Raw genomic sequence first — 55,833 nt, 5'->3', positions numbered from 1 at the left:
TTGTGAGCATGATGAGAAGGGCGCTATGGGGATCATGATCAACAGACCCTTAGGCATAGAAGTCGATGAGCTATTGCAGCAGATGGAACTCGATGATGAACCTGAACTTGTTTCCTCCCTTGGCGCTAAAGTCCTTATCGGCGGGCCAGTGAATCCCGAACGAGGTTTTGTCCTACACACACCCCAAGATTTTTGGAAAAATAGCCAATCACTGACCGACGAGTTAATGCTAACCACCTCCAGAGATGTGTTGTCAGCCTTAGGCAGTAAAGACGCCCCAAAGCAGTTTATCATCGCCCTAGGCTATGCAGGTTGGAGCCGAGATCAACTGGAGCAAGAACTGGCAGATAATACCTGGCTCTCAATCCCAGCAAGTACGGCATTACTCTTCGATGTTAAGCATGAGGAACGTTGGCAAACAGCGACGGAATCTTTAGGCTTCGATATATGGCAACTGTCTAATCAATCTGGACATGCATAACCTCACCGACTCCTTCATTTAAGAGGATCAGTATTTCATGAGTTCAACAACGGTATTAGGCTTCGATTACGGCACTAAAAGCATTGGCATTGCCATAGGTCAATCACTCACAGGCACAGGCAACCCAATCGGTTCAATAAAAGCCGTCGATGGCATTCCTAAGTGGGAAGAGATTGGCATGCTTATCGAGGAGTGGCAGCCAGATATAGTGGTCGTGGGCCTACCCTTAAATATGGATGGCACCGAACAAGAGATGACCCAGAGAGCGAAGAAGTTTGCCAACCGCATCAAGGGCAGATTCGGCGTAAAGATAGCGACCCAAGATGAGCGCCTGACAACCGCTGATGCCAAAGCCAGGCTGTTTGAACTCGGTGGCTATAAGGCATTGACTAAGGGACAGGTCGATGCCATGTCGGCGGTGTTGATCATAGAGAGTTACTTCGAAAACTTGTATGACTAGCCCTTAACCTGGGCACAAAAACCATGAAATAACGGCCAGTGAAGTTATCTTCACTGGCCGTTTATTTTTTCAAAACAATAATTCAAAAACTATGATTCAAAGGTAAGCGTCCGGGCAAGTACAACTTCAACAGATTTCATTGATCCGCCAGCGGCTTAACTATCACGGCTTTCTGTCGTCAGCATAAGTTCAGTATCAGTACCTTTTATGCCCGTAAAGCCAACAAAGATAAAATTAAAGCGGTCATGCCTTTTGCTAAAGTAACGCTGGCTCCGACAACAGCGGTAACGCCTCAAACTCAACTTTGTGATGCGCAACAGATGATACGTTTACAGCATCAAACAGGGGTATGGACCTTCCCAAGCTCGTTGCCAGCAAATTACTTACTTGAAATTATAAAAGGCCTGCAAGCATGTTGATGTTTCAGCAGCTTCCTAGTATTTATCTGCATAGAGAGCCCGTGGATTTTCGTAAGTCGATAAATGGCTTGGCCATCATCGTTGAGCAACAACTGTCGCTAGAGGCCACCGACGGCAGTGTGTTTGTTTTTCATGCCTCTGCATATGAGTCAGTTTCAGTCTATTCTTATTGTATAAATCACGACTAGAAGTGAGATTGACGATGAAAACGCCTGAAGCTAGTTTTTTTGAATGGCAACGCCAGTTTGGTTCTGAAATTGATTGTTTAAACCACCTTCCCTTAGCGAAGTGGTTTTGGGCCATCTACTTTCTCGGCTCAGATAAAGGCAGCATTTCAGCATTGAGGCTCAGTAAACTCATTGAGGTTAATTGGCGAACGGCACGCTTAATATTGAGCAAGTTGAGAACGGCAATGGGTCATAGAGACAGTCTATATAGGCTTTCAGGTCTCATTGAAATTGATGATGCCTTCGTTGGGGGAAAGAGAAAAGGTAAACGCGGACGTGGAGCCGCAGGGTAAACGCCTGTGTTAATTGCTGTTGAAAGCAAAGTGAAACGCGCGGGATTTATCGCTATGCAGGCCGTCGACAGTGTTTGTCATGAAGCCGTTAACGATTTTGTTGCTAGGCACTTAAATGCACAGCAAGAAGTTCATACTGACGGACTAGCCGCTTTGAATATCATAGATAACACTCAACAGCATGAAGCTAGGGTTACACCGAGTGAGTTGGTCGATGAATGGTTGCCTTGGGTTCATATTGCAATAGGTAACTTAAAAGCCTTTTTACTCGGCACATTTCATGGAGTTTCGGGAAAATACCTTCACGAATACCTTAGTGAGTTCTGTTATCGGTTTAACCGAAGAAAAATGCTCCGCCGCCTTGTTCAACTGGAAGTGGCCACATGGCTTTCAATGCCCGGATTGTGGGTCTTCAAAATACTGCTCGTTAAAAAGCAGAAAACTTTATCAATGCAATCATTGTCACCACCAAACTTCTCTGACCAGCAATACGATTTTTGCCAGTACTAAACTTCCATTGCAAACGTGGTTTATTGCCATCTATCTAATAACACAATCAAAGACTGGTTTATCAGCATTAGCGTTAAAAAGGCAAATTGGCGTTTCGTACAACACTGCCTGGAAAGTAAAGCAAAAAATCATGCAGGTCATGAAGGAACGTGATGATACTAAGCCACTATCTGGCATAGTCCAGCTCGATGATGTGTATTGGGGTGGCGAACAGCATGGAGGTAAACCGGGAAGAGGTTCCAGCAACAAAACACCTTTCGTAGTAGCCATATCGTTGACCGATGATGGCCAGCCATTACACATGAATATGAATGTTGTGAATGGTTTTAAGACCCAAGAAATAAAGAACTGGGCAGATATGCATCTATCAGATGGGTGCACTGTAGTATCGGACGGATTGGCGTGTTTTCGAGCAGTGACACAGTCCCACTGTGCTCACGTTAGTCTTGTTACTGGAGGAGGGGCGAGTTGTGTAGAGATTGAAGCTTTTCGTTGGGTCAATACAATGATAGGTAATGTTAAAATGTCCCTGCACGGTGCTTACCACTCGATTAGCGCCGAGCATCTACCGCGATATCTTGGCGAGTTTTGTTATCGGTTCAATCGGCGTTTTAATCTAACTGAATTATTGCCACGGTTTATGAGTGTGGCAGTTAGAACGCCACCTCTGCCATATAGACTGTTAAAGATGGCTGAGCCTCATGGGTAATCAGGTAAGCCGATGAGGCGAGATCTAAGCGCCAGGTTTTATCGTCATATTTCCAGTGTATGCCCGCGTCCTCGTCATCTTCAAAACCGAGATAATAGTTGGCACTGAACCAAAAAGAGTGGGCACCATAGGGAAGTAAGCTAAAGGGTACCTGAGTCACCCCGAGCTGAATACTCTGCTCCTCATTGAAGCTGTATCCCGCATAAGCGTGATGAATGACGTCCATATCCTCATACCAACGATATTGAGCCGAGGCAAACAGGCTATTGTTAAACGTTTGAACACAAACATGACACTCCTATGTCGTTGACATGAAAACTATTCTCCAGGCTTAATCAGAAAATGCTAATTTTACGAACTCCTATTCAATAAAATGAAAAAAGCCAGAGAATGAACACCCTGGCCTGTTTAATTTCGAGTCGATAAATTATCGACTATGACTTATAGACGAATGAGTCACTAATCCAAATCTAACGTCACCCCTTCCATAAAGCCTGAGCCCGTTTGTTCTGAACTCTGCAACTTAATCATCAATCTTAAATCATTAGGGGAGTCAGCATGATGTAAGGCATTGGCATAACTGATCTCACCCTCGGTATATAGAGCCAACAAGGCCTGATCGAAGGTCTGCATCCCCTGCTCATTAGACTTAGCCATGGTATCCTTGAGTAAATGCAGCTCATTTTTAGCAATCAAGCTACTGATACGTGGGGTGTTGATCAAAATTTCGATGGCCGCACGTCGGCCTTTTCCATCCATGGTCGGCACCAACTGTTGAGCAACGATTCCCCTTAAGTTCAACGAGAGGTCGAACAATAGCTGCTGATGCTTACTCTCCGGCACTAAGTTCATGATACGATCCAGTGCCTGGTTGGCATTGTTCGCATGCAAGGTCGCCATGCATAGGTGACCCGTTTCGGCAAACGCCAGGGCGAATTCCATGGTCTCTTGAGTTCGAATTTCACCGATTAAGATCACATCTGGCGCCTGGCGCAGTGAGCTTTTAAGCGCTGCAGCGAATGACTCGGTATCTATACCCACTTCTCTCTGGGTAATGATGCACTGGCGGTGCTCATGAACAAATTCAATCGGGTCTTCGATAGTCAGAATATGACCACGAGAGTTAGCATTACGGTACCCAACCAAAGCGGCCAAGGAAGTCGACTTACCCGTGCCAGTTCCACCGACCATGATGATGAGTCCACGTTTGCTCATCACCAGATCTTTCAGGATTGGGGGAAGTTTCAGATCATCGACATCTGGGATCTGAGTCTCGATACGGCGCATGACACAACCCGATGCTTCTCTCTGCCAGAAAGCACTGACACGAAAACGCCCCAAATCCTGCAAGGCAAATGCAAAATTGCACTCACGAGTCTGATGAAATTCTTTCTTCTGCTCATCAGACATCAAAGACTCGACAAAATCCAATGACTGAGCCGCTGAGAATGAATTTTCGCTCAATGGTGTTAGCTCACCATCAATTTTGGCACTCGGGGGAAAACCCGCCGTGATGAAGAGATCCGAAGCCTTGCGAGCTATCATCGTTTTTAAGAAAGGACGAACATCCATAATAAAACCTTAGCGATTAACCTTTAAAATTTTGTCTGTTTATTGGCACTCTTATGCTGAGCATCTTCACGACTGATCTGACCACGGTTGACCAAGTTCTGCAGGCATTGATCTAATGTCTGCATACCATGTGACATACCGGTTTGAATCGCAGAGTACATCTGCGCCACTTTATCCTCACGGATAAGGTTTCTGATCGCTGGAGTTCCCATCATGATCTCATGGGCCGCCACACGTCCGCCACCGATTTTCTTGATCAAGGTCTGTGATATTACCGCCTGTAACGATTCAGATAGCATGGTTCTGACCATGCCCTTCTCGCCTTCGGGGAAAACATCGACCACACGATCTATAGTTTTTGCCGCTGAGGTGGTGTGTAAAGTACCTAAAACCAGATGACCCGTTTCAGCTGCCGTCATCGCCAGCCTGATGGTTTCAAGATCGCGCATCTCGCCTACTAAGATAACATCGGGATCTTCACGCAACGCGCTTCGCAAGGCCGCGTTAAAGCTATGAGTATGACGATGCACCTCTCGCTGGTTGATCAGACATTGCTTGCTCTGATGGACGAATTCGATTGGGTCTTCGATGGTGAGAATGTGTTCGTGACGGCTTTCATTAATATAGTCAACCATGGCAGCCAAAGTAGTACTCTTTCCCGAGCCTGTTGGACCGGTAACCAGGACTAAGCCACGTGGAAAGCTGGCAATTTGCTTAAAAATCTCCGGAGCGCCAAGCTGCTCCAGACTCAAAATATCGCTGGGAATGGTACGAAATACCGCCGCGGCGCCTCGCGATTGGTTGAAGGCATTGACACGAAAACGTGCTAAGTTGGGTATTTCGAACGAAAAATCTATCTCTAAATGTTCTTCATAATCTTTACGTTGCTTATCATTCATGATGTCATAGATAAGTCCATGCACCCCTTGATGGTCTAAAGCGGGTAAATTGATCTTTCTGACTTCGCCATCAACACGTATCATAGGCGAAACACCAGCAGAAAGGTGTAGATCGGACGCTTTGTGCTTTACACTAAAGGCAAGTAACTCTGTGATTTCCATAGTATGGTATATCCATTCAATCAAAAAACTTACATCATGACAACAATAGCAGACAGACTGGCTAACGCCCAGCATCGAATCGAACAAGCGGCGCAAATTTCATCACGAAATGCCGATGAAATTCAATTACTCGCAGTCAGTAAAACTAAGCCCAATGCAGATATCTTAGCCGCCTATGCGGCCGGCCAAAGACGATTTGGTGAAAACTATGTTCAGGAAGGCGAGTCTAAGGTTAACGCGCTCAAAGACAGCTGTCCCGAAATCGAATGGCACTTCATCGGTCCCTTACAATCGAATAAGACTAAAATCATCGCCAGTCACTTCGATTGGATGCACACAGTCTCTCGTGAAAAAATAGCATCGAGGCTCAACGATCAACGTCCAAAAGACTTGTGTCCTTTAAACATCTGCATCCAAATCAATATCAGTAGCGAAACCAGCAAATCAGGAACGACACCTGAGGAGCTAAAATCCCTGGCGAGTAAAATCGATCAGATGCCGAATTTAACTCTCCGGGGTCTGATGGCCATCCCCACTGCGACATCGGATAAAGAGTTACAAAGAGATGAGTTTCAGCAGCTACAAGCTTTATATCAAGAGCTCAAATCACTTTATCCGCAAGTTGACACGCTATCCATGGGAATGAGTAATGATTTAGAACAGGCAATTGAACAAGGTTCAACCATGGTTAGAATTGGTAGTGCAATTTTCGGCGCAAGAGAAAAGCGCTAGCCATTAGCCTTGTTTTAACCCTACCAAGCCCAAATGTTAGTCATGACTGACTAGTAACGAATGAATGGCAATGTTTTGTCACCTAAAATAATGGCCTCAACGGAAGAGGCAAAAGTATAGAGAAATATAGAGAAGTATCATGGCTGAAAAAAAATTGTGCTTTATCGGCGCGGGCAATATGACTCGCAGTATCGCCACCGGACTCGTCAACAATGGCTATCCGGCAGATTTGATTCATGCAACCAATCCCAGTGAAGCTAAATTAGCAAGGTTACAAAAATCACTGAATATCGCCACTTCACATGATAATTTAGCCGCAGCGAAACAAGCTGATGTTATCGTGCTCAGTGTGAAACCCCATTTTATGCAAGGGGTTTGCGAGCAGTTAAGCACTTTAGACCTAACCAATAAACTCATCATCACTATAGCCGCAGGCATTCCGGCCAAGCGTTATGGCGAATATTTTGGACAAGAGATAAAGCTTATTCGTACTATGCCTAATACTCCGACTCAAATTGGTGTCGGCATGACGGGCTTATACGCAGGGGATGAAATCTCAGCTGAGCATAAAGCTCTCTGTGAACAATTAATGTTGAGTGGCGGCGAAGTTGTTTGGGTTGATAGTGAGTCAGAACTCGACCAAGTCATCGCATTATCCGGCAGTTCACCCGCTTATTTCTTCCTCTTTATGGAGGCGATGATCGACAACGCCAAAGCATCGGGAATGGATGAACACAAGGCAAGACAACTCGTTCAGCAGGCAGCATTGGGCGCGGCCCAAATGGTCAAACAAAACCCGGAATTGACGACTGCACAACTGAGAGAAAATGTGACCTCAAAAGGAGGCACCACGGCTCAAGCTATCGCCGCTCTCGAAGCCGGTAATTTAAGGGGCATAGTCAAACAAGCCATGGATGATTGTGTGGCTCGGGCACAAGAGATGGCCAAACAATATTAACGCTCTTAAGCCAAGCAGTTAAACCGACATTTAACCAAGAATTTTGATTTACTATAAATAGAGAAAATACATGAATGCACTCAGTTTCTTAGTTAACACAGTTTTCGACCTATATCTGATGATTGTGATTATTCGTATCTGGCTTCAGCTCGCTAAAGCCGACTTCTATAACCCTTTTAGTCAGTTTATCGTAAAAGCCACCCACCCTATCGTTGCCCCTATGCGCCGTGTTTTACCTTCCATGGGAGGTTTAGATACCGCCTCTGTCGTCTTGGCTTTTATGGTGGTCGTCGCAAAATTTGTGGTATTGAGTCTCATCGCTGGCGCCGAGATTAACATAGCAACAATCTTATTAATCGCAGTCGTTTCGGTATTTAAGCAGGCCGGTGTTTTACTGTTCTGGATGCTGATTCTCCGCGCGATCTTAAGCTGGGTGAGCCAAGGTCATAACCCTATCGAAATGGTAATGAGTCAATTAACCGAGCCACTACTTTCACCCATTCGCCGTATCCTTCCGCAGATGGGTGGCTTAGATCTCTCTCTATTGGTAGTGATGATCATTCTAAATTTTGTCAATATGTTCCTAGCTCAATATGTGCCTTTTTGGGCTAATGTCTAGGTCATGATGCTACCAGTATCTATGCAGCAGGACTCCCTGCTGCTGAACCTTTATATCCTACCCGTTAACTTTGTAAGTTGATAAATCGAACGAAGCGAGTCATGGGCTAAGCACCTATACTCAAATATATGATAACCATAACGAGTTACCTTCACAGTCAGTCCATTACCGCAGGAGCAGCGTCATGTTTAGAGCAATTTTATCTGTACTCATACTTACCCTTGCCTTCGTTGGCAACGTGTCAGCAGAGCAGAAACAAAAAGTTGGTAATTACGATATTCACTACGTAGCCCTAAGCAGCACATTTTTAACCCCCAGCATAGCTAAGTCCTACGGTATCAAACGCAGTAGCTACATCGGCATCATCAATATTTCAGTGTTAGACACTAGCCAAGAAGGCAATCCACCCGTGCCTGTTGAGATCTCAGGTATTGCCAACAACCTACTCGATGCCCGCATAGAGCTAAATTTTAGAGAGATCCGCGAAGGAAAAGCTATCTATTATGTCGCCGAAGTTCCTTTCAGGGATGATCAAGAGATCAATTTTAAGGTCGCCATTAAATATGGCAAAAAACTCAATACCCAATTGAAGTTTAAGCAAAAGTTTTATGTCGAGTAATTTATACGCTTCATCATAAAAGCGGGGGAACTAAAAGCAGCGAATTTTAGTTCCCAGCCCCCTGCTGAAATTGCTGCAATATCTGCTATCGTTCCCCCCCCTCCTTAGTTATCATGGCGCCCAATAACCAATTCCCCTACAAAGGTCTCTAATGGATAAGTTCGTTCTCGCCAGTGGCAATAAAGGCAAACTCAAAGAGTTTACTGAAATTTTCTCAGCATACGGTGTGGAGGTGCTTCCTCAGAGCCAATTCGATGTGGAAGAAGTCCCTGAAACCGGAACGACGTTCGTTGAAAATGCCATCATAAAAGCCCGCCATGCCGCCGAAATCACCGGACTAGCGGCAATTGCCGATGATTCTGGTTTAGAAGTTGACCTGCTCGATGGGGCACCTGGGATCTACTCGGCTAGATACGGCGGCGAGAATGCCGACGAGAAAGATAACTACATTAAATTGTTGGACGCACTAAAAGCTAATTTAACAGGAAGAACCGCCCGCTTTCAATGCATCTTGGTCTATATGCGCCACGCAAAAGATCCGACACCCATCATTACTCAAGCATCATGGGAAGGAAAAATAGCCTTCGAAGCGAGCGGAGATAAGGGTCATGGTTACGATCCTATCTTCATTCCTAATGAGCATAACTGCTCCGCAGCGGAGTTAGATAGCGAAGAGAAGAATCGACTCAGCCACAGAGGAAAGGCGATGAAGCTATTGATCGATGCCATGAAGAATAAAGGTATGATTATTTAATGTTAACTCTGCCTCCTCTAAGTCTCTACATTCATATACCTAGGTTTGGTTTAGACAGAAGTGCCTCAGGTATGACTTCTGCATATAGTAAGGCTATCCAATGTTAACTCTGCCTCCTCTAAGCCTCTACATTCATATACCTTGGTGTGTACAGAAGTGCCCCTATTGTGATTTCAACTCCCACGGCCAGAATGGTGAGCTGCCACAGCAGGAATATATTGACGCCTTACTTGCCGATCTTAAAAACGATCTTCACTATGTGCAGGGGCGAGAGATACACACGATATTTATCGGTGGTGGCACACCTTCACTGTTCGACGCGGCTCAAATCGAGAGACTGCTCACGGGTGTCAATGAGATGATACCCTTCAGTGAACAGATAGAAATAACCATGGAGGCGAATCCGGGTACGCTAGAGCATGACGACTTCGAAGCATATTCTAAAGCCGGTGTTACCCGCTTATCTATCGGCGTTCAGAGTTTCTCAACAGACAAGCTGAATCTATTAGGCCGTATACATGGTAAAGATGAGGCTAAAGTCGCGGCGCAGAAGGCCCAGAGCTCAGGTTATCGCAGTTTCAATTTGGATCTGATGCATGGACTGCCAAATCAAAGTTTCGAAGAAGCTATGGCTGATATAGACACGGCGGCTAAATTGTCTCCGCCTCATCTGTCCTGGTATCAGCTGACCATAGAGCAAAACACCTTGTTTCACTCTAAGCCCCCGCAATTGCCTGATGATGAAGCCCTGTGGCACATCTATGAACAAGGGCAGAAAAAGTTAGCTGAGCTGGGTTACGAGCAATATGAGATATCGGCATACGCTAAACCCGGTTTTCAGTGCCAACATAATATCAACTACTGGCAGTTTGGCGACTACTTAGGCATTGGTTGTGGTGCTCATGGCAAGGTGACCCTTCTGGAGCAGAAGCAGATATTACGCACAGTAAAGATAAAACACCCTAAGGGCTATTTAGCGGCCGATGAGTACACCTTCGACACCATAGAAGTGACTGAAGATGAACGTCCGTTGGAATACCTGATGAACCGATTCCGCCTTATGTCCGCAATCCCTAAGGCCGAGTTTGAGCAAAGAACCGGCTTATCTCATCGGGTGATAGCTCAAGGCATAGAGAAAGCCAAGAACAAAACTCTATTGATTGAAAACGAAACTCACTGGGAATTGACCGCCAAGGGTAAGATGTTCGTTAACGAACTCTTATCCCAGTTCTGTTAAACAGTTCGAAGGTAACAAACTAACGATTACCAATGGCGCTATCATAATTATCCAGTCAAGAACTTGAAGGCGTGCCTAAGTTCCGTAAGTTTGGTGGCTACACGGCCTATATCGAAGGCTGGGGCCTGTATAGTGAGCACTTCCCGAAAGAGATGGGACTCTATTCAGACCCTTACTCTAATTTTGGTCGACTCGACAGGAACTATGGCGCTCATGTCGTCTGGTGGTAGACACCGACATACACGCTAAGAAGTGGGTATGCTGAAAATTCTCGCCTTGAGAGAGAAGGCGAAAAATCATTGGGTGATAAATTCGATATACGTGAATGCCACACCTTAGTGCTGTAAAATGGCCCCTTGCCATTAGATATACTCGAAGAACAGATTGATCTTTGGCTGTCTCAGAAAAGCTAATAAACTTTCTCACTGACAATAAAAAAGCCACAATCAATGTGGCTTTTTTATTGGATCGATTCTGTACTGCTTACTCAGACTTATTTTAGCCCGTAGCAGGCTTGTAGGGTACAGAGAGACGAATCTCTTTCTAGTTTAAAAGTACCCCAGCAACTAGGCTGGGGTAAACCAAAACTAGGATGATGGTTTTAAGGCTGGCATTGTTTTAGTTCTTAAAGCTCTGCCAGCATCGATGCGGAACTGCAGTAACGCTAATCGGTATAAGTTTAGTAAGAGGGGTCATTCTTAATAAATTTATAAGATTCAGATTATCCCGTATCAAGTGCCACCAATTGTATTGATTTGAGAACAAACTGCAAGGGGAATACGACACAAGCATTAGTGAATGGTGAATTACCGGTGAGAGATGCCCGACAAAAAAGACACATGTTATTGATATAAAACAAAAAAGCCAACCACTCTCCGAATGATTGACTTATAATTTTAAATATAGAACAATGTTTCCTGAATATCCAGTAAACTTATTCACCTTTTGAGTAAGTTATGACATTAAAAATCACTTCCTTTTCGCGTACAACTCAGTGTAAGGGGCGTCCCAATATGGCGGAGAACCAATATGTCCCTTAAGGAAATCGATAAAGGCACTGACTTTCGGTGCCAAGTGTTTTCTTCTTGGGTATACGGCTTGAAGGGGAAGATAATGAGTAAGCTGCCAGTCTTGAAGCAGAGGCACTAAGGTCCCCTTCTCAACTTCACCCTCAAGCAGATAACTGGCGAGATAAACAATGCCAAGCCCACTGACGGCGGCAGATTTTAAAGCGGGTGCATTGTCTACTCTAAAGTTCCCCGAGACACCTATCTCACAGTAATCTTCACCCTGCTTAAACTGCCAAACACTGTGTTCGTGCCACTCGCCATGATAGACCAAACAGTTATGATCGACTAACTGCTCTGGGCGATCGAGTTGACCATTTTTTTCGATATATGATGGCGAGGCGGCAAGCAAAAACTGACATTTCATAAGAGGTCTGGCAACCATACCTAGGGGGAGTTGCTCTGACATAGTCAAAAGAAGATCTAACCCTTCGCTGACGACATCGACTTTATGATCTAACAAGCTAATTTGTAATTCTAACTCGGGGTGAGTATTCATAAATTCAGGCAAGGCGGGAATGATATGCATGGTACCGAATGACTGAGATATCCCAACCTTTAGCACACCTCGAGTAGCATCATTTAGGTTATGAACACTAGCAATGGCTTGTTCGGCCCCTCTAAGCAACTCTTCACCTTGTGCGTACAGAAGTTGTCCAGCCTCAGTTAAACTCAGGCTACGAGTCGTGCGTTGAATTAACTGAACTCCCAATTTATGCTCAAGATCGGCGACTTGAGTACTCACTTTGGATTTAGAAATCCCCAACTTTCTTGCCGCGGAACTAAAGCTGCCAGCTCTGGCAACATGAGTAAAAATTGCGATAGGTTCCAATAGTTCTAACATGTAAATCGCCTTAGGGTGTTTACGATACTAATAATACTGACACTAAAGATAAGTAAACTGAATTTATAAAAATAATCATTTAAAACAGTAACTTACAAAGTAAAAGCGCGCTAAAGTAGAGCCGGATATATGAACCACTCAACAACTGAGAGTCCATTTGTTATTATTTTTTATAAGTATACCAAAGATTGGCGCTTTAATTCTAATGCCTAATCGATAATGTTTATTCTGCAAGGCTAAACTCGATTGAAACGCTAGGAATAACAATTAATAAGAAGAGGCGAAATATAGAAAAACCCCTGTATTAAAGTTAAATACAGGGGGGTTGCAAATATGGGAGGGGCAACAGGGTCCAAGGTATGACTTCATAGCCATTATCAAACTAAATTATTCGAGCAATTCCACTTTAGGCGCATCGATAAGTGGGTATTTTTCCAACTCAGGAACTGCGATTCTTAATTTTTGCTCAAGGGCTATCAAGTTCTGCAAGTTATCACACATCTTGTCCGCTCTCGCCTTAAGATCTTGCGCTTGAACTTCCATCTGCTGCTCTATGTCTTGGCTAACATTTTCCATTTTTTGACCAAAAGCTTGCATTTTTTGTTCAAATGAATCGCCGTCACCGGAAAGCATCTCGCTACCTAAATTGATCATCATGGTGCCGATGGAGTTTTTGACTAATTGCTCAACTTCTTGCTCAAATTCTTCACCAAAAGTATCTTCTAAAGAAGATTGAGTCGAGCCCAGATAGAACTTATCGCCATTTTGATAGGCAACTTTCTCGATTCGATACACTTCTTTGCCTTCATCACTTATCGCCAACAGCTTAGGCTCTACTGTGATGTCATAGTTGAGTGCAACCTCGCAATGACTATTATCACTCCAGTATGAAGTCGATGAATGATCTTCGTGAGCAGATACAGAGGTAATTGTTCCGCTAGCAAATAAGACCGCGCTTATCCCAATAGCAGTGGCTAATTTTCTCATCAAATTTATCCTCAATTTAAATGGTCTCTCGACAATCGCTGAGTACCAGTTGTTATTTATTTTCTGACATCGACGATGACTCTCATATCAAACAATAAAGCACAAGCCACGCCAAAACACATAATCAGTTGATAAGTAATAAATTAATGTGTAATAAAGAAAGTGTATGAACAGAAATTTAGTGAATAAACCAGTAGTTGGTCAATTCACTAAATTAAATTTATAACAAATGGATTTAGGACAAGATGAGAAATTGACAGTTAGCTTAGAAAATAGAACGACCCATTTTTTGACACAAATCTTCGAGCGCGGCGATACCCGCCAGAGAGTTACCATTGCTATCTAACTCAGGCGACCAAACACACACGGCCATATCACCGGGTATAACGGCAATAATCCCGCCACCGACTCCACTCTTACCTGGCATACCGACTCGATAAGCAAATTCACCGACACCATCGTATAGGCCTGAAGTGGCTAATAATGCATTCATCTGCCTGGTCTGTACCGGAGAGAGCAATCGAGAACCATCTAAACATGTGCCCTTGTTAGCCAAATACAAGATGGCTTTTGACAGGTCGGCACAGTTCATGCGGATGGAACAATAATGAAAGTAGCTTTGAAGCACAGTATCGACATCGTTGTTAAAGTTCCCAAAGGACTTCATCAAGTAAGCAATAGCCGCATTTCTGGCGCTGTGATCGTACTCTGAAGTAGCCACAACTTTATCTGAGATAAGCGATGGATTAGCACTCAGACCACGAATGAGTTCGAGCATCCTATGCTTAGGTGCACCTAATCGTGCTTGTAGCAGGTCCGCAATAACAAGAGCACCCGCATTGATAAATGGATTTCTGGGGAGACCGTGCTCTAATTCAACCTGAACCAGGGAGTTAAATGATTGTCCCGAAGGTTCTTTACCAACGCGAGACCAGATATCTTGCTCTTCATAGAGAGTTAATGCCAATGTCAGGCTAAATACTTTGCAGATACTTTGAATAGAAAAAGGTTCCAGATAATCTCCGGCACCTATCGTTGTACCATCGATACTGGTGACAGCGATGCCAATTTTATTAGGATTAATGTTCGCCAGAGCAGGAATATAGTCAGCCACTTTACCTTGGCCTAGCAGGGGCCGAACTTTATCGACCACCTGCTCGAGTAATGCGAGTTCGGGCACTAACTCCACCAAATATCGTATAGCTCGCTAACCACAACGTCTGATACCGTTTGTCCCTTCCAGAATTCAATGACGGCAGAGCGATCATCTTCGCTGCACTTACCAATAGCTTGAGTGGCTATGATACCTTCCCACTGCTTATGACCACCGCCGTGGAAGCCTAGTTGACGAGGCTCTATCACCTGATCGATAAACTGATCCACGACTGTATCAATCAGCTCCTCGGATACAGACTCAGCGAAAGTCCAATTAACATCGAAACCAAACTCTTGAAATTCATCTACGCGTAATTTTTTTCGTAAACGACGACTGCGTGTTGCCATGGTAAATCCCACCTTATTAAAATAACCTATAAAAAATAATTTTGTTTACAAGTATCGATTCAATTAATACTCAGCAAATTTAATCGATACGCTCGAACATGATATCCCAGACACCATGGCCTAACCTGTGACCTCTGGCTTCAAACTTAGTCAGAGGACGATGCTCAGGACGCTGAACCACATCACCTGTAGTCGATTGGTTTTGATACCCTTCAGCGGCCCCCAAAACCTCGAGCATATACTCGCTATAGTTTTCCCAATCCGTTGCCAGATGAAAAACGCCACCAATTTTTAACGTGCGACGGATCTGCTGCGCAAATTCAGTTTGTACGATACGACGTTTATGATGACGCTTCTTATGCCAAGGATCTGGGAAGAAAAGCTGCACTCGCGCCAAAGAACCGGCGACAATACTGTTTTCTAATACTTCGATAGCATCATGGTGGAACACACGTAGATTAGTCACACCAGCTTTTGCGGCATCGGATAAACAAGCACCTACCCCAGGTTTATGAACTTCTATGCCGATAAAATTCAGTTCCGGTGAAGCTTTGGCCATCTCGACAAGAGAGGCGCCCATGCCAAACCCTATCTCGAGTACGGTATCAGCCTCTCGGCCAAATATCTGAGCCAGATCAATAGGCTCCGGCGAGTAATCCAGGCCCATTAATGGCCATTGCTGTTCCATCGCGGCAGCCTGACCTTTAGTCAATCGGCCTTCTCTTAATACAAAGCTTCTTACTTTGCGAAGGTACTTACCTTCTTCATTAAATTCCGCGGTTGTCACGTCGCTCATTTTCGCCCTCAGTCTGGCAGGATTAATAGAAAAGAAAGGCATTATCCAAAGATTGTAAGTCAGTGCAAGCCCTAGTTACTCTTAATTGGATTAACAACAATTCGGCAAAGTATACCAAGTTTCTCAAAAACTGTGAATTTACTCCGTTTGAGCTTAGCTAAACGAGTGGCTAAATCATCAAGACTCAACAAACTCGACTTGTTAAAAGGCGCCTTCCTAGATAGACTGCCTGCATAAAAATCGTGTTTCAAATTTCTCTTTTCTTATTTTGATCTCTAATAAAGCAATCACCACTATGTCTTCTGTCGCCATCAGCAATACCAATCACGCCTCTTTTTCTTCCCGTATCATTAGTTGGTATGAAAAATGTGGTCGTAAACACCTTCCATGGCAACAAGACAAGACACCCTACAAGGTCTGGGTGTCGGAAATAATGCTCCAGCAGACCCAAGTCAGCACAGTAATCCCCTATTACCTTAAGTTTATGGAGCACTTTCCCACCATAGACTCACTTGCCGATGCGCCTCAAGATGAAGTGCTGCACTACTGGACTGGCCTCGGCTACTACGCGCGGGCAAGGAACTTACATAAGTCGGCTCAACTCATTCGTGATGAGCATGGTTCACAATTCCCTAGGGATTTTGAAGATGTCCTGTCGCTGCCAGGCATAGGTCGTTCTACTGCGGGCGCCGTATTATCCCTAGCTCTTGCACAGCACCATGCCATCTTAGATGGTAACGTGAAAAGGGTATTGGCGCGTCATGGGGCCATCGATGGCTGGCCGGGGAAAAAACAAGTCGAAAACAAGCTTTGGGATCTGACTGAGAAACTGACCCCTGACTTAGATGTTCAAAAATATAATCAGGCTATGATGGATATTGGCGCCTCTATCTGTTCTCGCTCTAGGCCAGTTTGTAGTGACTGCCCGGTGGCTATCGATTGCCAGGCTCAGCTCACTGGTCGACAGTCAGAATATCCAGGGAAGAAACCTAAAAAGGTGATACCGGAAAAAAATGCCTACATGTTGGTACTCGCTAAGGGCGATGAAGTTATCTTAGAAAAAAGGCCACCAGCAGGGATCTGGGGAGGGCTGTGGTGTTTCCCACAATTTTCTACACGAGAAGAACTTGATGAGTACTTGATAACAAAAGGCTTAACAGTTTTCGAAGAGGAAGTATTACCCGGATTTAGACATACATTCAGTCATTTCCATCTAGATATCAGCCCTATACTTGTCTCTGCCGAAGGCTTTAGCGATAACCAGATCATGGAAGATAAGCCTTCACTCTGGTATAACTTACCCCATCCCCCAAAAGTTGGTTTAGCTGCGGCGACTGAACGTATTCTCGCCAGCTTAAATTCTGTATTAATTAAGGAGTAATCATGGCTCGCACCGTTAACTGCGTCTATCTGAAAAAAGAATCGGAAGGCCTTGGATTTCAGCTATACCCAGGTGATCTTGGTAAGCGTATTTTCGATAATGTCAGCAAAGAAGCTTGGACACTATGGCAATCAAAACAAACCATGCTGATCAATGAAAAAAAATTGAACATGATGAATGTTGACAACCGTAAGTTTCTTGAAGAGCAGATGATCAACTTCTTATTTGAAGGTAAAGACGTAGAGATTGAAGGTTACGTACCTGAGAAAAACGACGAGTAGACACCGAGTAAACAAAAAGCGCCGTAAGGCACTTTTTGTTTACTGATTATAACAGAGCATTTACTGCCTGATACCTTCTACAACCATTGCTAGCTGAACATAGGATGATGCTGGACCCAAGTCCATCTTTATATTGTAATCTTTCAAAGCAAACTCAGTGGTACCAGTAAAACCGGCACGATAGCCGCCCCAAGGGTCTTGCCCTTCACCAATCGTCTTTGCTTTTATCGTCATAGGCTTAGTCACGCCATTAAGAGTAAAGTCACCGTTCAGCAAGAAGTTCCCATCTCCTTTATCGACAATAGAACTCGACTTAAAGCTTGCCTCCGGAAACTTGGCGGTATTTAAGAAATCAGGGCTACGCAGATGCTTATCTCGCTCAGCATGATTAGAATCAAGACTGGCAGTCTTGATCGTCACATTCACATGACCATCAGCTAGCTTATTGCCATCAAAACTAAAATCACCTTCAAATTCATTGAAACGCCCCACCACGAAGCTATAACCAAGGTGACTCACCTTAAATTCTATTGAAGCATGTGCTCCCTTAGTGTCGATGACGTAATCGGTGGCCGATACAGCGCCACTCAAGAGTAAATAGCCTGCCAATGCGGTTGTTAAAAGCGCTCTTGATAATATCGTCTTTTTCATCAATCTATCTTCCTTTTATCTGTTTCTATTTTAAAACTGTGATCATTCTTACCAGAGTTGAATCTTTATCAAAAAAGTGGTGTTTAAATGCACCTAACATATGTATGACGACGAGTCCGATCAAACTGTATGCGGCAAACTGATGAAATAAACCGGCAATATCGGCCTGACTATCGAACAACTCGCCGATTCCAGGCACTTCAAACAGATTGAAAACGGCGATCCCTCTTCCGTCAGCTGTAGAGATCAGATATCCACTACACATGATCAAAAGCATTAACAAATAGAGAGTTCCATGGGCTAGATGCCCGGCTTTAACTTCCCAATTTTTATGTTCGGTTAATGGTGCTGGCTTAGGATTAGCAAACTTCCACACAATTCTTACCATAGTTAGGACAAACAAGACTATGCCGACACTTTTATGTAAATCGGGCGCTGTCTTATACCAGCTACTGTAATAGGTTAATTGAACCATCCATACTCCGGCAGAAAACAGGCCTATGACAGCTATTGCCGATATCCAATGAACCAATATCGCTATGATCCCATAGGATTTTTCTGTATTACGAAACATGACAGACCTTATGATCAACTGCTGATTAACTACTGATTAGCTTATGACTCACATAATACGTTCTATTTTTAAAACTAAAACATCTAAAAATAGGCACTATGATCCTATTTTTTAGAACCTTATATCTATTTTGCTCTTTATTAAGTCATTTAAACCTTATAGAAATCAATCAATAATGATAATCATTTGTAAATACATTTTATTTTAAGGGGTGAGAGCGTGTTCTACAAGGCTTTAGAGAATTAAGTAAAAACTACAGTGTGGAGAAATAAAGACCTAGTTTGCACACTAACTAACCGAATGGTGGGTTTATAACAAAATAGCACTTGCAGGTAGGAAGGCTGCGCTATAAGATACGCCCACTTCAAACGAATCAGGTATAACAAGCTGATTTAGACGCATGTTTAAAACTCATTTGCAGTAGATGACTAACACTCAGTTTAGTTGCCCGAATAGCTCAGTCGGTAGAGCAGAGGATTGAAAATCCTCGTGTCCCTGGTTCGATTCCGGGTTCGGGCACCAACATTTAGCTGGCATAGCTTGTTATTAGAGTTGTGACTGGTAATCAAATAGATTGCTCCCGAGTTTATCTATTGATGAGAAAATACGCCGGCATAGCTCAGTTGGTAGAGCAACTGACTTGTAATCAGTAGGTCCCGAGTTCGACTCTTGGTGCCGGCACCATCTTTCTTAAGAAGAACAACCAAGCCACTTTAATTAGTGGCTTTTTTGTATCTGTAATTTGAGCCCTATTAGCTAAAATGAATCAGTAGGTTACTTCCACCGGAGCTTCGACTCTTGGTGCCGGCACCATCTTTCTTAAGAAGAACAACCAAGCCACTTTAATTAGTGGCTTTTTTGTATCTGTAATTTGAGCCCTATTAGCTAAAATGAATCAGTAGGTTACTTCCACCGGAGCTTCGACTCTTGGTGCCGGCACCATCTTTCTTAAGAAGAACAACCAAGCCACTTTAATTAGTGGCTTTTTTGTATCTGTAATTTGAGCCCTATTAGCTAAAATGAATCAGTAGGTTACTTCCACCGGAGCTTCGACTCTTGGTGCCGGCACCATCTTTCTTAAGAAGAACAACCAAGCCACTTTAATTAGTGGCTTTTTTGTATCTGTAATTTGAGCCCTATTAGCTAAAATGAATCAGTAGGTTACTTCCACCGGAGCTTCGACTCTTGGTGCCGGCACCATCTTTCTTAAGAAGAACAACCAAGCCACTTTAATTAGTGGCTTTTTTGTATCTGTAATTTGAGCCCTATTAGCTAAAATGAATCAGTAGGTTACTTCCACCGGAGCTTCGACTCTTGGTGCCGGCACCATCTTCCTTAAGAAGAACAACCAAGCCACTTTAATTAGTGGCTTTTTTGTATCTGTAATTTGAGCCCTATTAGCTAGAATGAATCAGTAGGTTACTTCCACCGGAGCTTCGACTCTTGGTGCCGGCACCATACAATAAAAAAGCCTCGACATTGTTCGGGGCTTTTTTTATGTCTAAAATATATTAGTTAATGAACAAGCCGGCATAGCTTAGTTGGTAGAGCAACTGACTGACCCATTCTAATAGCTATAGCTCCTTCCGTTAGCTTTTGTTAACAAAGAGTCCCCTTGGTTATATGCAGTAATTAAGGCTCGAACACAGATCTCAACAAGATTGATTGTTCAGTTTTTGACAGCTTAAACTCGTTTAACAAGAAACTGCTTGCACAGCTAATAACATCGCTATATTATACGCGCACTCCAAACGAGACGGGACTAAAAACGCCTTATTTAAACCTTGGTTTAAAACTCATTTGCAGTAGATGACTAACACTCTGTTTAGTTGCCCGAATAGCTCAGTCGGTAGAGCAGAGGATTGAAAATCCTCGTGTCCCTGGTTCGATTCCGGGTTCGGGCACCAACATTTAGTTAATAGTCCATGACTGTTAAAGAATAAGCCGGCATAGCTCAGTTGGTAGAGCAACTGACTTGTAATCAGTAGGTCCCGAGTTCGACTCTTGGTGCCGGCACCATATAATAGAAAAGCCTCGACATTGTTCGGGGCTTTTTTATGTCTAAAATATATTAGTTAATGAACAAGCCGGCATAGCTTAGTTGGTAGAGCAACTGACTTACTCGCTAAATCTAAGCAATATACCAGCAGCAGAGCAATGACACCAATGAGGGCTTGAGCAGAAACCGGGAAGGAGTTAACCACACCGCCGAACAGACTCTGGGCCGTATATTTCCAATTAACTAAGCTAGATGCCAAATAGATGGCGACAGCAGGGATGGTTATAGAGCACACCAAAGAAGAGTAACAAGAAGAGTCGTTTCACTGAATGCTTATTAGAGTGGCATTCTCTGGGCAATCGGTAGCTTATCTAAGCGTTTAGGTGCCTTAGCAAGACTCACTTCCATTACAACCCCCCTATACTTTATCGTTTATTATTTATATTTTTATTCTGCTTTTATAGACAAACTCTAGATAACATAAAGCCCCAGACTGATGACTAGGGCTTTATGTTAATGGGTAATGCTAGGCCTTAAAGACAGACGTGTCGCCTATCAGTGTTTCAGCTCATCGTTTAGCAATACTCGGTCTGCTCGGCTGTCTACACTTATTTGTCCCTGGCTTTTGGCTAAACCTAAATACTCAGCTGGGTATAAATAGCCCATACGAATCGCTTCATCCAAAGGCAAACCTAATATCTTGACCGTGTTTCTAATCGCACCCGCCATGTCTAATACACAGCCGGCAAGCTCACCCGTCACGATATTCAACCTATCACCTTGGCGTATAACCTGAGTGCCAAAGAGTTCGAAACTTGCTGCCTCATCGAGACCTAAAGGTGGCATAGCATCTGTGACTAACATCACCTTACTCTTGGCTTAGCGTAAATAGCCACTCTAGCCGCGGCAGCATGCACATGGTGGCCATCGACGATGAGCCCACACGGCATCGGCTCTCGATTGCCGCGCCGACCATACCCGGCTCACGAGAACCGAAGGGGGACATCTGAATGGATTCAAATGTCGGTGATAAACCGTGAAGTGGATTTGCACGCCCAGCTACACCAGTCCCAATTACACCATCTTCGCTAGAGTAAATTGTTGCCCTGCATTTACTGCCGCCACCATCGAGTGACCTCAAAATATTTCTGCATATCAGTGCGTGCAGGCGGTACACCATTAAGTTTTCTATACCGGTAAATAAACGCTAAATACTGACCTTACTTATCAGTAAATGAATGAGTCAAGGTACTAGTAACGCCTCGCTGTTGTTGGCGCGATAATCCCCTCTGGGAACTAGACTTTCTAATCCTTCTGGGCCATTAAAACGCCATTCGGTTATCCTTGGAATCTAAGTTGTTTATGCTTACAAGTCGATATTAGTATCGCTAAAAGCAGCCTGTTCTATATGAATGACCCGGCATACTCCGTCTCGGTTATCAACCATATCTGAGATAAGAGTCGAACCATCCGACTGTTTTTCTATAGTGTACTGTGCTGAGCTACCGCTAAAGAACACGATATTGGTTGCCGCATTACCCGTGATGCGGTTATCGAAGCCATTGACTATAACATTGCTGTTGTTATCACCCGTTAAAGTGACATCTTTAAGATACTGGGCATGATGGGTGTAGCCTAAATTCGCATTAAATTTCAGGCTAAAATCTCCCTCAAAGCTAGCATCTATGCGGGCATCATAGGTCAGATAAGGGTGAAAGAACTTATTATCCATCAGCTTAGCGCCCAAGGGATCTTCACTGCTGATTTCAGCTCTGATTTTCGCCACATAGCCGCCCCACATGCCATGGGTATCACTGCCAGACCAAGCTCCCCAGAGGCCATAATATGAGTCAATAACTGTGGCTAAATACTCCTGAGTCAGACTATTTTCTAGTGTCAGTTCGGCAATCCAATCAGGCGATCCTATGCCCCATAGTTTGTCATTAAGCGCGACTATCTGAGCGCTGCTAATTTCGGCCTGATAATCGGCTAACGCACCCATAAACTCAGGGTTTTGATCGACGCCAATGCCGTAGTCATAAACCAGGTGCAGTATCTCTTCGAAACTGGCATCACGGTGGCCATCATAGGTTTGATTGATATACCAGTTGCCTCCCTCGACCTGGATTTCATTCTGATAAAGCGGCTGACCACCTAAGTTTGTCGCCGGATTAGTGCCGTCATCCTGGCCATTGAGCAGTAATAAGATAGCGCCGTTATCCGCCATTTTATTCGCCACAGCCGACTTATCGCTGCCATATTCAGAACCAGGATAGTCGGTGAGATAGTGAGTCAAGATAGTGAGTCAAGATAGTGAGTCAAGATAGAACGTGCTCTGACAATTTGATTATCGGACAATTTATCCTGGGCGATAAGGTGTATCGACTTGCCATTAGGGGCTTGTACTTGGGTGTAACGGTTAAATTTAAGCACAGAGCTGTATGTCGCCGACAGAGAGTCCGGCACACCGGTGATATCCAAGGCTAAGGTTGCAGCCGACAGTTTACTGCCTGTGCCCGTCGTATCAGTACCAGCTCCTGTCGTCTCTGGTACTGATTTAGTGCTTGAAGCATCTGAGTCACACGCCACCACTGTCACTAAACTTGTGACCAGCAGGCTTGCCAATAATACTTTATTCATAATATGTCCCCGAAATTATCTGTGTGAACAAAATTATCATGGGCAGGAGGAATAAAAAGTAAGCGGCTGTAAGCTAAGGCACGACCCATGTAAGCGGGTGTAAGCGCACTATCATTAACGGTGAGAGTCTGTAAAAATAAGCGCTTCTAGCTGCTCATCTCAACACCAAAATTGGCATTAGGAGTTCCTGTGGTAAAAGCGCGCATACTCATCATAGAAGATGATTTAGAGATCTCACGATTGACCGCCATGTATCTGGAGGCGGAAAATTATGAAACTAAAATTGTTAATGATGGCCTGCTTGCGATAGATACCATTAAGCGCTATCAGCCTGATCTGATCATACTCGATCTCATGTTACCCGGCTTAGATGGTATCGAGATCTGCAAGCAATCCCGCTGTTTCTATTTTAGTCCCATACTGGTGCTAACCGCCTGCGCCGACGATATGAGTGAAGTCAGCCTGTTAAAGCTGGGGGCCGATGATTATCTGACAAAACCCATACATGGTAGCGCGCATTGACGCCCTCCTCAGACAGGCAGGCAGTCAATCCCCGAGTACGGTAGTGATAGAGGTTGGCCAGCTAAAGCTAGATACTGCGAACAAAACGATCAGCCTTGGAGAATTAAATCCCCAACTTACCGAAGCTGAATATGACATTTTACTCCTGTTGGCCTCAAACCCAGGTAGTATCACGCTCCCTGCGCGGCATAGATTATGACGCTAATGACAGATCTGTGGATATGCGAATTTCAGGCTTAAGGAAGAAACTTGGCGATATCTGCTCACCTTATAAGCTTATTTTAACCGTGCGTAACAAGGGGTATATGTTAGTCAATGGCTAAATTTATTCCTCCACTATTCGCCCGCCTCTATCTGGGGATCATACTCGCCTTGTTCGGCAGCATAATGATGACTATTTATGTCAGTGAAGAATCGATTAATAAGAGTGCCATGGTGGATTTTCATGCCGACACCAGTTACATCTTCAATGAGATCTCCACCTCTTTGAAACACAGTGGTGTGGAGTCTGAAGCTTACATTCAATCCCTGCCAAAAAAACTGCTAGTATTCGATATCCAATGGCAGGCGATATGGGATGGCTCGCCACAATGTGAAGCCTGTGAGTACTTATATACCCTAGAGAACAGCCTGATCTATGAACGCGAGGATGAAAATCTGTTAGCCGTTTACCCCCTGGCTAATGCTAAAGGTGCGATGCTCATCAGCGACCGATATCACTTTTTTGATGATGCACACACTGAGGTCGACGATGACATCAAGCTGCAAAACTTAGCCATCTTATGGCAACAACATCCGGAAGACATACTCCCCTTGATACTGCTTTTTGTAGCCATATTGGCGATAAGTGCCCCCTCTATTTTCCTGTCCGCCAGTTACAGAAGCAGATAAACCAGCTTATCGACACCAATGATAAATTTGGTCGCGGCGAGCTTATGGTGCGCGCCTCCCCCAAGTTATCTGAGCCAGTGAAAGCCTTGGCGACTAGCTTTAATCAGATGGCCGAATCAATTACCGAAACCGTGAAAGAGAATCAGATATTTGCCCAGGCCGTACCCCATGAGATGCGTACTCCTCTGAGCCGCATACAGCTAGCCACAGGGCTATTACGAAAGAGCAGTACTGAGCCCCAACAAGTTGCCTTGCTCGATAACATAGATACCTATATAGATGATATCGATGAGCTCACCAAACAAGTGCTGACTTTCTCTAAACTCAATGCCGCAATCGGTGAAGACAAGTCCATAAGCAAGCAAGTCATTAAACTCGAAGCATATTTAGACGAGCGTATAATCCAGTTGAATCAAGATAAGACCAAGAACGTTATCCTCTATTGTCATCAACAAGAGCTGGAGTGCGACCCTGCCTATCTCAGATTAATGTTCGATAACTTAGTTAAGAATGCCATCAGATATGCCAAGTCCACCGTCATCATCTGTGTTGAAATTAAGGAAGTGAATCAAGCCGACACACAGCTCATCATCACAGTGGCAGATGATGGCCCGGGTATAGCGAAAGAAGATTTCGACACCATCTTTATCCCCTTCTCCCGCTTAGACAAGAGCCAAAATCAACAAACCGGCGGTTTAGGCCTGGGCCTAGCTATCGCCAAGGCTGCGACGAAACGCATGTCCGGAGAGTTAAGCGTGAGCCGACCCCCTGATGGCGGTGCCAGTTTCAGCTGTCGTATACCAAGTGGTTATTCGCTCAAAAGCAATAGCTAACTCCATTTATGCTGTTTTCGCCTGAGTGCTCGATTTCTTAACCAAATCGGCAAGTTGAATTGTCAATTGGGCCACTTGTAGCTGAAGTTCCTTGCTTTTATCTTTACCTGAATCACTCCTGTCTCTAACAGACTCCTTCAACAGCTCCTTGATCACTTTCAATTTTTTCTGCAAACGTTCCAGCTGTTGCCCGTTCGGGGACTTAGCACTGCCCGCCGCCGAACCGGCACTGTCCTTACCTTTAGCCATTTGACCGTGCAGTTTACTTCCCAGCTCCTTTGACAATGCGGCTTGCCCCTCCTTAGATATCGACACGACGTCACTCGCCGAGTCCTTATTAGCCGCCGAAGAGGTAACAGCAGCAGCCTCGGGATCCTTGCTCTTCCCTTCTGTTTTCTGACTATTTATTGGCTGGCTATTGCTTGCACTTCCTACACTGCTCGCGCTCGCCTTGACCGATACATTTGATAGATCTGCGCCAATCGCGGCGCCCTGAGCGGTTATTCCAGTGACATTCATACAGATCCCTTTCTTTAAAAAGTGGCTATTTAGATTTAGCTTACGATTTACTCCAAAACTAGCCTCTCAATTCTGAGGCCGATATACAGTAAGCGTATGTAAGCAGGAGCAATAATGAGTCACATTGTCTAGGAAAATTAAATATTAGAACGGATCTCCACACGCATTTTTAGCCGAGCCGATACCAGAGCCTTGCCGGTGTCTTTACATAAAAACCCAAAAACATTTAGACTTCTAGACGTCCACTTGTTATGTTCGTATTTCATTCAAAAGGAATTAGGAAGAAAAGATGAAACTAGAGTCACTGGCGCTGCACCACGGATATAAATCAGAGGCCACTACCAAGGCCGCAGCAGTCCCTATCTATCAGACCACTTCCTACACCTTCGACGACACCCAACACGGTGCCGATTTGTTCGATCTAAAGGTCGCAGGCAACATCTACACCCGCATCATGAATCCGACAACGGATGTATTGGAACAAAGATTAGCGGCGATTGAAGGCGGTGTCGGTGCACTCGCGGTAGCATCGGGCATGGCGGCGATAACCTACGCCATTCAAGCCCTGACCCAAGTGGGTGACAATATCGTCAGCACCAGTCAACTCTATGGCGGCACCTATAACTTATTTGCTCACACACTTCCTCGCCAGGGTGTCGATGTACGAATGGCGGCGGCTGATGACTACACAGGCTTAGAAGCCCACATAGATAACAAGACTAAAGCGCTTTTTTGTGAGTCTATCGGTAACCCAGCAGGCAACATAGTCGACCTGACACGTTTAGCCGAAATAGCCCATAAGCATGGCGTACCTCTGATCGTCGATAATACCGTGGCCACGCCAGTCCTGTGTAAGCCGTTTGAGTTTGGCGCCGATATCGTGATCCATTCCCTGACCAAGTATATTGGCGGTCACGGCACCACCATAGGCGGCGTTATCATAGATTCCGGTAAGTTCGATTGGGCGGCAGAGCCTGAGCGTTTTGCTCTGCTCAACGAGCCGGACCCGTCTTATCATGGGGTGGTCTACACAGACGCCTTCGGCCCGGCCGCCTTTATCGGCCGTTGCCGCGTGGTGCCACTGAGAAATACCGGTGCCGCATTGGCACCACAAAGCGCCTTCCTATTACTACAAGGTTTAGAAACTCTGGCGTTGAGAATGGAGCGCCACTGTAGCAACGCACTAACATTAGCCGAATATCTGCAGCAACACACCAAAGTCAGTTGGGTCAACTACGCCGCGCTGCCAAACAGCCCATTTCGAGATATCTGCCACAAGATCACCGGCGGCAAGGCATCGGGGATCATCAGCTTCGGCATAAAACCCAGCCAGAACTGTGATGGCAAGGAGGCGGGCGGCCATTTTATCGATGCTCTACAGATGATTTTACGCTTAGTCAATATAGGCGATGCCAAGTCCCTCGCCTGTCACCCGGCATCGACAACCCACAGACAGCTCGATGCCGACGAGCTCGCCAAAGCCGGAGTATCGGAAGACCTGATCCGCATATCTGTGGGAATCGAGCACATAGATGACATCATCAGCGATGTGTCGCAGGCACTCGAGCAAGCTTAAAGCCAATCTGAGCTGATGTCCTTCGTCGAGATGCTTTATCGGGTCTATGAACAAGTTCGGTTTCGATGCCGATAACATAGATAAGAGCCAAGATTCGGTAGGCTATAAATTAAGGCAACATTTCAAGCACAAGGGCCTCGATTGCCTCATCATAGGCGATGAAGCAATCGAACAAGTAAGGTCTGGGTCTGCCGAGAATTGCCCCTCTAACGTAAAAATAAACGCCCAGCGGCGTCATCTCGACCCGCTGTCACCCTAATACTCAAAGATCTCCCCGAGCCCTATGAATAATCCCCTCTCAAATAGATACCACAGGCCCTCTTATCTAATACATAGATATAACGTCATAAATCATTAGTCATAACTTCATACGGTCCTCCTAAACTGGCGGAAAATTGTAGGAAGCGGCACCTCTAGTCCCTTCCCCATGGATCGCCCTGTCTAAAAATAATGGATGTACCGAACCTTAAGCACTGTGCACTGCTACTGACGCTCGCCACAAGCCTGTTACTGACGGCCTGTAGTGATAACGACAAGGATGATAATAACGACTCCCAAGAGAAGATTGCCGTCCAAGTTGGCCCAAGACCTCTGTTTCTGGTGCGTCAGATACAAGACGGTGAGCTAATTCCTTCTGAGTATGCCAATGCCGCCAACGATGCCGGACTGAAGATAATCACCTGATCACTGGAACGCTCCGGCCTACTGATCGACGGTGGTGGCTGGTACTACCAAAGTATCTCTGATGCCATAGACAATGAAGGCGATGTGTTCGAACTACTGGATGTATAGGCTAAAGATGTCGGCGTGATGGGGGTGTTCTCCGATTGGCCATCGACCGTCACTTACTACGCCAACCGCACTGGTAAATAATACCAAATGGGGCACAGGTTATTTCTGTGCCCACTCCCTAATCCCCATCAGGCTTAATCCCACTGCTACGTCCTAGGTTCCCACTGGTTTAATCCTGACAAGCTTTATACTGACAAGTATTTAAACGCTGGTCAGTGGCAGCTCCCTCGCCTGCTCCCTGAGATAATCCATACCGGTGAGAAAGCCGACAAACATCTTCAAGGCAATAAATTGTCCCTGCTCAGTGGTGCGGTAATTATCACCCCGTTTTACAATGGCCCCAGACGCCAGCAGAAAGCTCATCTCCAACGGCAGAGCCTGCCACAAAGACCGCCCGGTATGACCCTTAAACACCTGATTATCCAGATGTCCGTGCCCCATCATGATCATCAGATGATGCTGTATCAATGCCTTGCTCTCCAAAGGTTTGATATAACAGGTACCAGATTGGACCTGGTCGATAAGCCGGATGTAATCGGCGATATCGAAGCTTGAGATGCTAAACTGCTCGCCGAAACGCCCAAAGGCCCCAGAGCCGACGCCGAAGCAGTCCTCGCCATCGAGCACATACTTGTTTTGCACCGGCTGGCCAAAGCTACGACTGAAGGTCCAGGGAAACTCCATCACATAGCGGTCAGCCAATGCCTGTTTCACCGCCAGAAACTGCGGCCACAATTCATGGGCGGGTCCCGCCAAACAGCCGGCCTTCTTACGGTTCTTACCTATGCCAATCGTCAGAGGATAAGTGGTAATTTGATCTGGATTGAGCGCCATGGTCTGCAACAAGTCTGCGTGCACCGTGTCGGCGTTCTGCATCTTAAAGCCATACATCATGTCCACATTCACCGTGGGAAACAACTCGATGGCGCGACTGACATACTCGGCCTGTTGCAAGCCGGAGCCAAACTTCTCGAACCTGCCCGTGATCTTGAGTATGGCATCGTCGAAGCTTTGCACCCCGATTGACATTCGGTCCACTAACCCCTTGAGTAACTCAGGGTGTCCCTCTTTGAAATAGATAGGATCGCTCTCACAGGAGACTTCACGGATTGTCGTCAGGCTCTTGATAAGCTCTATGGTCTTTATCAACTCATCTTCGAGGATGGTGGTGGTACCGCCGCCGATATACACGCGGTTAAATCGGTAGCCTTTAGCTATGACCTGACGAATCTCCTGTCTCAATGCCTGAAAATACTCTCTGGCCAGAGACTCTTGAAACTTAACCTTATGAAATGAGCAGAAGCGACACAGGGTGTGACAGAAAGGAATATGAATATACAGGGTTTCTATGGGTTCATCCGGAACACAGTCAATTCCGGCGGATACGGGCACGGCATCTTGCAATGAGAGGGATTGCTTAATACTGCGATTCATCATCCAATCCAGGCTATCAGTGGCCAGATACAGGCGAGTCCTCGAGAGAAAATGCGTCATTTATGAATACCTTTGAAGCTATACCGTTTGCCTCATATTGATCTTGATGAGCGCCAAATGGTATTAAGAGAGATAAGACAAATTCAGGGTAATCAAATTGAGGCGGAGAAACTGTCGTATCGACGGGAGATTGATGATTATCTATTGATATTTATTCGTTTTGCCGAGGGGGCTCACATTCTGCTATCTTGTTAAAATCACTTATCTAGTGACTTATCGAGAGCAATAAGAAGGCCGTTCATTGCTAAAGAACGGCCTATACCCAAGCTACCTCAAGGTGCTCGTTTCAGAGCCCCCGTAGGATAGCTGAACAAGGCAGTGATTGAGAGAATGGTTATTCCCTTGTCGATAGCACTAACGCAGTGCAGGTGTTCTACGGGAGCTCCCGCAGGGCAAGGCGAGAAGCAACATTTTCCTGCGTTATGAAATATTGAATTAGAATAACTAGTACTACTATTTCATGCCTTGAACTCTGTCACTTCTCGACATGCTGAATCCTGCATTTTGAAGTAGTTTGGGTATATAGATAACGAGTCTGCTAGTAACCTCTGGCAGTTATCGGCGACCAGTACTTTTCGACTTCTTCTTTAAGAAATGCCTGCTTCTCTTTGGTCAGGTCCTCGACAGAGATTCCAATGGCTTGATGGGCCTTCTCCTTGGTGCTGATATCAGGATAGTAAACATCCTTAACCTCCAACATACTCAATATCTCTTTCAGCTGCTCACGGGCGTCATTTGCCTGCTCAGTAGCCTTGGCCAGCAGTGCCTTGCCCTCTTGTGGATTGTGAGCATAGAGACCGTGGGATGCCATGGCAAAATCCCAGCGCCATTGAGCATGACGAATGGCCATAATGGCGTCGTTCATGATTGGCCAACTCGCTCCGGCTACCCAGGCGGCCTTGGCTTCATAGTGCGCCTTTACCAGCAAGTTCTCTACATGTCGAGCCGCCTTATCGATGGCTTGCTTGTCTCTGTCTAACGCCTTCTCAATCTTACTTTGACTAGAGTGGCAGCGACTACAGGCTTTATCGAATTGCGCTAGTGCATTACCCACCTTGTGGTTAGTATATTCCTTGCCATTTTTATCGATCGCTGCCGGCATATGACAGGTGATACAGGTGACGCCACGCTTAGCATGCTTACTGCGACTCCAATGTTCAAATTCTGGGTGGCGGGCCTTGAGGATTGGGGTCTTAGAGATAGGATGGATCCACTCATAGAAGCGACGGGTATCGTAGTACTTCTCAATCTTGTCGGCGTCGTTACCAAATATCCAGGGAATGTTGACCTTGTTACTATTCTCTGGCTGAAAGTAATAGCTCACATGACATTGACCACACACCTGAGCGCCTTGCATGCTAATGTCTTGTTTATCGAATGGCAGATGAATTTTAGTCATGGCATCTTGCGCGTGAGGCCTAGGCAACGCCAGTTTATCAGAGCCTTTTACATGGCAATCGGTGCAGTAGACCACACTCTTAATCTCACTGCCGAGGTCGGTGAAGTTTTTCCCCGAAAAACCCTGCACACCAAGCTCATTCATTAAACGTGGTGCATCGGGCGTCTTACAAGTCCAGCAACTGGCCGACAGGCCTTTGGTGCCCGCTTCTGGTATCACACCGGTTCTCAAGGTATGAGTCACATCGGCTACGGCAAATTGATGACCTCTTGGGCTGTGGTACTCCTTAGCAAATGAAGACCCTGCCCACAAGATGATGTTGGCCGGATAATTGGCGAGCATATCTTCGCGCTCAACCTGTTCCTCGGTAGCAGCCCAGCTATCAAACTGAGCAGGAAACTGCGCCTTATCCGCGGCCTGCAGCGAATCTATTTCAGCATCGGCCAGAGATTGACCGGAGAACATCACGCTCGTCAAGAGAGTCACGCTTAATACAGTGCGAGAAATTCGTCTTATCATAAGATTGAATTACCTAAAGTTTATCTACTGAAACTAGTTTAAATGAAAGAGAGAAAAGAAGATTCGAGCGCGGGTTAGAAATGATAACCCGCGCTATAATTTATACCTAAATAGGTAGGATTAAATAAATGTATTTAAACTAGCATGTTAACCCGGTTTTCCATCGACACGGGGACGAAATAACACCGGGGTATAATGCCAGACAAACAGACCGAAGGCGATAAACCAGAGACCAGCGGAGATCCACAGCCAAGTCTGATAATGATCCGGCATTAGGGTCGGCATCAGTGCTCTAAATATGGCCGCGAGAGTGATACTGGCAAAGGCTATCGACATCTTAGGCCCAGCATAGATGTTACGACCGGTATGACCCAGAGAAACCCTCGAGATCATCGACAAACAGATACCTGCCAAGGTGCCTATAGCAATAAGGTGCAGCAGATTGCGATAGGCTAACAGGTTGTCGATGTTCCAGGCGAGCGCTAGCAAGGTAACGGGCAATAACAGATAACCTATATGCAGCGACCAGAGCATGGGCTCTTTCAGTGTTTTGTGAGGATTCCAGCGAGCCCATCTAATGAGATGCAGTACTCCAGCCGCCACTAATAACCACTGCTCTACAGCCTTAGGTAAAAACTGGCCTATGGCTTGAGTCACCAGCAGTAACATCACCAAGATTAAGGCGTTCTCTAACAGGGGAATAGGCTCACGCTTCTCCTGTTTAATTCGCATAGCGGTAAAGAAAGGAATGACTCGGCCACCGACGATAGTGATGAGCAGCGCCATCCACCAGATCATCGCCTGCCAGATATGGTTTGAAAGCGTAAAGTCTCTCTCATTCAAGGCGTAGTAACTCAGCAGGTTAATGCATAAGGCCAGGAACAACATGATAGGAAAGCCAATATTATGCCATTGCTTAACTTTATAGATGCTAGTCCAGAGTTTGAATGCGGTTAACCCTAAGAAGAGTGAATCAAACAGAGCGGGCACTAATAGCGGAATATCGAAAGGCAGTAAAAGCAAGACTCTGGCGGTGAGCCAGCAGAAGAAAGTTACCGCTAAGGCTATACCAGTCAAGCCGGGTTGATTGGTCCAGCTCTTCACCGCGGTCAGCAAGAAGCCAGCGACAATCGCCATGGCGAAGCCGAACAGCATCTCATGGGGATGCCACCAGAGTGGCACTACCTTGCTCCAAAATTCAGACTGAAACAGGCTGTATTGCGGCATAAACCAGGTGACTAACCAGAGTGGGATATACAAGGCAGCTAAGGTAGCCCCCCCTAGAAAGAAAGGTCTGAAAGCCAATCGCCAAATGGCCGGCGTCTTTTCTGTCACGGCTGGATCATCAATATTAAGCATTAAGGTCACTCCGAACTAAACGTGTATATTAATTACATCTTTATGTTGAGGCCTATTTTATGCCTGAGTTATGCACATAACAATCAATATAGCCCGGAATGTAACCCTTGATTGTTAAATCTGTGACATGCGCCCTTGAATGGCCTAAATCTCTGCAGCTAAACCTAGTACACACCTCGCTGACATTAGCTTACCGCAACTATATCGACATTTTTTCTACTCAAAGCTCAATAGACTCATCCAGAGACAAGCTCAAAACGTAACGGGATTTATCGAACTTGGATTGATAAATAATAGCAAGAGTCGCAAAAATTTAATCAGATGAGCATAAAATGACTTCAACGACTAACCCCAGACATTTCTCTATCAGTAGCCACTTTACTTATCCCTTGATGACATTTCTATTAATCGCTGGCCTGTTCGAATACTTTCAATTCGATCTATCCATAGCTAAGTTCATCTTCAATATTCAGGGCGGAGTCGATTACTGGCCATTAAGAGCTCACTGGTTGACCGAGAATGTGCTGCACGAGGGGGGGCGAAATTTTATTATTCTATTAGGCGTGTTACTGCTTTGTATCATAGGCACCAGCTTTAGACGCTCAACCTGGTGTAAATACAGGCGCAGCCTGATCTGCTTGTTTATCAGTGTACTGAGCAGTATTTTATTGGTGAAATTTATCAAGGACTTCACTCATGTCAGCTGTCCCTGGGATGTAATGCTATTTGGTGGCAGCGTGCCATACGTACCCATCTTCAACGCCTTACCCGAGGGAGCACAATTGGGCCAATGTTTCCCCGGGGGACACTCCAGCGGCGGTTATGCCTGGGTAGCCTTGTACTATTTCTTCCTCCAGAAAAAACCTCAATATCGTAAGCTGGGTTTAGCCTTTGGCCTCTGCTTAGGTGGACTATTTAGCCTGACTCAGCAATTGAGAGGCGCACACTTCTTCTCCCATGGGATCTGGAGCCTGGCCATAGCTTGGTTTGTAGCAAGCTTAGTTTATTACTTATTATTTGTTCGGCCTCGACTCGAAGCGCACCAGACCAGAGAACAACCACAGTTGGCTTAGCAACAAGAAAAGTTGCAAAATTAGCCGAGAAGCTATCAGAGATGCGTAACCAATAAGCACTGACATTGAACATGTCATCTGAATCGCTATGTTTCCAATTAGCCTGAAGAACGACACCGGCTGTGGATTGAAGCGCGATATAACTAGGTAGCTTTAATCCGTAGCTCTCTTCGACATTGCTGTCACCGCCTTGATAGAAAGCAAAAGACGCATTATTTACATGTGGGATATTCAATCTCAGATCTAAATAACCAATATAAATGAACGCAAGTCTCTAATGCACTCAACGGTAAATAGGACTAATATCGAAAGGTGACTCAATATCCGGGCGCAATATTGGCTCGATAGCAGAATGTTACATTCACACTGGAGTAATTATGCATTTGATAATGAAGAGCCAGTTCGATGACTTGAGACTAAACGAGGCTCACGAATACAGCGCCGATGATAAAGGCGGCAAGAAGGTGGTGAAAATTTTCAAGGACGGCCAGCTGATCGCTAAAAAAATAGTGGTTAAACGTTCGATACAGTACTTCGGTGTCACGGGCATTGAAGACTTCTTCACTCACTAATACCATAAACATAAAAAACAGCCCAGGGCTGTTTTTCATGTTTATCTGCTGGAGATACCGATTGGTATGCTAGTTAGCGCTTCTTATCCGTTCGACGGCTAGCATAGCTCGACTTAGCACCATCGGCTCGGCTCGACGGTTTGCCCTTATGTTTATTGGCAGGTTTGCCTTTACGTCTGTCAAATTTCTTTTTAGTTGTCGTCACGTCTTGAGTCTCCCGATATCGAGCCGGCAGAGGCGCGCCAAGCTCGTACCCAGGTAGAACGATGCGCGGCAGCTTAAGCTCAATCAGACTCTCAATCTCATCGAGCATCTCCTCATCGGATGGACAGACAAAGGAGATAGCTCGCCCGGTTAAGCCTGCGCGGCCGGTACGACCTATACGGTGAATATAATCCTCGGCTCCATAAGGTAGCTCTAGGTTGATCACCAGAGGCAAGGCTTGGATATCTATCCCCCTCGCCGCCACATCTGTAGCCACCATGACCCTGAGTTTACCCGCCTTAAACTCTTCCAGGGTACGGTTTCTCGCCCCTTGCGTCCTATCACCATGAAACACGCCACACTTGATGCCGTCTAAGCTCAGCTCACTGTTAAGATGCTCGGCGCTCTCCTTGGTTGTGGCAAAGACTAATACCTGCTGCCAGTTGTTACGCCCGATTAATTCGGAGAGTAGCTCGGCTTTACGGCGTTTATCGACCAGGTAGACCTCCTGCTCGACGCTGGCAGCGGAGCGAGTCTGAGCGACATTAATCCATTGGGGAGAGATCAGCATCTTCTCGGCTAATAGCTTCACTTGGTCACTATAGGTCGCCGAGAAAAAATGCGTTACATGTTGTGATGCAACCAGAGACTTGACTCTCTCGATATCACGAACGAAACCCATGTCCAACATTCTATCCGCTTCATCTATAATCAGGCTGGTAACGTCAGACAAATTGAGTCCATGCTGACCGACAAAATCGAACAATCGACCCGGGGTAGCCACTAAAATATCGACCCCGGCATTCAATGCCTTACGCTGAGGATTCATGTTCGCCCCACCATAGACAGCCAATGTCTTAAGGGAGGTAAACTGGCCATAGCGAGTGATATTCGCAGCCACTTGAATGGCCAACTCTCGGGTAGGCGTCAGAATAAGGCCGCGAAGACAAGGATACTCCTGCTCTTCCTTGAGTAAGCGTTCTAATAAAGGTAGGGCAAATGAGGCCGTCTTGCCCGTTCCCGTTTCGGCGCATGCCATAAGATCTGCGCCCGATAAAGCAACCGGTATGACTTCTGACTGAACCTGTGTGAGTTGCTGATAACCACATTCATCGATGGCATCGATCAATAAGGGATTCAAGTCGAGGGCGGCAAATTTCATGGAAAACTCATGTGGGATAATAAATGAGCGCGGAGTCTATCAAAAACCGACTTCACTGGCTACGACGATACCTGTTCATGTGCCATCGCTGCGATAGCCAGGATATATTTCTGCTCAAAATCGAAGACAAACATAAACTTGAAGTATGTTATTTCTCCCACATATTTAATAATTTAGGCTAATGGAACAAAATAAAAAAACTGATAGATAAAAATCAACTTTAATCAAAAATAGATTAAGATGCAGTGCAACCTTATATGGATATTCAGGGTAAACGGACTCATGCTAGGATCACACTTAGCCTTTTTGAAGGCGATTTTATTTGCTAGCTCAACCTTACTCAGCCTATGTAGCTATGCTCATGGAGATGACGCTAAGCAAGAGTCCCGTCAAGTCATCAAGCTTGCGGCGGAGGATAACTGGGCGCCATTTGCCAATGCCGCCGGCACAGGTCTCTCTCATTCCATCATCAATTCGGCTTTTGCTCGGGTTGGCATTGAAGTCAAGAGCATAGTAGTGCCCTACTCTCGAGCGGTTGTCATGGCCACGAAAGGGCTCGTCGATGGTGTCTTCAATCTGATTAAAGAAAAGAGCACCGAAAATCATTTTGTCTTCGGTGAACAGCCTCTCTTTTCTGCAACGGCCTCTTTCTATCAGAATACAAAAATGCCAGTCCAAGCCGTGGATAAATGGCAGTTGCCACCCAATACTAAGGTGGGAATTATCCAAGGCTATGAATATGGTGATGAACTTAACTTGCTGCCAAATGTTCACATATTTAAGCTTGCCAACCATAACCAGCTGATCAACTTGCTGCTACTGGACAGAATTGATCTTGCTATCATGTATGATTTAGTCGCCGACCACTATATTCAACGCATGGGAGTCGCCGCTGCTATAGAGCAGACCTTCACCAATCATACTGGCCAAGTCTATCTGGCTTTTTCTAAGCACAATCCACAGGCTGAAACTCTGGCAAAACTACTGGATACCGGCCTAATTTCACTCCAGCAAGATGGCAGTCATCAAAAAATAATGACCTCTATCGAATCGACTAATTAGAGGTAAGTATTTAAATCTCTGTGCTAGACTAGCGCTAATTCTCAGAAGTATTGGCTCAAACAACGATTATGCATAAGACAGTTCAAAGTGGTAAAGAACTGAATTACAGTTCTACATTTCATTTCCCGGTTCAAATCTATTACGAAGATACAGATTTTTCAGGCGTGGTTTACCACCCTAATTTTCTTAAATATTTTGAGCGAGCGAGAGAGCACGTCATCGGAGCTAAAACATTAGCTCGACTCTGGGATGAGCAAGGCTTAGGTTTTGCTGTCTATCGCAGTGATATGCTGTGTCATGACGGCGTTGAGTTCGCCGACATTATAGACATCAGGACTCGTTTCTACTTCGAGAGTAAATACAGAACGGTCTGGCATCAGGAAATTTGGCGACCCAATGCGAAAAAGCCAGCTGTCACCGCCAACATAGAAATGGTGTGCATGAATAAAGCGAGGCAGCTGACACCTATGTCGGCAGACTTGTTGGCACATCTAAGCCAGTCATTTGCCGAGAGTCACCAAAGTGTGTCATCTCTGTGAGCCCAAATAACGCTGAATAAATCACTGTCTAATATCGAAATATATTAGACAGTCCGAATCTGATCCGCTTCGATCTCTTTAGCTGTCATGGGTTTAGCAAATAGATCGCCCTGAATTTTATCGACCCCCATCTCAATCAGAGCCAGATTCACCGCTTGGGTTTCAACCCCTTCAACTGTGGTGATAAAGCCCAGGCCTTTTGCTAGATCTATGCTAGATCTCATGATGTGTGCGGCACGTTTGTCGGTCAAGAGATCATCGAGAAAGGCCTTATCAATTTTTACTTCATCGACAGGAAAGTTTTTAAGGTAAGCCAATGAGGAGTGACCAGTACCAAAATCATCTATGGCGACACTTACACCTATCTCCTTTAACTTCTCAATGGTGGCTATCGCCAGCTCCATATTATCCATAAGCTGACTCTCGGTGATCTCGATAGAGAGTGAATCGGCAGATACACCATAACGGCCCAGCTTAGTCTGAATATCATCACACAGAGTGGTGCTGATAATATCTTGGGTCGAAAGATTCACCGCTACCTGCAGACGAACATCCATGGCTTGCCACTTGGCCTGTTGAGAGAGCACTTGCTCTAGCGCCCACTGGCTGAGCAGCTCAATCATGCCGGCATATTCAGCCAAGGGGATAAATTCAGCGGGAGATATATCACCTAATTCACTGTGTTTCCACCTCATTAAGGCTTCGACTTGGGTGTATGTTGCCGATATCACATCTAACTTGGGCTGATAAACCATGTAAAGCTGACCTTGTTGGAGTGCCTTAGGAAGGTCATGGATGATGCTCAGTTCACGCTGCTGACTCAAATCATCTCCTTTAACATAACAGGCGAAGAAAGGTTTACGTAATTTAGCTTTAATTAGCGCGAGATCGAGACGCCTCAATAGGGCGCTGACATGGGTATGATGCAGACTGAGATCGACAAGCCCCATCTGAATTAGTACCGAAATAGTACTCCCCTCTATCTCATAGGGGGCTTGAAGTTGCTCTTGCAGTGCTAGCAAGATGCTTTCACTCTGTTGCGCCTCAAAGTAAAGCAGGAACTCATCTTCATTCATTCTCGCCACATACGCAGCCTGAGAGGTTAGATCTATGAGTCGTTTCGACACTTGCCTGAGTAATTCATCTCCAACGGAGAATCCAAACAGATCGTTAACAAACCTAAATCGATAGATATCGATTAAGACTAAACTACCTTGCTGAATGGTACTCAATCCACTTAACCGTGATTTCACCCCCAGACGATTAGGCAACCCGGTCAACTTATCTTTATCGCTTGGACCGGGTAGCTCGAAGATGAACCTTTGCAGCTCATGATAAAGCTGGACATATTTCTTGGGGATTTTATCAGATGAAATAACAAGCCCTTGAGAAACAACCAGTGGCTTGATTCCAAGCTTGTCTCTTCCTTGCTGAAGCAGGCTTAGCAGATGTTGAAGAAAAACAGTTTCATGCTTTTTATGCCGGTACCAAATGATGATACCAGCGATAAAAATCAACCATAAAACCCAATAGTGCCAGCCGCTTTCCACGCGAGTAATTCCACTCCTTAGACAATTTTTATTTGGTCACATGCGCTAATAATCAATGACTCGACACTCGCTCATGAGTCATATTAGCGGGCTACTGATAGCTTAACTTAATCGAATGATACTTATCGAGGAATTCATCGCTGGCTAACTCATCTGGCGACACAGGTAAACCACGCTGCACAAATACGTCCAACCTCTCTCCAAGATTGACTCCTGACCTGAGCTCTCCAGTATAGAAGGCTGCGGCTCGAACAAAATCCATATAAGAGACATTGTCAGGCAGATAAGAAAGGTCTGACCACCGCTCGACAACTTCCATCACTTCTGGAGCAAAATCCCAGCTTTTCAACACGGCGCGGCCTATGGGCCCCTGCATCTTTCGCACCAGCGCCCTAAGCTGATGGATACTGGTAAAGAGTTCAGGCTGAGCCTCTGCTTCCGTTAATACAGGCAGAGCGCCGATATTATGCACCAATCCCGCCAGCGTCAAAGTGTCGAAGTTAAGCCCACAACCTTTATGAGACTTAGTGTAGATCTGTAACATGGCGCAAGCTGCTGAGGTCACCTCGATAGAGGAACACCATACCTCATCCATCACCTCCCACACCATCTCGTTAGTCGAGATAAACAGCTGCTCCATGGCAACCGACGTCGCTATGGCCTTAATCTGAGTCAAACCTATACGAGTGACGGCGCTATTGATGTTTTCGGCTTTCACCCCTCGGCTATACAGGACACTGTTAGCCACTTTGATCATTCTTGCAGAGATAGCAACATCTTGGCCAATAATTTCGGCAACCTGTTTCGGGCTTGAATCGGGTCTCGATACCACCTCCTGAACTCGCATGGCCACCTCAGGTAGCGTCGGCAAAACTAGGGAGTCAGCCTTTAATTTCTTTAACAGCCTGACCAGTAGTTCATGTTCAGTAGACATTCGTGCTCCCATTATCTATTTAGCAAAAAAATTTAACTCAATGAGTTTGCCTAGTATATCAGTGGTAACGTTAATTCGAGGCGTAAAAAGTATCCATACAGCTAACATCCTGTTTAGATTCTAGCTAACTTTAAGATTATTATGGAGTAAATTTCTGCTAAAGCGAGATCTAAAAGGCCTGCCAAAATCCGCAGACTTGATTTAGATCAAGTTAATGTAAGCTCAATTTGCTTAAGAATGCAGGCTGCGAGTAAAATGCCCGCCCGCTTGTTGCGCCTTTAACTGTAAATAGAGAATCATTATGTTTAAACCTGAGCTACTGTCTCCCGCTGGGACATTGAAAAATATGCGTTATGCGTTTGCCTACGGTGCAGATGCGGTCTACGCAGGCCAGCCAAGATACAGCCTTCGAGTGAGAAATAATGAATTCAAGATGGAAAACCTGGCAACTGGAATCCAGGAAGCCCATGACCTAGGCAAGAAATTCTATGTGGTAAGCAATATTGCCCCCCACAACACTAAGCTAAAGACCTATATCAGGGATATGGAGCCAGTGGTCGCCATGAAACCCGACGCTTTGATCATGTCCGACCCAGGTTTAATCATGATGGTCAGAGAAGCCTTCCCGGAGCAGGTAGTCCATCTATCGGTTCAGGCTAACGCCATCAACTGGGCCTCGGTGAAATTTTGGCAGCAACAAGGTATCAAACGAGTGATCTTATCCCGTGAACTGTCACTCGATGAAATTGAAGAGATACGTCAGCGTTGCCCGGATATCGAGCTGGAAGTGTTCGTTCACGGCGCACTCTGCATGGCGTACTCGGGACGCTGCCTGCTATCTGGCTATATCAACAAGCGCGATCCTAATCAGGGTACTTGCACCAACTCATGCCGTTGGAAGTACGATGTCCATGAGGCTAAGCAAACCGAGACAGGTGACATAGTTGCCGTCAACCCACAAGCTCTTGTGGATCAACATGGTGTCCAAATTGAAAAGCCGACCTTAGGTGAAGGGCAACCGACCGATCAGGTGGTATTATTGCAAGAGGCGGGTAGACCCGGTGAGTATATGCCGGCATTCGAAGATGAACATGGTACCTACATCATGAACTCCAAAGATCTGCGCGCCATTCAGCACGTCGATCGCCTGTCTAAAATGGGTATCGACTCGTTGAAGATCGAAGGCCGTACTAAGTCTTTCTACTACGTAGCACGTACGGCCCAGCTCTATCGTCAGGCAATTGAAGATGCGGCATCGGGTAAAGACTTCGATCGCACCTTGATGCATAACCTCGAAGGCCTTGCACACCGAGGCTATACCGAAGGCTTCCTGCGTCGCCATGTCCATGACGAGTACCAGAACTATGATTATGGTTATTCGATCAGCGACACTCAACAGTTCGTCGGCGAATTCACCGGCAAGCGTAACGATGCCGGCATGGTCGAGATTGACGTTAAGAATAAGTTCTCCGTCGGCGATAGCGTCGAGGTGATGACTCCCCAGGGAAATCTTACCTTCAAGATTGAGCAGCTGATCAACCGTAAAAATGAAAACGTTGAATCTGCACTAGGCTCGGGGCACTTCGTCTTTCTGGCGCTACCCGATGGTGTAGACATAGATAAAGCGATTCTGCTGCGTAACTTGGGCCAAGGACAAGATACCCGTAATCCCCACGCTTAAAATTAACTCGTATCGGCTATATAAGCGATAAGTTGTAAGTTGTAAGCGATAGGTTTTAGGATCTAGGTCCTAGATCCTAGATCCTAGATCCTAAGCAAAGATAAATAGGTAATACGAAAAGATGGCATTATTGATCGACGCCACAGATATATCAGGTATCGACTGCGGAAGTTGATACCTAAGACTAAACATTTATGTATGTACAACAGGTAAAATAGAAAGATGGCATTATTGATCGACGACAGCTGTATCAACTGCGACATGTGTGAGCCCGAGTGTCCTAATCAGGCAATCACTATGGGTGATGAGATCTATGAGATAGATTCAGAACTCTGCACCGAGTGCGTGGGTCATTACGACAAGCCAACCTGTATCTCGGTATGCCCCATCGACTGTATCGACCCTGATCCCGCTCACCAAGAGAGCGATGACGAACTGCTGCTGCGTTACCATCTGATCACAGGTAAGCCCATCTAACCTCTATTATTTATGCCGCACAGCTCCAATCCCGTACCCGTGCCCCGTATCTCGCCATGCTATGGCTGAATTATCGCCTCTGCTCGCTGCACCAACAAGTTCTAGCCACAGACTCAGCCAATAAGCTATCCCTCAAGCCGCACAAAATAGCTCAGTAAAAAGTTGATTTAAATACTGCATCAAAAAAATTGACTTGGAGTCGAGTCCGGCTACTAGGATTACTATAAGAGCCTTAGATGGGTGATCCCGATGAAAATATTTATCAAGCTAGTGTTTACCTCGACCTTATTTGGGCTCTTAGGCATAAACGCCGCACAAGCGATTTCAGAGTCAAATAACAGCAATCATCTCACCATACAGGTGAAAGGCATAGTCTGTTCATTTTGCGCCTTTGGGGTCGAGAAGAACCTATCTAAACTGCCTTTCTTAGACAAAACACAATTTGGCCAAAACGGGGTATTGATAGACATTAATACCCAAGAGATCACCTTAGCCTTACTTGCCGATAAATCCGTAGCCTATGCCGACATAGCCACAGCCATCACTAAGGGAGGCTACGATCCCGTCTCCTATCATGGCGTCATCGAAGGCATTATCCAAAACAGTGACGGCAAGTGGTACCTGGTCGACCAAGGTAAGGAGCAAGTCTATCACTTGTCTCAAACGGCCGAGTTAACCGCTATAAGCGGAAAATGGGTATTGCTCGACATCACTCTCACCCCGGCTCAAGCCGAGGCCAGTAATGCCGAAGAGGTCTTAGTCTCTGAGTTTCGAGTGTCCCATGTCTATGAATTGAGTGAGCCTAAAATGCAGTATCCACAAGCTAAGTTCAGACCGAGCCTCGATTTATGAACATTAGCTTTATGAATATCCACCTGCCGAGCCTGCTTTACACGGTATTGCTGACTCTGACCCTGACTTTCACTTCCCAGCCAGCACTCGCCCACCAGCCTGTGATGGATATGGCGCCTCGTTGGGAGGATGGCTGGGGCTTTCAGCTACGCCGACAAGATATTAGCTCGAATGTCTTGCTCGAGGGTAGATCAAAAATTGCCAATGAAGCCAAGCGCAGTAAAAGCATTAACAGACTCTGGCTCGAAGGCATCTATACCTTTAAGCGTGAAATCAGGCTCAGCTTCAAACTCCCCTATATAAAGCAAAGCCGCACCGTGATTAAAGATGTCGGTCCTGTAAATGAAAGCGGCACGGGCATAGGCGATCTGATCATAGGCCTGCCGCTGAAACGATATAAGAATGCAGCCGACTCGACGGGAAATATTGCCATCACCCCCAGCATCCGTCTGCCCACGGGCAGTACTGATGCTAGCTTTCCCGTGGGAGATGGCAGTATAGATCTGGGATTGAGTCTCTCGGCCAGCTTCGAGCAGACCAAGTGGTACCAGTACTACGACCTCTTCTACTGGGTAAATAACAAGGGCGACAAGGGAATAGATAAAGGCGATGAGCTCGGTCTGGACATCAACATCGGCTGGCACCCTTATCACGATAACCTAAGTAACACGGGCATATTTCTGATGCTGGATATCAGTGCCAGACTGGAACAAGCAGGCCAGGACTCGGCGGGGGCGACCGGGGGGAAACGATTATCTGCCGGCCCCGTATTCGTCTGGTATCGCAGCGGCGCCATGTTTCGCGCCGAATATAGCTTGCCCCTGTATGAAGATGTCGAAGGCATGCAAGTGTCATATGGCGATGAGTTTACCCTCGGCATAGGCTTCGTGTTCTAAAGCATGTCTTTAAACAGCATGAGTTTGACAATAAATCTAGGGGTTGTAACAGAGGTAAAAGACGTGAATTGATCGGTAATAGAATGAGACGATATCAAGATGCTTAATCGAGACAAGCTCACCACCAACGCCTCCTTACTTGGAGGCTTAGGGCTGGCCCTAATTGGCACCACCTGCTGCGCCCTGCCGATATTATTGGTGGCTCTGGGCATGGGCAGCGCTGTCGCCGCTATGGTCTCTGCCTTACCCTGGTTAGTCACGGTTTCTCAATACAAACACTTCACCTTCACCCTCACGGCTATCATACTGGCTTACAGTTTCTGGAGGCTTGCTAGGATGACGGCATGCGAAGCCGGCACACAAAACACACTGAAATGGCAACGAAGAGCGCTATGGCTCAGTACGGCTATCTTGATCCTATCTATGGTTACCGCCTATCTGCTACTTCCCTTAAGCCTTTGGCTGGATAGCTAGTTAATACTTAATTAAAAGGAAAAGTTAAGCGCTACAACAAGCGCCCTTGCCTTTCTGAGCCGGTGCCTGCTGGATCGGTGGGCAAGGCACTGAGCCGTAAGAACAATACACACAACAGTCTCCGGCCTTAGGTTTTAACAGACTATGACATCGCTCACATTCATAGAACCATTGGCAGGCATTGGTTGGCATGGTCTCCATCTTACTATGACCACACTCTGGACAGGTTAATACCGACTCCAAGATCAGCTTATCTGTCATGATTCATTCCCATTCTTAACGCTACGGGTCTCGGCCAATGCTGCTGTAGACATGATGCCAAGTGCAGAGGCCAGCAGCACAAAGGACATAACTGTGGTAGCTGTGCTATTTTTACTCATCAATACTCGTGGTTTCATTTTTTCTCCAGATTCAATCAAGATTATGCCATCAGCCAGACCAGCCAGTAGGGACTCGAGACCAACATGGCGGCGATCAGGCTCGTCAGCCAAAATACCATCCTATAGCGGCGGCGATTATCTGCTACCGAACAGAACCCGTCAGCGCTACACGGGTCTAGCGGGCGATAAATTTTCCAGCCAGCCCATAGAAACAGGCCGACGACAAGGACAATAAAGTAAGGCCTGAAGGGGTCGAATGCCGCTAAGGTGCTGATCCATGAGCCGCTGACCCCCAGCATAAGCAGCACGAAAGGACCGGCGCAACATAGGCTGGCACCGATAGCCGCCAACACTCCACCCACCATAGGCCAGGCAGGAGAGTCTGTTTTCAAGGTATTATCATCTGGTTCAATATTCATAGGCTCTAGTCATCAAATCTATCCATAAAAGAAGTATTATTATGGTTAGAGTGTAAAGCCTGTACCTAGATACGGAGTCAATAGACGAGCACTCAAACTCGTTTTAAGAGGGGTTATTGCCATAGCGAGTTTTAAGAACTGCTATGCTCGGGAACCAAGGAGCTGATGATGGGACAGCAGGATTCATCGGAATTATGGCGGCACTCATCGACCAAATTAGCCAAACTGTGCTCCAGTCGTTGCAGATCGTCTATCTTAGTCCGCACCGCCAATAGCTTCTTCTCGGCCAGTAGCTGAATATCGCTGCAGTGTCCCGCACTGAGGGAGATCAAGGAAGCGATCTCATTGAGCGTGAAACCCAGTCTCTGGGCACGACGGATAAACATCAACCTGAGCAGGGCATCTTTAGGGTAACGTCGATAACCCTGAACGGGTTTAGCTGGCTGCTTGATTAAGCCTTGCCTTTCATAATAGCGCACCGTTTCAACATTGACCTCGGCGGCCTTAGCGAGTTGTCCGATAGTAAACATGTGGCCTCGAGATGGTCTGGGGCAGGTACTAGTCATGATACCCAGATCTGCATCAGGTTCCAACACCGACGGGTATACTAGGGATTCATCTCATATTGATCTTTCAGCCGGTAGGCATAATTGTCCCACACCCGAGTATGACGCGCACTATCGACCACAGGACGCCTTATCATGCGCTTACAGATGAGTTGCTGGATCAGGCTCGAACTGGCTTTCTGGCTCAGCTGCAGGGCAAACTTGGAAAAATCGCGGATCATGAAATCAAATATCTGCTCGATGAGATCATCTTCACTCCTCTCCAGTCGAGCTTGTTCCAAGATAAGCTGCCCATAGACGACTAGGGTAAATAATTCTCCCAAGATCAGCAGAAAATCGAAGTCTTTAGCCTGCGCCACACTCGGCTTGCCCACCAACAAGAGCATTTTCAACAGTCTGATCTGCTTCTTAAAAATATTAACATTAGCTAGACTGACCCTATTATAGACTCTGCGATAATCATGGAACCGAGTCTTGCCAAGCCCCCTGGTCGCCCCCTGATTAAACAGGAAATCATCGTTGATCGGCTCATCCATGGTGGGGATATCGGGGTAGACGGCAGGCTTGAAGAAATAATTAGCCATAAACTTCAATATAAGCGCCATATTGACATGAACCGTGCCCTCAAGCTTGGGCAAGGCGCGAATGTCTCTAACCGCCATCTCGAAGTACATGTTTTTCTCGAACCCCTTGGCGGCCATCACATCCCAGAGTCGATCGATCACCTCTTCTCCCTGGGTGGTGACTTTCATCTTGACCATAGGGGTAAACAGCAGGTAACGGCGGTCATCCCTATTGGCGCAGCGCATGTAATCGACACCTCGTCGGGCAAATAGTTTCATGGCGCTGAGGCGCGCATAGGCCTCGATAAACAAATGCTTGATATAGACAAAATCGGTGACGTAGTGATCGAACAGGCGCCGATGAGACGCGTGGTTGATCGCCTCATGGTATGCATGTGAGCAGATGCCAATCGAGGCCTAGCCCAAATTGAATTTCCCCAGGTTAACGGTATTGAGCGCCATATCCCAGGCATCGCGTCCCGTGGCTAAGATGTCCTCTTGACTAATAGGGTAGTTATCGAGGCGATATTCGGCGACATAATTTTGGGAGTTAACCACATTTTGCACTAACTGATAATTTTTATGCTGCGAGTCCACCACGAAGAAGACATATTCATCGGTGTCGGTGAGTTTACCGAAGGTCGACACCATCGCCGCCTTATTACCATTACCTATATAATATTTATTGCCACAGGCCAGATAGGAACCATCCTCCTGGCGAGTCAGGCACATGTCGGTCGAATAGATATCCGCCCCATGTTCCTTCTCGGATAAGCCGAAGGCGAAGATCCCTCCCCCCTCCTTTAACAGCTTGGCCGCACGATTCTTCACCACTTCGTTGTCGCTGATCCAGATGGGTCCCAGCCCCAGAATCGAGACCTGCCAGGTGTACCAATGAGCCAGCCCATAGAAACCCAGGACCTCGTTGAGCGCACAGATCCGCAAGGTGTCCCAACGACAGTTTTCATCGCCATAGGCAGCTGGGGTCAGGAAGGTGGCAAACAGCTGCTCTTTTTTCTCGAATTCGAGAAAATCGGCATACCAGGTTCCTTGATGATCGTCGGCTTTAAGCTTCGCCTTGCCTCGCGGCTCAAAAAATTTAATCGTCTTGATAAGCAAGACTCGTGAGCGGTCATCGAGATGAGAATATTTCTCAGTCTTGGGGTTGAGGATGACACAGGATCTCAGGGGATCGGCGGCAGATGAGGTTGGAGTGCACTCTGGCCGACTGTTATCGACAGTCGCCTCGGCTAGGGGTGTTCGATTGCACAGTGTGTTTCATCTGACGTACTCCTAGGTACTGATCATAAACCTCTAACCACAGTCATCATCAAATAGCAGACATGAGGCAAGAGAAAAAATGGTCCTGACAGGGACCAAACTTATCCCACAACGCGCCTCTGGCGACCAGAGATGATGAGGTGTCGCATACAGTAACAAACCTCTCGGGCAGCTTTCCTTGTAATACCCTATCGGGTATTTCGGCCTGGTCGACTACACAGCCTGAGGCTCTGCCTTAATCTGCAGCTGGCAGATAATCAGTGCCAGCTTCTCTATGCTGCGCCTAATAGGCGATGGCAAGGTATCAAACTCGACGCTGAGCAACAGATTCTTCACCTCTAATCCCAGCTCGGTGTCACCTTCGATGGACAGCTTACGCTGGAAAAAAAGCGTGTCGGGATCTTCTTTTCCCGCCGCGATCAGGAGCAGCTCTTTCGAATGTCCCGAGAACACCACTTGAGCATCGGTTCTTGGGCGTACCAACCAACGAGAGTCATAGCTGACTTCAAACTCCAGTCCCATGTCCTCGACATTAATTGCCACCCAACGTCCACACAGAAAATCCAACTCTTCATCTTCCCCCTGCTGCTTGAGCATTAATCCTAACAGGCGGACTAACACATCGGCTTTTAACTTGAATGGCACCATCGCCAATGGTTGTCGCATAAGCTTAGGCACAAGAATAAGGAGTTGCTTGGCGATATTGCCTGAAAGTGGTATCTGCATATGGATCTGATTTCCGATAGCCTAAATAACTCTCTGTCTACAGCAGGAGAGTCAAAAAGAAAATGATTTTACCCATATTTTATGATCACAAACCTGTTTTACATCAAGTATTCGATAGCCAATCCCTTTTACACTCACTTTTCGATTTTTGAGAGCACCTTGGAGTAAGAATATGGAACTGCTGTGTCCGGCAGGTAATTTGGCATCACTGAAAACTGCGCTCAATGCAGGCGCCGATGCCGTCTATCTAGGCTTAAAGAATGACACCAATGCCAGATCATTCGCGGGTCTCAACTTTACCCCGAAAAAACTGCAGCAAGCAGCCGAATACACTAAGAAGCGTGGAAAGAAGATCTTCCTGACCATCAACACCTTTCCCAAACCCGGAGAGGAGAAACGTTGGTACGAAGCGGTCGATATTGCCGCTAATACCGGCATCGATGCCTTGATCATGGCCGACCTTTCATTGCTGGACTATGCCCACAGCCACTACCCTCACCTGCCACTGCATCTGTCGGTGCAGGCCAGTGCCACCAACTTAGGTGCATTGAAACTCTACAAGGAAGAGTTCAACATAGAGCGCGCCGTATTGCCCCGGGTATTATCGATGAAACAAGTGAGAGCTCTCTCTAAGGTCACTCCAGTTGATCTGGAAGTGTTTGCCTTTGGTAGCCTGTGTATCATGGCCGAAGGCCGCTGTCATCTCTCCTCTTATGTGACGGGCCAGTCGCCCAATACCGGTGGCTCCTGCTCACCGGCTAAGCACGTTCGCTGGCAAGAGAAAGATGGCGCCAGATTGACACGCCTCAACGGGGTCCTTATCGATAAATCCTCCATAGACGAACAGATGGGTTACCCTGTGGTCTGCAAGGGCCGATACACCACACAAGACAACAGCGAGCCGACATACCTGCTCGAGTCACCCACAAGTTTAAACACATTAAGCCTGATCCCTGAACTCGCCAAAGCAAAAGTGGTGTCTTTAAAAATTGAGGGCCGACAACGCAGCCCAGCTTATGTTGAGCAAGTCACCTCGGTGTGGCGACACGCCATCGATACCTATCTCGATAACCCGGACCAGTATCAAACCCAAGATGAATGGAACAGAGCGCTATCTAAGGTCTCAGAGGGGCAAACTACCACACTAGGCGCCTATGAGCGGTCTTGGCAGTAACCTTAGCCAAGACCGCTACTATTACCTTTGAATTGACCTTATGCGCTAAGCATTTAAGTAAGTATTCATTCAAGCAAACACCCATGTAAACTGCCAAATACTCTGGCCAGACCATGAGCACAAGTGGCAATAAGACCTGAATGTCAGGCTGCCCGGCAGATGTCATTCCACATAGGAAAACAGATGAAAATATCACTCGGGCCATTATTATATTGCTGGCCGAAAGAGAAGGTTATCGAGTTTTATCGAGCCGTTGCCGATAGCCAGATCCCACTCGTGTATCTGGGGGAGACCATATGTAGTCGCCGCCGTGAGCTTAAGTTTACTGATTATATGGACTTAGCTCATATGCTCAAGGCCTCGGGTAAAGAGGTAGTAATCTCGACTCTGGCACTGCTGGAAGCGCCATCCGAATATACCGAGCTGAAGAAACAGGTCGACAATGGTGAATTTACCATCGAAGCCAATGATATGGGCGCGGTTCAGGCGGCCAAAGAACTGGGTCTGCCCTTTATCTGCGGCCCCACGGTCAACAACTACAACTTAGCCAGCTTGAAGAAGCTACACAGCTGGGGCATGCAGCGCTTCGTCATGCCGGTGGAGCTGTCTAAACATTGGCTCGACAAGGTCATATCAATCGAAACGCCCGCGTTCGAAATCGAGGTGTTTGGTCATGGCTTTATGCCCCTAGCTCTTTCGGCGCGCTGCTTCACCGCCAGACACAAGGGGCTGGCCAAAGACAATTGCCAAACCATCTGTATCTCAAATCCTAAGGGACTGCTAGCTCAGACTCAAGAGTCTGAGCCCCTGCTGCGCCTCAACGGCATACAGACTCAGTCAGCGGCCTGTATCGACCTCTCGTCAGAAAAAGACGATATGGAAAATATAGGTGTAGATTATTTCAGGGTTTCCCCCTCGAGCATGAGCAGTGTCGAGCTTGCGGATAAATTATTTGATGGCGAGCAAGCGCCCCAGGTAAAACAAGAAAAAAGTGGCTCTGAGCTCAGTTGCAACGGCTACTGGCATCAGCAAGCGGGCTTCAGCACCGTTTAAAGCAGGCACACAAGAAACCACACGTCATTCCGGCATACTTATAGCCGGAATCCAATTTTTAACGGTAAGGCACAAACCAGATGAGAAAGCGATAAGACGATTAAGCTGTAGCGCGGAAGGTGACAAACTTTAATCACCCTCTCGACCTTAAGCTAGTCACTAAACCTAAGGTCCAGAGCATAAATAGCCCTATGCAGATCCACTCCAACGTCGCGGGCCACCAGATATCGGGTCTGGGTAAGCTCATCACCATCTCCTGATAGAAGGGTCTACCGACGATCATTGTTAACCCAAAAGATTGATGGGGGAACAAGAGAAAACTTAAGAAACTGATGAAGGTCAAAATACCTGTGAGTGCATTCCAGCGAGAATAGAAGAGCCTGCCTTTCATCAAAATGTAGATAAGATAGATGAATGAACTCACGGCCCCGGAATAGAAAAAGTACTTCAATGCCGCGGTGTGCAGATGGTACACATTAACCGGAAATAACCCAGCTGCCGCCAATGAGATAAATGTACAAACGAGTGCGATTAATAATGGATAGAGGGCTCTATTATCCATCAGCTGAATAGAGAAAAGACAAAACATAATCAGACTTAAACTACCAAAAAAAAGCCCGCCATTGATCACCACGGCAAATTTAGAATGACCATAGTGCCCCAGCTCACTGAGCGTGTGGTTAAGAAAATTAAAGCCCTGACCCTCGAAGTCTTGAAATCCAAGCACAGATAAAACAGTGCCAATAATTAAACCAACACACCCAAGTACACCAAACTTAAACGCTAAGCTGGATAGCTTTCTGCTCTTTTCTATCATTTTTCCTTAATTCACTCATCACACACTCCCTTAACATACATGGAAGCAGCATTGATTAAAGAGGTCCAGCACTGATTTTTAACATTTCTAAATAATGAAATTGCACTTTAGGTACATCTAAACCATTATCACTTTGATTATCATAGTGTAAATACACAGGCTCCATCAGCCGAGAGATATGCCAGCAGACGCATTTAAAGGACTCTGAATTAAGCCCTAGTAGGGTCAATCTTGGCAAGGCGTCGCGGCTATTACTGGGTCGATGCCGATAAAGTCAAGAGCATGAGAGATACTTTCAGCTAACTTTGTTTTATCACTTCGAACAATAGCGATGTGACTCTATGAACACGTCGCTTGCCTTGGAAAAAACACCTCGAAAACACATAAGAGCAACACAAATAAAACATGTGCAACCACTAACCTTAACTGTAATGAAACCAAAAACACACATAATGTATTCTTGCTTGTTTCGCGAGAATATAAATACTCAAAAATGCGTAATAACTATGCTTTACCTGTGATTAATCCCATCCAGCCTGAGAATCGTTTTACATAGAGGATTTAAGGGGGTAATCTTGCCTCCCTCGATTTGAATGGATATTCAAACTTAATTTCAAATTGGATAAAATGTTAACTTATTGCAATTGTGCCGAAACGGTAATTTAGGGTGAAAAAAAGTGGCTGCGAAACAAACCCATAACATAAAAACGATATTGACGTTTATTATTCCGTCATTGATAGGTCTACTGCTGTTTATGACGCCTATCAGTTATAACGACGCTATCACGATCCCAATCGCTATCGTATCCAAGGGGCTACAGAGCCTACTTGGTGACACTATCACAGCGATAGTCACCGCGATTATCGCGATAACAACCACCGCGAGTGTGATCACTAAATTGTTTAAGCCTGCTATGATCATCAATCATGCATTCTTCAACTCACTGCTCAATGTCACGCCGGCCTGGCTGGTTATTCGTATACTGGGTGCCATCTTCGTAGTGATGACCTTCTTCGGTGTTGGTCCTGAAGCGATCACATCTGGCGATACCGGTGCACTGATTTTAAATGACCTATTACCATCACTATTTAGTGTGTTCATCTTCGCAGGCATGTTACTGCCATTACTGATGAATTTTGGTTTACTCGAATTTATCGGCACGCTATTAACTAAAATAATGCGTCCGATATTTAACTTGCCAGGACGTAGCGCCGTCGACTGTATGGCATCTTGGTTAGGTGATGGCAGTGTCGCCATTTTGATGACCAGTAAGCAATATGAGAAGCGTCTATATACTCAGAGAGAAGCGGCTGTTATCGGCACCACTTTCTCTGCGGTATCTATTACCTTCTCTCTGGTGGTTATCTCTCAGGTCAAACTCGAACATATGTTTGTGCCTTTCTACTTAACCGTTTGTTTAGCGGGCATCGTGGCCGCGATTATCGTGCCAAAACTCCCTCCCTTGCGTTGGAAGAAAGATGACTATATAGACAACACCCCAAGGCACCCGGATGATGAAGTGATCCCACAGGGACACGGAGTATTTTCCTGGGGCCTGGAACAGGCTCTCGCCAAAGCAGGACAAGCCAACGGTATCAAGCAGACATTTAAAGATGGCATAAAGAATGTCATCGACATGGTGTTTGGTGTTATTCCTGTTGTCATGGGAATCGGCACTATTGCTTTGATTATCGCTGAATATACACCAGTATTTCAGTATTTAGGTATGCCTTTTATCCCACTTTTAGAGCTTTTACAGGTACCTGAAGCGGCCGAAGCATCCAAAACCATAGTGGTCGGTTTTGCCGATATGTTTATCCCTTCGATTCTGGCTAGCTCAATCGAGTCGGATATGACACGTTTCATCATTGCCTCATTGTCTGTGACTCAGCTTATCTACATGAGTGAAGTTGGGGCGCTATTGATGGGAAGCAAGATCCCAATTAATTTTTTCGAGCTTTTCGTGATCTTTATCCTGCGTACTCTGGTCACTCTACCTATCATTGCTGGTGCGGCGCATCTGATTTTCTAGGTTAATCACCCCCTAAAAAAAGAGTGGCTCTGCCACTCTTTTTTTGTCTGTTTTTTATTGCCCCTCTGGTACGCACTTTTATTGTTAGCTTCTATACCCATAGAAGATTAACTTCCCTCCACCTTATGTAACTGTTATAAATATGTAAACACTCACATTTCTGTTTTGTGAAGGGAGGCTTATATGGACTTAAAGCTGGATATAAGAATATCGAAGATCATGACCACTCGCATCGTCACCATAGAGATGGACGATAGGCTCACAGTGGCCAAGGAGATATTTGATAATGCGCCCTTCCATCACCTATTGGTTATCGAACACGATAAACTGCAGGGAATACTGTCTGAGCGCGACTATCTAAGAACGTTGAGCCCTAATATAGGCAATATCAACGAAACTGAACGCGACAGTGAAACCCTGCAAAGAAGAGCACATCAGGTGATGACTAGAAACCCAATCACCATATCGCCAAATCAAACCATCAGGCAGGCCAGTGAGCTGCTGCTCAAGCATGATATAGGCTCATTACCCGTTTTAGATAAAGGTAAGCTAACAGGCATCATCACCTGGAAAGATCTGTTAACAGCTTTTGTAGCTAAAAGATAAACTTGTACTCAAGCTCCTAAACCTAGTACTTAAACACAGTACTTAAACACAGTGAAAATGATCGATTGAATTCACTTCAAAGCGGGTAACTGTTCGCTCGGTAAGAACAGTGAAATACTTCTATCTGTGCGGGGTTCTTTATGAATAAGCCCCTTTTTTGCTAGAGTATTTATCATTTGATTGACGCTGGGCCTAGGGATTATGGTGTTGGTGGTGGACTAATTCAGGCTGAAAATCTATTCCCTGATTAGCCTGAAATAGTACTTCAGCTGTTGCCGACTTCACTTTATCTGTATCACTGCGCTTATATTGTTTATCTTCATCTGTGAATGACACAACATAGGTACTAAGCTCCATGTCGGTTTCACTGTCTAGGCGCATTGATGAGGAAATGGTTATTCCCTTTTTAAGTCAATGCAACACCGAAGTGGAAACACTGAGAGCCTCACGCAGTGCGGCTGATGTTTAAAGCAAAGGGCAAAGCCCTTTATGCTAGGTTGAATGTTCTCGATATACGACTGCATGGTCTATTTTGTTCCATACAAAATATGACATTTCCCTGACCCATAGGGATATGGGAAATGTCTTGAAAGCGTATGGAACGCTTAAGACCATGGAGGTCAGATGCAGGAGGTACGAGCCCATGGACGGGTGAAGGTAGAATAATGCAGGAGCAATTATCGAGAGCAACGCAGGAGCTGTTACCGAGGAGCAATATATAGACCTTGCCTACAGTGCTTTAAACTCCCGCTGAATGATCCGATACTTACTCGAGGGTATAACCTAAAGGTCGACATTATTGAAGGCGAGTATTCTTTCAAATCCGGTGTATCCGGTGCGAAGACTTGACTCAACAGGGTAAAAAACCTACGGCAATTGTTGCCTGTAACGATGAAATAGCCGCTGGATCTCTATTTGCCGCACGCCTAGAAGGATTGGATATCTCTATCGTTGGTTTCGAAGATAGTCCCTTCTCTAGACAGACCTGGCCAAAACTGACGACAGTACATCAACCAAATCAGAAAATAGCCCAGATGGCTACTGAACTCTTAATTGCAAAAAGACGCTCACAGAAATCCGCACAAGCGAAGATATTCATACCAGAACCCGTGATCAGAGACTCATCATCAAAAGTGACTTAAATTTACAGATTACATATTTAAGTAGAAAAAGTATTAATTCCAATTGGAATAAGATCAAAAACGGCGTTGAAGTTCCTCAACGCCGTTTTTATAAATATCTACCAATGCTTATAAAGAGCCTATACCGCCTCTTCATTCTCTTCACCGGTACGGATCCTAATCACGCGCTCTATCTCGGTGACAAAAATCTTACCATCACCAATCTTACCCGTACGCGCCGTGTCTACTATGACTTCAATGGCTCGGTCTAGCAGCTCATCTTGGATCACTAGCTCTATTTTAACCTTAGGTAAAAAATCCACCATGTACTCGGCACCGC

59 protein-coding genes, 4 tRNA genes and 9 pseudogenes (1 of these 72 only partly in view) are annotated in these 55,833 nt (G+C 45.8%); 40 read left to right on the top strand and 32 right to left on the bottom strand.

The window, feature by feature from the left end; translation table 11 throughout:
- The 6 genes and pseudogenes from KT99_RS04660 to KT99_RS20465 form a co-directional block, all read left to right on the top strand.
- On the top strand, positions 1-481 hold the 3' portion of the coding sequence (locus KT99_RS04660; protein WP_005497533.1) for a YqgE/AlgH family protein. It extends 80 nt beyond the left edge of the window; the window shows 481 of its 561 coding nt (coding positions 81-561); its start codon lies beyond the left edge, outside the window; the stop codon is at positions 479-481.
- 37 nt (positions 482-518) lie between these two features.
- On the top strand, positions 519-941 hold the full coding sequence (ruvX, locus tag KT99_RS04655) for a Holliday junction resolvase RuvX (protein WP_005497532.1): 423 nt from the start codon (positions 519-521) through the stop codon (positions 939-941).
- A 158-nt stretch (positions 942-1,099) separates the two neighbouring features.
- Positions 1,100-1,360 (top strand): annotated as a pseudogene (locus tag KT99_RS23490) (IS66 family insertion sequence element accessory protein TnpA); the annotation flags it as partial.
- Positions 1,354-1,548 (top strand): IS66 family insertion sequence element accessory protein TnpB, encoded by a 195-nt coding sequence (gene tnpB, locus KT99_RS04650; protein WP_005497530.1) that lies wholly within the window; start codon positions 1,354-1,356, stop codon positions 1,546-1,548. The pseudogene KT99_RS23490 and the gene tnpB, both read left to right, overlap by 7 nt.
- A gap of 14 nt (positions 1,549-1,562) precedes the next feature.
- Positions 1,563-2,243 (top strand): annotated as a pseudogene (locus KT99_RS22645) (IS1595 family transposase); the annotation flags it as partial.
- Positions 2,218-3,099 (top strand): annotated as a pseudogene (locus KT99_RS20465) (IS1595-like element ISSbe1 family transposase); the annotation flags it as partial. The pseudogenes KT99_RS22645 and KT99_RS20465, both read left to right, overlap by 26 nt.
- Here KT99_RS20465 and KT99_RS04640 read toward each other — a convergent pair.
- The 3 genes from KT99_RS04640 to KT99_RS04630 all read right to left on the bottom strand — a co-directional run bounded on the left by KT99_RS04640 (position 3,044) and on the right by KT99_RS04630 (position 5,732).
- Positions 3,044-3,325: a hypothetical protein gene (locus KT99_RS04640; RefSeq protein WP_005497525.1), complete on the bottom strand. Its 282-nt coding sequence runs from the start codon at positions 3,323-3,325 to the stop codon at positions 3,044-3,046. The pseudogene KT99_RS20465 and the gene KT99_RS04640 overlap by 56 nt on opposite strands.
- 233 nt (positions 3,326-3,558) lie before the next feature.
- The gene (locus tag KT99_RS04635) at positions 3,559-4,671 is read right to left on the bottom strand and encodes a PilT/PilU family type 4a pilus ATPase (RefSeq protein ID WP_005497524.1); all 1,113 of its coding nucleotides are present in this window, start codon (positions 4,669-4,671) and stop codon (positions 3,559-3,561) included.
- Between the two features lie 23 nt (positions 4,672-4,694).
- On the bottom strand, positions 4,695-5,732 hold the full coding sequence (locus KT99_RS04630) for a type IV pilus twitching motility protein PilT (protein WP_005497522.1): 1,038 nt from the start codon (positions 5,730-5,732) through the stop codon (positions 4,695-4,697).
- A 36-nt stretch (positions 5,733-5,768) separates the two neighbouring features.
- Here KT99_RS04630 and KT99_RS04625 point away from each other — a divergent pair, with 36 nt between their 5' ends.
- The 7 genes and pseudogenes from KT99_RS04625 to KT99_RS20460 all read left to right on the top strand — a co-directional run.
- Complete coding sequence (locus KT99_RS04625) at positions 5,769-6,464, top strand: YggS family pyridoxal phosphate-dependent enzyme (RefSeq protein ID WP_040571622.1); 696 nt, start codon at positions 5,769-5,771, stop codon at positions 6,462-6,464.
- Between the two features lie 139 nt (positions 6,465-6,603).
- On the top strand, positions 6,604-7,422 hold the full coding sequence (gene proC / locus KT99_RS04620; protein ID WP_005497518.1) for a pyrroline-5-carboxylate reductase: 819 nt from the start codon (positions 6,604-6,606) through the stop codon (positions 7,420-7,422).
- Positions 7,423-7,492: 70 nt separating this feature from the next.
- Positions 7,493-8,041, top strand: coding sequence for a YggT family protein (locus tag KT99_RS04615; RefSeq protein ID WP_005497517.1), 549 nt, complete (start codon positions 7,493-7,495; stop codon positions 8,039-8,041).
- Between the two features lie 184 nt (positions 8,042-8,225).
- On the top strand, positions 8,226-8,660 hold the full coding sequence (locus tag KT99_RS04610; protein WP_005497515.1) for a DUF4426 domain-containing protein: 435 nt from the start codon (positions 8,226-8,228) through the stop codon (positions 8,658-8,660).
- 151 nt (positions 8,661-8,811) lie between these two features.
- A complete protein-coding gene (rdgB, locus tag KT99_RS04605) occupies positions 8,812-9,414 on the top strand; it encodes an RdgB/HAM1 family non-canonical purine NTP pyrophosphatase (RefSeq protein ID WP_005497513.1) in 603 nt (200 codons plus the stop codon).
- Positions 9,415-9,514: 100 nt separating this feature from the next.
- Positions 9,515-10,651: a radical SAM family heme chaperone HemW gene (gene hemW, locus KT99_RS04600; RefSeq protein WP_005497510.1), complete on the top strand. Its 1,137-nt coding sequence runs from the start codon at positions 9,515-9,517 to the stop codon at positions 10,649-10,651.
- 53 nt (positions 10,652-10,704) lie between these two features.
- Positions 10,705-11,064: pseudogene (locus KT99_RS20460) on the top strand (DUF885 family protein); the annotation flags it as partial.
- Positions 11,065-11,620: 556 nt separating this feature from the next.
- Here the strand turns inward: KT99_RS20460 and KT99_RS04595 are convergent.
- From KT99_RS04595 to trmB, 5 genes are all read right to left on the bottom strand, one after another.
- The gene (locus tag KT99_RS04595; RefSeq protein ID WP_005497506.1) at positions 11,621-12,562 is read right to left on the bottom strand and encodes a LysR family transcriptional regulator; all 942 of its coding nucleotides are present in this window, start codon (positions 12,560-12,562) and stop codon (positions 11,621-11,623) included.
- A 387-nt stretch (positions 12,563-12,949) separates the two neighbouring features.
- The gene (locus tag KT99_RS04590; RefSeq protein ID WP_005497504.1) at positions 12,950-13,549 is read right to left on the bottom strand and encodes a DUF2884 family protein; all 600 of its coding nucleotides are present in this window, start codon (positions 13,547-13,549) and stop codon (positions 12,950-12,952) included.
- Between the two features lie 265 nt (positions 13,550-13,814).
- On the bottom strand, positions 13,815-14,729 hold the full coding sequence (glsB, locus tag KT99_RS04585) for a glutaminase B (protein WP_040571605.1): 915 nt from the start codon (positions 14,727-14,729) through the stop codon (positions 13,815-13,817).
- Positions 14,729-15,052 carry a YggL family protein gene (locus KT99_RS04580; protein WP_005497502.1) on the bottom strand — a complete coding sequence of 108 codons (324 nt, stop codon included), beginning with the start codon at positions 15,050-15,052 and terminating at the stop codon, positions 14,729-14,731. Before KT99_RS04580 ends, glsB begins: the two co-directional genes overlap by 1 nt.
- Before the next feature lie 79 nt (positions 15,053-15,131).
- Positions 15,132-15,848 (bottom strand): tRNA (guanosine(46)-N7)-methyltransferase TrmB, encoded by a 717-nt coding sequence (trmB, locus tag KT99_RS04575; RefSeq protein WP_040571620.1) that lies wholly within the window; start codon positions 15,846-15,848, stop codon positions 15,132-15,134.
- 295 nt (positions 15,849-16,143) lie between these two features.
- On the opposite strand from trmB, the gene mutY reads away from it, so the two are divergent.
- Both mutY and KT99_RS04565 read left to right on the top strand, forming a co-directional pair.
- Complete coding sequence (gene mutY / locus KT99_RS04570; RefSeq protein WP_005497499.1) at positions 16,144-17,229, top strand: A/G-specific adenine glycosylase; 1,086 nt, start codon at positions 16,144-16,146, stop codon at positions 17,227-17,229.
- Between the two features lie 2 nt (positions 17,230-17,231).
- A complete protein-coding gene (locus tag KT99_RS04565) occupies positions 17,232-17,510 on the top strand; it encodes an oxidative damage protection protein (RefSeq protein WP_005497497.1) in 279 nt (92 codons plus the stop codon).
- A gap of 60 nt (positions 17,511-17,570) precedes the next feature.
- Here KT99_RS04565 and KT99_RS04560 read toward each other — a convergent pair whose 3' ends face one another.
- Positions 17,571-18,161 carry a YceI family protein gene (locus KT99_RS04560; protein WP_005497496.1) on the bottom strand — a complete coding sequence of 197 codons (591 nt, stop codon included), beginning with the start codon at positions 18,159-18,161 and terminating at the stop codon, positions 17,571-17,573.
- A 25-nt stretch (positions 18,162-18,186) separates the two neighbouring features.
- Positions 18,187-18,735 carry a cytochrome b gene (locus KT99_RS04555; RefSeq protein WP_005497493.1) on the bottom strand — a complete coding sequence of 183 codons (549 nt, stop codon included), beginning with the start codon at positions 18,733-18,735 and terminating at the stop codon, positions 18,187-18,189.
- A 446-nt stretch (positions 18,736-19,181) separates the two neighbouring features.
- Between KT99_RS04555 and KT99_RS04550 the strand changes: the two genes are divergently transcribed.
- The 4 genes from KT99_RS04550 (at position 19,182) to KT99_RS04535 (ending at position 20,754) form a co-directional block, all read left to right on the top strand.
- Positions 19,182-19,257, top strand: a tRNA-Phe gene (locus tag KT99_RS04550).
- A gap of 86 nt (positions 19,258-19,343) precedes the next feature.
- A tRNA-Thr gene (locus KT99_RS04545) sits at positions 19,344-19,419 on the top strand.
- Between the two features lie 1,147 nt (positions 19,420-20,566).
- Positions 20,567-20,642 (top strand) — tRNA-Phe (locus KT99_RS04540).
- A gap of 36 nt (positions 20,643-20,678) precedes the next feature.
- Positions 20,679-20,754: transfer RNA gene (locus tag KT99_RS04535), tRNA-Thr, on the top strand.
- Positions 20,755-21,012: 258 nt separating this feature from the next.
- Here KT99_RS04535 and KT99_RS23485 read toward each other — a convergent pair.
- From KT99_RS23485 to KT99_RS22635, 5 genes and pseudogenes are all read right to left on the bottom strand, one after another.
- A pseudogene (locus KT99_RS23485) lies at positions 21,013-21,136 on the bottom strand (transmembrane glucosamine N-acetyltransferase NagX); the annotation flags it as partial.
- 153 nt (positions 21,137-21,289) lie between these two features.
- Positions 21,290-21,740: pseudogene (locus KT99_RS04530) on the bottom strand (N-acetylglucosamine-6-phosphate deacetylase); the annotation flags it as partial.
- Positions 21,735-21,914, bottom strand: a pseudogene (locus KT99_RS22210) (hypothetical protein); the annotation flags it as partial. The pseudogenes KT99_RS22210 and KT99_RS04530, both read right to left, overlap by 6 nt.
- Before the next feature lie 186 nt (positions 21,915-22,100).
- A complete protein-coding gene (locus tag KT99_RS04525) occupies positions 22,101-23,030 on the bottom strand; it encodes a hypothetical protein (protein ID WP_005497488.1) in 930 nt (309 codons plus the stop codon).
- Positions 23,027-23,374, bottom strand: a complete 348-nt coding sequence (locus KT99_RS22635) for a hypothetical protein (RefSeq protein ID WP_005497487.1) — start codon at positions 23,372-23,374, stop codon at positions 23,027-23,029. Before KT99_RS22635 ends, KT99_RS04525 begins: the two co-directional genes overlap by 4 nt.
- 189 nt (positions 23,375-23,563) lie before the next feature.
- On the opposite strand from KT99_RS22635, the gene KT99_RS22630 reads away from it, so the two are divergent.
- From KT99_RS22630 to KT99_RS04510, 4 genes are all read left to right on the top strand, one after another.
- Entirely contained in the window at positions 23,564-23,896 is a 333-nt protein-coding gene (locus KT99_RS22630; RefSeq protein ID WP_005497485.1) for a response regulator, read from the top strand.
- Positions 23,897-24,027: 131 nt separating this feature from the next.
- Positions 24,028-24,219: a winged helix-turn-helix domain-containing protein gene (locus KT99_RS22625; RefSeq protein WP_100067613.1), complete on the top strand. Its 192-nt coding sequence runs from the start codon at positions 24,028-24,030 to the stop codon at positions 24,217-24,219.
- On the top strand, positions 24,212-24,787 hold the full coding sequence (locus tag KT99_RS20045; RefSeq protein WP_005497481.1) for a hypothetical protein: 576 nt from the start codon (positions 24,212-24,214) through the stop codon (positions 24,785-24,787). The genes KT99_RS22625 and KT99_RS20045 overlap by 8 nt, the downstream gene beginning before the upstream one ends.
- Positions 24,679-25,620, top strand: a complete 942-nt coding sequence (locus KT99_RS04510) for a HAMP domain-containing sensor histidine kinase (RefSeq protein ID WP_083804805.1) — start codon at positions 24,679-24,681, stop codon at positions 25,618-25,620. Before KT99_RS20045 ends, KT99_RS04510 begins: the two co-directional genes overlap by 109 nt.
- 6 nt (positions 25,621-25,626) lie before the next feature.
- On the opposite strand, the gene KT99_RS04505 is transcribed toward KT99_RS04510, so the two are convergent.
- Positions 25,627-26,139 carry a hypothetical protein gene (locus KT99_RS04505; protein WP_005497477.1) on the bottom strand — a complete coding sequence of 171 codons (513 nt, stop codon included), beginning with the start codon at positions 26,137-26,139 and terminating at the stop codon, positions 25,627-25,629.
- Between the two features lie 289 nt (positions 26,140-26,428).
- Between KT99_RS04505 and KT99_RS04500 the strand changes: the two genes are divergently transcribed.
- The 3 genes and pseudogenes from KT99_RS04500 to KT99_RS20450 form a co-directional block, all read left to right on the top strand.
- Positions 26,429-27,715: an O-acetylhomoserine aminocarboxypropyltransferase/cysteine synthase family protein gene (locus KT99_RS04500; RefSeq protein ID WP_005497475.1), complete on the top strand. Its 1,287-nt coding sequence runs from the start codon at positions 26,429-26,431 to the stop codon at positions 27,713-27,715.
- Positions 27,716-27,761: 46 nt separating this feature from the next.
- The gene (locus KT99_RS04495) at positions 27,762-27,974 is read left to right on the top strand and encodes a hypothetical protein (RefSeq protein WP_005497473.1); all 213 of its coding nucleotides are present in this window, start codon (positions 27,762-27,764) and stop codon (positions 27,972-27,974) included.
- A 362-nt stretch (positions 27,975-28,336) separates the two neighbouring features.
- A pseudogene (locus KT99_RS20450) lies at positions 28,337-28,588 on the top strand (glycerophosphodiester phosphodiesterase family protein); the annotation flags it as partial.
- A gap of 120 nt (positions 28,589-28,708) precedes the next feature.
- Here KT99_RS20450 and KT99_RS04485 read toward each other — a convergent pair.
- The 3 genes from KT99_RS04485 to KT99_RS04475 form a co-directional block, all read right to left on the bottom strand.
- The gene (locus KT99_RS04485) at positions 28,709-30,001 is read right to left on the bottom strand and encodes a coproporphyrinogen III oxidase family protein (RefSeq protein ID WP_005497469.1); all 1,293 of its coding nucleotides are present in this window, start codon (positions 29,999-30,001) and stop codon (positions 28,709-28,711) included.
- A 538-nt stretch (positions 30,002-30,539) separates the two neighbouring features.
- Entirely contained in the window at positions 30,540-31,865 is a 1,326-nt protein-coding gene (locus tag KT99_RS04480) for an ammonia-forming cytochrome c nitrite reductase subunit c552 (protein WP_005497464.1), read from the bottom strand.
- A 201-nt stretch (positions 31,866-32,066) separates the two neighbouring features.
- Positions 32,067-33,278 carry an NnrS family protein gene (locus KT99_RS04475; protein WP_005497463.1) on the bottom strand — a complete coding sequence of 404 codons (1,212 nt, stop codon included), beginning with the start codon at positions 33,276-33,278 and terminating at the stop codon, positions 32,067-32,069.
- 332 nt (positions 33,279-33,610) lie between these two features.
- Here KT99_RS04475 and KT99_RS04470 point away from each other — a divergent pair, with 332 nt between their 5' ends.
- Together KT99_RS04470 and KT99_RS04465 are read left to right on the top strand one after the other, a co-directional pair.
- On the top strand, positions 33,611-34,351 hold the full coding sequence (locus KT99_RS04470) for a phosphatase PAP2 family protein (protein WP_100067611.1): 741 nt from the start codon (positions 33,611-33,613) through the stop codon (positions 34,349-34,351).
- A gap of 377 nt (positions 34,352-34,728) precedes the next feature.
- On the top strand, positions 34,729-34,923 hold the full coding sequence (locus KT99_RS04465) for a hypothetical protein (protein ID WP_040571604.1): 195 nt from the start codon (positions 34,729-34,731) through the stop codon (positions 34,921-34,923).
- 73 nt (positions 34,924-34,996) lie between these two features.
- On the opposite strand, the gene KT99_RS04460 is transcribed toward KT99_RS04465, so the two are convergent.
- Positions 34,997-36,289: a DEAD/DEAH box helicase gene (locus KT99_RS04460; protein WP_005497458.1), complete on the bottom strand. Its 1,293-nt coding sequence runs from the start codon at positions 36,287-36,289 to the stop codon at positions 34,997-34,999.
- Between the two features lie 282 nt (positions 36,290-36,571).
- Here KT99_RS04460 and KT99_RS04455 point away from each other — a divergent pair, with 282 nt between their 5' ends.
- Together KT99_RS04455 and KT99_RS04450 are read left to right on the top strand one after the other, a co-directional pair.
- Positions 36,572-37,351 carry a substrate-binding periplasmic protein gene (locus KT99_RS04455; protein WP_005497456.1) on the top strand — a complete coding sequence of 260 codons (780 nt, stop codon included), beginning with the start codon at positions 36,572-36,574 and terminating at the stop codon, positions 37,349-37,351.
- A 68-nt stretch (positions 37,352-37,419) separates the two neighbouring features.
- Entirely contained in the window at positions 37,420-37,890 is a 471-nt protein-coding gene (locus tag KT99_RS04450; protein WP_005497455.1) for a thioesterase family protein, read from the top strand.
- A gap of 44 nt (positions 37,891-37,934) precedes the next feature.
- Here KT99_RS04450 and KT99_RS04445 read toward each other — a convergent pair whose 3' ends face one another.
- The gene (locus KT99_RS04445; protein WP_005497453.1) at positions 37,935-39,440 is read right to left on the bottom strand and encodes a putative bifunctional diguanylate cyclase/phosphodiesterase; all 1,506 of its coding nucleotides are present in this window, start codon (positions 39,438-39,440) and stop codon (positions 37,935-37,937) included.
- Positions 39,441-39,531: 91 nt separating this feature from the next.
- Positions 39,532-40,374: an HDOD domain-containing protein gene (locus KT99_RS04440; protein WP_005497451.1), complete on the bottom strand. Its 843-nt coding sequence runs from the start codon at positions 40,372-40,374 to the stop codon at positions 39,532-39,534.
- Positions 40,375-40,675: 301 nt separating this feature from the next.
- Here KT99_RS04440 and trhP point away from each other — a divergent pair, with 301 nt between their 5' ends.
- The 5 genes from trhP (at position 40,676) to KT99_RS04415 (ending at position 44,754) form a co-directional block, all read left to right on the top strand.
- Positions 40,676-42,055: a prephenate-dependent tRNA uridine(34) hydroxylase TrhP gene (gene trhP / locus KT99_RS04435; RefSeq protein ID WP_005497449.1), complete on the top strand. Its 1,380-nt coding sequence runs from the start codon at positions 40,676-40,678 to the stop codon at positions 42,053-42,055.
- A 222-nt stretch (positions 42,056-42,277) separates the two neighbouring features.
- Entirely contained in the window at positions 42,278-42,532 is a 255-nt protein-coding gene (locus tag KT99_RS04430; protein ID WP_005497447.1) for a YfhL family 4Fe-4S dicluster ferredoxin, read from the top strand.
- A 249-nt stretch (positions 42,533-42,781) separates the two neighbouring features.
- A complete protein-coding gene (locus tag KT99_RS04425; protein WP_005497445.1) occupies positions 42,782-43,384 on the top strand; it encodes a heavy-metal-associated domain-containing protein in 603 nt (200 codons plus the stop codon).
- Positions 43,381-44,280, top strand: coding sequence for a transporter (locus tag KT99_RS04420; protein WP_005497443.1), 900 nt, complete (start codon positions 43,381-43,383; stop codon positions 44,278-44,280). Before KT99_RS04425 ends, KT99_RS04420 begins: the two co-directional genes overlap by 4 nt.
- Positions 44,281-44,379: 99 nt before the next feature.
- Entirely contained in the window at positions 44,380-44,754 is a 375-nt protein-coding gene (locus tag KT99_RS04415) for a membrane protein (RefSeq protein WP_005497441.1), read from the top strand.
- 24 nt (positions 44,755-44,778) lie between these two features.
- Here the strand turns inward: KT99_RS04415 and KT99_RS04410 are convergent, their stop codons facing one another.
- The 7 genes from KT99_RS04410 to ubiT form a co-directional block, all read right to left on the bottom strand.
- Positions 44,779-45,015 (bottom strand): GDCCVxC domain-containing (seleno)protein, encoded by a 237-nt coding sequence (locus tag KT99_RS04410; protein ID WP_040571603.1) that lies wholly within the window; start codon positions 45,013-45,015, stop codon positions 44,779-44,781.
- Entirely contained in the window at positions 45,012-45,152 is a 141-nt protein-coding gene (locus tag KT99_RS21925) for a hypothetical protein (RefSeq protein WP_157752180.1), read from the bottom strand. The genes KT99_RS04410 and KT99_RS21925 overlap by 4 nt, the downstream gene beginning before the upstream one ends.
- A 23-nt stretch (positions 45,153-45,175) precedes the next feature.
- Entirely contained in the window at positions 45,176-45,553 is a 378-nt protein-coding gene (locus tag KT99_RS04405; RefSeq protein WP_005497440.1) for a mercuric transporter MerT family protein, read from the bottom strand.
- 131 nt (positions 45,554-45,684) lie between these two features.
- Complete coding sequence (gene merR / locus KT99_RS04400; protein ID WP_040571615.1) at positions 45,685-46,083, bottom strand: Hg(II)-responsive transcriptional regulator; 399 nt, start codon at positions 46,081-46,083, stop codon at positions 45,685-45,687.
- 77 nt (positions 46,084-46,160) lie between these two features.
- A complete protein-coding gene (locus KT99_RS22620) occupies positions 46,161-47,087 on the bottom strand; it encodes an acyl-CoA dehydrogenase family protein (RefSeq protein WP_269764038.1) in 927 nt (308 codons plus the stop codon).
- A 12-nt stretch (positions 47,088-47,099) separates the two neighbouring features.
- A complete protein-coding gene (locus tag KT99_RS22615; protein ID WP_005497434.1) occupies positions 47,100-47,801 on the bottom strand; it encodes an acyl-CoA dehydrogenase family protein in 702 nt (233 codons plus the stop codon).
- 375 nt (positions 47,802-48,176) lie between these two features.
- Positions 48,177-48,689, bottom strand: coding sequence for a ubiquinone anaerobic biosynthesis accessory factor UbiT (gene ubiT, locus KT99_RS04390; RefSeq protein WP_005497432.1), 513 nt, complete (start codon positions 48,687-48,689; stop codon positions 48,177-48,179).
- 172 nt (positions 48,690-48,861) lie between these two features.
- Here ubiT and ubiU point away from each other — a divergent pair, with 172 nt between their 5' ends.
- Positions 48,862-49,863 (top strand): ubiquinone anaerobic biosynthesis protein UbiU, encoded by a 1,002-nt coding sequence (ubiU, locus tag KT99_RS04385; protein ID WP_005497429.1) that lies wholly within the window; start codon positions 48,862-48,864, stop codon positions 49,861-49,863.
- A 183-nt stretch (positions 49,864-50,046) separates the two neighbouring features.
- Positions 50,047-50,916: a U32 family peptidase gene (locus tag KT99_RS04380; RefSeq protein WP_005497428.1), complete on the top strand. Its 870-nt coding sequence runs from the start codon at positions 50,047-50,049 to the stop codon at positions 50,914-50,916.
- A gap of 133 nt (positions 50,917-51,049) precedes the next feature.
- Here the strand turns inward: KT99_RS04380 and KT99_RS04375 are convergent, their stop codons facing one another.
- On the bottom strand, positions 51,050-51,733 hold the full coding sequence (locus KT99_RS04375) for a DUF998 domain-containing protein (protein ID WP_005497425.1): 684 nt from the start codon (positions 51,731-51,733) through the stop codon (positions 51,050-51,052).
- A 677-nt stretch (positions 51,734-52,410) separates the two neighbouring features.
- Here KT99_RS04375 and KT99_RS04370 point away from each other — a divergent pair.
- A complete protein-coding gene (locus KT99_RS04370) occupies positions 52,411-53,766 on the top strand; it encodes a YjiH family protein (protein WP_005497421.1) in 1,356 nt (451 codons plus the stop codon).
- A 183-nt stretch (positions 53,767-53,949) separates the two neighbouring features.
- On the top strand, positions 53,950-54,372 hold the full coding sequence (locus tag KT99_RS04365) for a CBS domain-containing protein (RefSeq protein ID WP_005497419.1): 423 nt from the start codon (positions 53,950-53,952) through the stop codon (positions 54,370-54,372).
- Between the two features lie 192 nt (positions 54,373-54,564).
- Here the strand turns inward: KT99_RS04365 and KT99_RS04360 are convergent, their stop codons facing one another.
- A complete protein-coding gene (locus tag KT99_RS04360; protein WP_198401992.1) occupies positions 54,565-54,729 on the bottom strand; it encodes a hypothetical protein in 165 nt (54 codons plus the stop codon).
- Positions 54,730-55,167: 438 nt separating this feature from the next.
- Between KT99_RS04360 and KT99_RS04355 the strand changes: the two are divergent.
- Positions 55,168-55,514: pseudogene (locus KT99_RS04355) on the top strand (substrate-binding domain-containing protein); the annotation flags it as partial.
- A 119-nt stretch (positions 55,515-55,633) separates the two neighbouring features.
- On the opposite strand, the gene KT99_RS04350 reads toward KT99_RS04355, so the two are convergent.
- Positions 55,634-55,833 (bottom strand): P-II family nitrogen regulator (locus KT99_RS04350; RefSeq protein WP_005497413.1); only part of this gene is annotated, 200 nt, incomplete at its 5' end.

This window comes from Shewanella benthica KT99 (genome assembly GCF_000172075.1).
Lineage (GTDB): Bacteria > Pseudomonadota > Gammaproteobacteria > Enterobacterales > Shewanellaceae > Shewanella > Shewanella benthica_A.
Note: the sequence above shows the minus strand (reverse complement) of the source record. Positions and strands in the feature narration are given on the sequence as shown.

Excerpts from the sequence above, each read along its gene's own strand:
- KT99_RS22635 (WP_005497487.1), bottom strand. The coding sequence starts at position 23,374 with ATGAATAAAGTATTATTGGCAAGCCTGCTGGTCACAAGTTTAGTGACA.
- trmB (WP_040571620.1), bottom strand. The coding sequence starts at position 15,848 with ATGAGCGACGTGACAACCGCGGAATTTAATGAAGAAGGTAAGTACCTT.
- ubiU (WP_005497429.1), top strand. The coding sequence starts at position 48,862 with ATGGAACTGCTGTGTCCGGCAGGTAATTTGGCATCACTGAAAACTGCG.
- KT99_RS04560 (WP_005497496.1), bottom strand. The coding sequence starts at position 18,161 with ATGAAAAAGACGATATTATCAAGAGCGCTTTTAACAACCGCATTGGCA.
- KT99_RS04510 (WP_083804805.1), top strand. The coding sequence starts at position 24,679 with ATGGCAACAACATCCGGAAGACATACTCCCCTTGATACTGCTTTTTGT.
- KT99_RS04465 (WP_040571604.1), top strand. The coding sequence starts at position 34,729 with ATGCATTTGATAATGAAGAGCCAGTTCGATGACTTGAGACTAAACGAG.
- KT99_RS04405 (WP_005497440.1), bottom strand. The coding sequence starts at position 45,553 with ATGAATATTGAACCAGATGATAATACCTTGAAAACAGACTCTCCTGCC.
- KT99_RS04430 (WP_005497447.1), top strand. The coding sequence starts at position 42,278 with ATGGCATTATTGATCGACGACAGCTGTATCAACTGCGACATGTGTGAG.
- KT99_RS04565 (WP_005497497.1), top strand. The coding sequence starts at position 17,232 with ATGGCTCGCACCGTTAACTGCGTCTATCTGAAAAAAGAATCGGAAGGC.
- KT99_RS04415 (WP_005497441.1), top strand. The coding sequence starts at position 44,380 with ATGCTTAATCGAGACAAGCTCACCACCAACGCCTCCTTACTTGGAGGC.
- KT99_RS04500 (WP_005497475.1), top strand. The coding sequence starts at position 26,429 with ATGAAACTAGAGTCACTGGCGCTGCACCACGGATATAAATCAGAGGCC.
- proC (WP_005497518.1), top strand. The coding sequence starts at position 6,604 with ATGGCTGAAAAAAAATTGTGCTTTATCGGCGCGGGCAATATGACTCGC.
- KT99_RS22625 (WP_100067613.1), top strand. The coding sequence starts at position 24,028 with ATGACATTTTACTCCTGTTGGCCTCAAACCCAGGTAGTATCACGCTCC.
- KT99_RS04615 (WP_005497517.1), top strand. The coding sequence starts at position 7,493 with ATGAATGCACTCAGTTTCTTAGTTAACACAGTTTTCGACCTATATCTG.
- tnpB (WP_005497530.1), top strand. The coding sequence starts at position 1,354 with ATGTTGATGTTTCAGCAGCTTCCTAGTATTTATCTGCATAGAGAGCCC.
- KT99_RS04410 (WP_040571603.1), bottom strand. The coding sequence starts at position 45,015 with ATGACAGATAAGCTGATCTTGGAGTCGGTATTAACCTGTCCAGAGTGT.
- KT99_RS04365 (WP_005497419.1), top strand. The coding sequence starts at position 53,950 with ATGGACTTAAAGCTGGATATAAGAATATCGAAGATCATGACCACTCGC.
- KT99_RS04630 (WP_005497522.1), bottom strand. The coding sequence starts at position 5,732 with ATGGAAATCACAGAGTTACTTGCCTTTAGTGTAAAGCACAAAGCGTCC.
- KT99_RS04440 (WP_005497451.1), bottom strand. The coding sequence starts at position 40,374 with ATGTCTACTGAACATGAACTACTGGTCAGGCTGTTAAAGAAATTAAAG.
- KT99_RS04640 (WP_005497525.1), bottom strand. The coding sequence starts at position 3,325 with ATGGACGTCATTCATCACGCTTATGCGGGATACAGCTTCAATGAGGAG.
- KT99_RS04475 (WP_005497463.1), bottom strand. The coding sequence starts at position 33,278 with ATGCTTAATATTGATGATCCAGCCGTGACAGAAAAGACGCCGGCCATT.
- KT99_RS04580 (WP_005497502.1), bottom strand. The coding sequence starts at position 15,052 with ATGGCAACACGCAGTCGTCGTTTACGAAAAAAATTACGCGTAGATGAA.
- KT99_RS04635 (WP_005497524.1), bottom strand. The coding sequence starts at position 4,671 with ATGGATGTTCGTCCTTTCTTAAAAACGATGATAGCTCGCAAGGCTTCG.
- KT99_RS04610 (WP_005497515.1), top strand. The coding sequence starts at position 8,226 with ATGTTTAGAGCAATTTTATCTGTACTCATACTTACCCTTGCCTTCGTT.
- KT99_RS04375 (WP_005497425.1), bottom strand. The coding sequence starts at position 51,733 with ATGATAGAAAAGAGCAGAAAGCTATCCAGCTTAGCGTTTAAGTTTGGT.
- KT99_RS04555 (WP_005497493.1), bottom strand. The coding sequence starts at position 18,735 with ATGTTTCGTAATACAGAAAAATCCTATGGGATCATAGCGATATTGGTT.
- rdgB (WP_005497513.1), top strand. The coding sequence starts at position 8,812 with ATGGATAAGTTCGTTCTCGCCAGTGGCAATAAAGGCAAACTCAAAGAG.
- mutY (WP_005497499.1), top strand. The coding sequence starts at position 16,144 with ATGTCTTCTGTCGCCATCAGCAATACCAATCACGCCTCTTTTTCTTCC.
- KT99_RS04360 (WP_198401992.1), bottom strand. The coding sequence starts at position 54,729 with ATGGAGCTTAGTACCTATGTTGTGTCATTCACAGATGAAGATAAACAA.
- KT99_RS04495 (WP_005497473.1), top strand. The coding sequence starts at position 27,762 with ATGAACAAGTTCGGTTTCGATGCCGATAACATAGATAAGAGCCAAGAT.
- KT99_RS04480 (WP_005497464.1), bottom strand. The coding sequence starts at position 31,865 with ATGTTCTCCGGTCAATCTCTGGCCGATGCTGAAATAGATTCGCTGCAG.
- ubiT (WP_005497432.1), bottom strand. The coding sequence starts at position 48,689 with ATGCAGATACCACTTTCAGGCAATATCGCCAAGCAACTCCTTATTCTT.
- KT99_RS04505 (WP_005497477.1), bottom strand. The coding sequence starts at position 26,139 with ATGAATGTCACTGGAATAACCGCTCAGGGCGCCGCGATTGGCGCAGAT.
- KT99_RS21925 (WP_157752180.1), bottom strand. The coding sequence starts at position 45,152 with ATGAAACCACGAGTATTGATGAGTAAAAATAGCACAGCTACCACAGTT.
- KT99_RS04425 (WP_005497445.1), top strand. The coding sequence starts at position 42,782 with ATGAAAATATTTATCAAGCTAGTGTTTACCTCGACCTTATTTGGGCTC.
- KT99_RS04380 (WP_005497428.1), top strand. The coding sequence starts at position 50,047 with ATGAAAATATCACTCGGGCCATTATTATATTGCTGGCCGAAAGAGAAG.
- KT99_RS04625 (WP_040571622.1), top strand. The coding sequence starts at position 5,769 with ATGACAACAATAGCAGACAGACTGGCTAACGCCCAGCATCGAATCGAA.
- KT99_RS04485 (WP_005497469.1), bottom strand. The coding sequence starts at position 30,001 with ATGACGCATTTTCTCTCGAGGACTCGCCTGTATCTGGCCACTGATAGC.
- ruvX (WP_005497532.1), top strand. The coding sequence starts at position 519 with ATGAGTTCAACAACGGTATTAGGCTTCGATTACGGCACTAAAAGCATT.
- KT99_RS04470 (WP_100067611.1), top strand. The coding sequence starts at position 33,611 with ATGACTTCAACGACTAACCCCAGACATTTCTCTATCAGTAGCCACTTT.
- merR (WP_040571615.1), bottom strand. The coding sequence starts at position 46,083 with ATGTTTACTATCGGACAACTCGCTAAGGCCGCCGAGGTCAATGTTGAA.
- trhP (WP_005497449.1), top strand. The coding sequence starts at position 40,676 with ATGTTTAAACCTGAGCTACTGTCTCCCGCTGGGACATTGAAAAATATG.
- KT99_RS04450 (WP_005497455.1), top strand. The coding sequence starts at position 37,420 with ATGCATAAGACAGTTCAAAGTGGTAAAGAACTGAATTACAGTTCTACA.
- hemW (WP_005497510.1), top strand. The coding sequence starts at position 9,515 with ATGTTAACTCTGCCTCCTCTAAGCCTCTACATTCATATACCTTGGTGT.
- KT99_RS04595 (WP_005497506.1), bottom strand. The coding sequence starts at position 12,562 with ATGTTAGAACTATTGGAACCTATCGCAATTTTTACTCATGTTGCCAGA.
- KT99_RS04455 (WP_005497456.1), top strand. The coding sequence starts at position 36,572 with ATGCTAGGATCACACTTAGCCTTTTTGAAGGCGATTTTATTTGCTAGC.
- KT99_RS04590 (WP_005497504.1), bottom strand. The coding sequence starts at position 13,549 with ATGAGAAAATTAGCCACTGCTATTGGGATAAGCGCGGTCTTATTTGCT.
- KT99_RS04460 (WP_005497458.1), bottom strand. The coding sequence starts at position 36,289 with ATGAAATTTGCCGCCCTCGACTTGAATCCCTTATTGATCGATGCCATC.
- KT99_RS04420 (WP_005497443.1), top strand. The coding sequence starts at position 43,381 with ATGAACATTAGCTTTATGAATATCCACCTGCCGAGCCTGCTTTACACG.
- KT99_RS20045 (WP_005497481.1), top strand. The coding sequence starts at position 24,212 with ATGGCTAAATTTATTCCTCCACTATTCGCCCGCCTCTATCTGGGGATC.